Genomic DNA, 48,054 nt, shown 5'->3' on the forward strand with positions numbered 1-48,054 from the left:
GCACCGACGAACAAATGATAATGATTATCCATAACTTAAAGTGTAGCGATGTTCCGTGGATCGGTAAACAGCGTCCACACAGCATGGAGGGCAAGAGGCGATTGCGCCATGTTGCACTGCACAAAAACAGCTGTTATGCTGCAAAGCAAGATGAGGTCAGCAGTTGCAGTAGCGATTTCAGGAACGCGGTTGCTGAGCCTTGAATATTGGATTGCCCTACTCGATCAGCAATCCGTTTGCCCAAGACTTTGCCCAAGACAAGGCCAGGAGACATCACCATGCGTACCTTCAACACCAACGAAATGACTCAGCAGTTCGACAACCTGTTCATGGCACCTGCCCGTGCTTACATGACCCTGAGCATCGACTACTCTGAAAAACTGCTGAAAGCCCAACTGGACGCGAACAAAGCGTACGTGGACACCGGCATCGCTCAGGTGCGTCAGCTGATGAGCGTCAAGGATGCCGATGGCCTGCGCAGCTACATGGAAAGCCAGCAAAAAGTGGCCAAGGACCTGGCCGAGCGCGTCAAGGGCGACGCTGACAAGGTGGTATCGCTGCAGCAGGATTTCCTGCAGAAAAGCCAGAAGCTGACCGAAGAAAACGTCAAGCAGGCTCAGGCAGCCGCCAGCAAAATGAGCAAGAGCGCCTGATCAAACGCCAGGCTGGTGGCACGTGAGTGAGGCCAGCCCAACGTAAAAAGCCCCGAGCACGCTGTGCTCGGGGCTTTTTCATGGCGCCTGCCAATGATGTCTACCAGTTGAGTGCGCCTTTCACGAAAGGGATGGTCAGCTTGCGCTTGGCCGACAGCGACGCCTGATCCAGGGTCTCCAGCGCCCGACACAGCTCGCCAAGCTCTCGGGGGCCGCGATGCAGGATATACCGCCCCACGTCGTCGGGTAACTCCATTCCCCTGACCCGAGCCCGCAGCTTCAAGGCGGCCAGGCGCTCCTGGTCATCCAGCGGGTGAAGATGAAACGTCACCCCCCAGGTCAACCGTGAGGCCAGGTCCGGTAGCACGACGTCCAGCCGCCTGGGCGGCGCATTGGCGGCGATCAAGAGCGCTTTGCCAGCATCTCGCAAGCGATTGAACGCATGGAACAACGCCTCTTCCCAACGCTTGCGCCCGATGACGTATTCGAGGTCGTCGATGGCCACCAGGTCAAGGCGCTCGATATCCTCCAGCATCAGCGGTGGGAAATGGCCCAGGTCGGCCAACGGCAGGTAAAGGGCACGCTTGTCCTGATCCGACGCCGCGTGGCAGGCCGCCTGCAAAAGATGACTACGGCCGCTGCCCGGCGCGCCCCAAAGATAGATGAACGGCTCGGCGTCTGGCGACAGCTGTTGCGTCAGATGCTGCACCAGAGCTGCATTACCGCTCGAGGGATAGTAATTGTCCAGCGTTGCGTCATCACGCAACCCCACCCCGAGCGGTAACTGTGCCGGCAATCGGCTCATGAAGACTCCCTTTTGTCCTGGAGACCCAGTTCGTGCGGCGGTAACGTCGACTCCAGCGTCTCATCATACAAGGCACTGTTCTGGTAACGCTCTTTGACTTCCTTGAGCAGCACCATGATGACCGAGGCCGCCGGCAAGGCCAGAAGCACCCCGGTCAGGCCAAACAGATTGCCCCCCGCGAGTACCGCAAAAATGACCGCCACCGGGTGCAAGCCAATCTTGTCACCCAGCAATTTGGGCTGCAGCACGACACTTTCGATGACTTGCCCCAGGCTGAATACCCCCAGCACTCCCAACAGCGCCCACCAGCTGTCGAACTGGAACAATGCCACCACCAAGGCACTGCTGAGCCCAACGATGAACCCCAGAAAGGGGACGATGCTCACCAGGCCAGAAATGACACCGATCAACAGGCCAAAATTCAGCCCCATCAGGGTCAGACCCACCGCATAAATAATGCCCAGGCACAGCATGACCAGCAACTGCCCCCGCAGGAAAGCCGCCAACACCTCGTCGCAGCGCTTGGCCAACCGAGTGGCGTCATCGACCCAGTGGCGTGGAATCAAGTCGATCAGATTGTTCAGCAACCGGTTCCAGTCGAGCAACAGGTAAAAGGTGACCACCGGGATCAACGCCACGTAGGTCACCCACGTGGCAAACGCCATGCCCGAACGGCCGATCTGACCAAGCGCCTGGGCCAGGTAGCTACCGGCATCGCGCCAATTTTCAGCCAGGGTCTCCTGAACATTGTCCAGTTCGGAACGCAGGTCATACCCCGTCCACTCCTGCACCTGCGGGGCCAGGTAGTTTTCCACCCAGTCGAACACCCCCGGCACCATCTCCCCAAGCTGCTTGATCTGCTGGATGACCAGCGGAATCAGAATCAACAGACTGATGGCCAGCACCAGCAATAAAATGAGGAATACGCTACTGACCGCCCACACCCGCTTGAGACCCAGCCGCTGAAAATAGTTGGTCAACGGGTCTGCCAGGTACGCCAGAATCAGTCCGGCAATGAAGGGCATCAAGACGGCATCCAGCAAATACACAACGCCAACCAGGGCCACCAAAAACAGGATGCCCCACCACGAATGTCGCATTTCACTCTCTCCTTCCCGGATAAACGGTCAGCGTCAAGCAATGAATAGTAACAAAACCTGGCCAGCACGCATCTGATAACGTGTCCATCGGTGCGACTTACGTCGCGCAGTGATACAATCGCAGGCTGTTATCGCTCCGGCACTGGCAATTTGCCAGCACAATCGCTTTGCATAGGCTTCACAGGACCCGTCATGACCGAGACCTCCTCTTCCCAGTCGACTCCCTCTCTCAGCTACAAGGACGCAGGCGTCGATATTGATGCAGGCAATGCCCTGGTGGACCGCATCAAGCATGTGGCCAAGCGCACGTCACGCCCGGAGGTCATGGGCGGCCTCGGCGGTTTCGGCGCCCTGTGCGAGCTGCCTGCGGGTTACCGTCAACCGGTACTGGTCTCTGGTACCGACGGCGTAGGCACCAAGCTGCGTCTGGCCATGGACCTGGGCAAGCATGACACTATTGGGATCGACCTGGTAGCCATGTGCGTCAATGACTTGATCGTGGCCGGTGCCGAGCCGCTGCTGTTTCTCGACTACTATGCCACGGGCAAGCTGGACGTGGATATCGCCGCCGACGTGGTCACCGGCATTGGTGCAGGCTGCGAACTGGCCGGCTGTGCCCTGGTGGGCGGCGAAACCGCCGAGATGCCCGGCATGTACGAAGGCAACGACTACGACCTGGCCGGCTTCTGCGTTGGCGTCGTGGAGAAAGAGGAGATCCTGGACGGCAGCAAGGTTGCCGAAGGCGACGTGCTGCTGGGCCTCGCCTCTTCCGGCCCTCACTCCAACGGCTACTCCCTGATTCGCAAGATCCTCGAAGTCAGCCAGGCGTCGCTGGAAGAGCAGGTGGACGGCAAGCCGCTGAGCGAGGCACTGATGGCCCCCACGCGCATCTATGTGAAATCGCTGCTCTCGATGATGCGTGAAACGGAGCTGGCGGTGCATGCGCTGTCGCACATCACCGGCGGCGGCCTGTTGGAAAACATTCCCCGCGTGCTGCCCGACCACCTGGCGGCACAGATCGACCTGACCACCTGGCAGCGCCCGGAAGTATTCAACTGGCTGCAAGCCAAGGGCAACGTCAACGAAACCGAAATGCACCGCGTGCTGAACTGCGGCATCGGCATGGTGGTGGTAGTGCCTGCGAGCCAGGCGGAAGCCGCCAAGGCTCACTTGCAGGCTCAAGGTGAAACCGTGTACCAGATTGGTCACATCGTGGCACGCGAGGACGAGGCTGTGGTACTGAACAACCTCAAGGCAGGCCCGCAGGCATGAGCAGTACCGAGTACAGCACGGACACCCTCAACGACCTGACCCCGGACCCCGTGGGAGCGCGCCGTGTGGTGGTGTTGATCTCCGGCAGCGGCAGCAACCTGCAGGCCTTGATCGATGCCCAGCAGCACGACCGTCTGGGCGGCGAGATCGTCGCGGTCATCTCCAACGAGCCGGACGCTTACGGTCTGAAGCGCGCCCACGAAGCGGGTATCGAAGCGGTGGCTCTGCCCCACCGTGAATACGATAGTCGCGACGCCTACGACGGCGCGCTGATCAAAGTGATCGAACGCCATGAGCCGGATCTCATCGTTCTGGCGGGCTTCATGCGGATTCTGACGCCACGCTTCGTACAGCGCTTCCTGGGCAGAATGCTCAACATTCACCCGTCGCTGCTGCCTGCCTACCAGGGCCTCAACACCCACGCCAGAGCCTTGGCCGATGGCGTTGCCCAGCATGGTTGCAGCGTGCATTTCGTCACCGAAGAGCTGGACGGAGGGCCGGTGGTCTTGCAAGCCGAGCTCGCCGTCACCGCCGACGACAGCGTCGAGACCCTCAAGGAGAAGGTCCATGCCCGTGAACACCTGATCTTCCCGATTGCCGTTCACTGGTTCCTTGAAGGACGCTTGCAGTACACCGCCGAAGGCGCACGCATGGACGGCCACCTGTTACCGCCCCATGGCATGCGTCTTTCCCATGCGGATGCCGCCGAAGAACTGGACGAAGAAGCCAACGACGCCTGACCCATCGTGGCATCCAACTCAAAACGCCCTGATGCATGACTGCATCAGGGCGTTTTTCTCTTGCCATCTGACAATGGCTGATCGATCAGGCCTTCCCAATCACGTTCTGGGCAAGGTTACCCCACGCTGACCCATGTACTTGCCGCCGCGATCCTTGTACGAGGTTTCGCAGACCTCGTCGGATTCGAGGAACAGCATCTGGGCAACGCCTTCATGGGCATAGATCTTGGCAGGCAGGTTGGTCGTGTTGGAAAACTCCAGCGTCACGTGGCCTTCCCACTCCGGCTCCAGCGGCGTCACGTTGACGATGATGCCGCAGCGCGCGTAGGTCGATTTACCCAGACAAATGGTCAGCACGTTACGCGGAATACGGAAGTACTCCACCGTGCGCGCCAGCGCGAACGAGTTGGGCGGGATGATGCACACGTCCCCTTTTACATCGACGAAGCTTTTGTCATCGAACGACTTGGGATCGACAATCGCCGAGTGGATATTGGTAAACACCTTGAACTCATCGGCACAGCGCACATCGTATCCGTAGCTGGACGTGCCGTAGGAGATCACCCGCTGATCGTTGACGTAGCGCACCTGCTCGGTTTCGAAGGGCTCGATCATGGCATCGCTCTGCGCCATACGGCGGATCCACTTGTCTGATTTAATGCTCATCGGTTACTTCATCACTCGCTAAAGGAAATCGTCGGGCCACCGGATTGATGGGCGTTGACGGACTGCGCCACCTGACGGGCAATCTCGGCAAACGTTTGGCTCACGGAACTCTCCGGCTCGGCAACCACGCTGGGGCGCCCGGAGTCGGCCAATTCACGGATCGACAGCGTCAGCGGCAGCCGACCCAGCACCGTCGTGTCGTACTCTTCGGCAATGCGCTCGCCACCACCGGTGCCAAAGATCGCCGCTTCATGGCCGCACTGTTCGCAGTGGTACAGGCTCATGTTCTCGACTACCCCCAGCACAGGCACATTGACCTTGCGGAACATTTCGATGCCCTTGCGAGCATCCAGCAGTGCGATGTCTTGAGGCGTCGTCACGATCACGGCACCCGATACGGCCACTTTCTGCGCCAGCGTCAACTGGATGTCGCCGGTACCGGGCGGCATGTCGATCAGCAGGAAGTCCAGGTTGTCCCACTGGGTCTGGTTGAGCATCTGCTGGAACGCCCCCACGACCATGGGGCCACGCCATACCATGGCATCTCGGGTATTGACCATGAACGCCATCGACATGGCCTGGATACCGTGCGCTTCCAGCGGCAGAAACGTGTTGTTCTCCCCGGCCTGAGGGCGCACCCCTTCCTTGACGCCCAGCATCTGCGCCTGACTGGGGCCATAGATATCAGCGTCCAGCACGCCTACGCGATAGCCCTGAGCCGCCAATGCCAGCGCCAGATTCACGGTCACGGTCGATTTGCCGACACCGCCCTTGCCCGAGGCCACGGCCACGATATGTTTCACACCATCCATCAATGGCTCTCCCGTTGTTGAATACCTGCATGGTCTGGCGGGAATGATACTCCTCCACCGCCCATTTCTAAACCGACAAAAACAAAAGCGGGCATGGGAAGCCCCGTGCCCGCTCTTGGAAGAACACGATGGCCTCAGCCATCGGAACTCCGTTTACTGCGCTTGCGTATCGTCAGCGTCAGCGTCGTCGCCCTCGCTCTCTTGATCACCTGACAGGTCAGGCACCTCATCGTTGGCGGCGTCATCCACGTGCAGGCGGTCGCCTAGCGCGGCCAGCTCTTCACGCCATTCACGTAGCTGGGTTTCCAGCCGCTCCAACTGCTCTTCGCGAGTCTCGATATCGCGCTCGACGTTGGCGACTTCTTCGCGTCCGATGTCCAGCGCCACCATCAGATCATCCATTTCACTGCGCACCTGGCTCAGGCTCTCTTCTTCCTCTTCGCGCAGCTGGGTCATGGACTCGATCTCGGACTGCATCGCATCGCGCTCGCTGATCACGCTATCACGCTCCTCCTGCAGCGACTCCAGCTCGCTCTGCTGGCTGGCAATCTGCTCTTCCAGCTCGGCCAGGCGCTCGCTGGCCTCGTTGACCTGGGACTCCAGCTCTTCCAGACGCGACTGCACGGTACTTACCTCGCCCTGGGCGGAAGCCAGCGTCTCGGCCGCTTCCTCCTGCTGTTGCGCCAACAGGGCTATTTCTTCGCGCATGGCCGTCAGGTCTGCTTCGGCTTCTTCGACCTCAGCCAGACGCTGGCTCAGCTGGGCATTTTCCTGCTCGACACTATTCAGCTGACCTTCCAGCCGCTCGACGCGATCACGATGGGTGCCTGCATTGGACTGCGCCATGATGGCCCATATCACCGCAATGGCCGCGATACCGGCAATCCCCTTGACGCGGTTATCCTGAAACAGCGTCTTCATATCGGGCTTGCCAGCAGGTGTTTGCGGCTCTGGGTGGTTTGCTTCTGACATGCTGCATCCCTCTCTTCGCTTGGCTGCTGGTAATAGCAACGTGAGTGACAAAACGTTCGTTACCATCAACGATCGTTTCTAAAAGTAGTCCCTATCAGCATACACAGCCACCCGCATATCGCCAGCCGTCCACCGGGATAGCGCGCTTTCTCTTGTTTTCTACGCGCATGACAATCACGTTATGGCCGCTGCGCTTTACAAAAATGGCTATCTTCGCCAAACCCCTGAGCGCTCCCCTGCTCCGCCTCGAACCACGACAGCTGCGCATGCAGTGTCACCACGCTTCCCACGATCAACAGCGTGGGCGGTTGGATAGCGCCTTGCAGAAAAGCCTTGGGCAGATGCCCCAGCGTACCCGTGTGGGTCTGCTGCTGACGCGTGGTACCTTGCTCGATCAGCGCCAGCGGCGTTTCTGGCGCTAGACCATGGGCCATCAACCCCTCGCAAATCGACGTCAAATTACTCAACCCCATATAGAACACCAGGGTCTGGCCAGGCTGTGCCAGGGTAGGCCAATCGAGGTTAAACTCGCCCTGCTGCAAATGCCCGGTCACGAAACGCACGGATTGCGCATGATCACGATGGGTCAGCGGTATGCCGGCATAGGCAGCGCAGCCAGATGCCGCCGTAATACCGGGCACGACCTCTACCTCGATGCCCGCTGCCACCAGGGTTTCGAGCTCCTCGCCACCGCGACCAAAGATGAAAGGGTCGCCACCCTTCAGTCGAACCACCTGTTTGCCCTGTCGGGCCCAATCCACCAGCGCTTGATTGATCCCCTCCTGGGGAACACTGTGGGATGAACGCGCCTTGCCCACATAGTAGCGCGCCGCTTCCGAGGGTAGCAGCGCGATGATTTCATCACTCACCAAACGATCATAAAGCACCACCTCGGCGCTCTTGAGCCGCCGGTAAGCTTTCAATGTCAGTAAGTCCGGGTCGCCAGGCCCTGCGCCTACCAGACTGACACGACCAGCACTTGGCTGGGAGCTCGTGGCTACCATGGTCGTCATCCCCCCTTCATGTATTGGCTGCGTGCCCAAAACCGCCACCAAAGTAATAAAAATAATGATTTATATACAAAAAAGTAATTTTAAACCGAATTGCTCATGCTGCACAGGCCAGACAACGCAAAATCACAAAATATAGAATTAAAAATATTTTTTTAATTCCAAAAAATTATCAATAAAAGACAATTTGTCAGCAATGGCTTACATCCCATTTACCTTTTTAGGGCTAATCTTTACGGCTAACTTATAATAGGCCTATTGTCTGGAGATTCACGCATGCCCGTGAATGAGGCACCCGTTACTGCAAATCCCGGCACCGTTGGCTCGGAAGAGTTGATCAGCAGTATTCCCGGGGTCATTTTTCGATTTTATCGTGCCCATAGCGGGCACATGTGCTTTCCCTATATGGAAGGCGGCGGCATGGCGCTTGCGTATATCGACAAGCATCAGCTTGCTGAAGATGCCCAGCCCTTGCTGGAGCAACTCACCGGCAGCGACTACCCCAGAATCATGTCAGCCATCGAGCGCTCGGCACGCTGGATGCTGCCGCTGACCACCCGCTTTCAGCTGCCCTTTCCCGAGGACAACCCGCGCTGGATTGCGGTCAGTGCCACCCCGGAGCCCTTGACCAACGGGGTGCGCTGGAGTGGCATCATGATGGACATCACCGAGCAGGTGCTGGAAGAGCAGCGCCTGCGCCGACTGTGCGACACCGACCCGCTGACCGGCCTCGCCAATCGGCGCAAGTTGATGCTGCAACTGACCCATTTGAGCTCCCTGAGCACGCGCCATGGCTCTCCTCTATCGGTGATGATGATCGATATCGATCACTTCAAGCAGCTCAATGACGCCTGGGGGCACCTGCAGGGCGACAAGGTACTCAAACAGCTGGCCACATTGACCACGTCGCTGCTGCGCTGTGAAGACATCGTGGCCCGCCTGGGAGGTGAAGAGTTCATGGTACTGTTGCCGCTTACCTCGCTGCAGCAATGCCATGCGCTTGCCGACCGCCTGCGCAAAACCATCGCCGAACACGATTTCGGCATTGGCCAAGCCAGCGTCACGCTGAGCATCGGCGTGGCGGAGTACCGTTGCGGCGAACCCCTGACCAGCCTGATGGAGCGCGCGGATCAGGCACTCTATCGTGCCAAGGAGGTTGGCCGGGACTGCGTGCGTCTTCTACCCTGACGCTATACTGATCGCGCCCGGAGACCGACCATGCAAAGCCTCGCTCGCACTGCCTTCCAGCCCGTGTCGTCAGATGCCATGCCGCTCGCTCATGAGGCATGCCAACCCCATCTGGCCACACTTCCAGAGTGGCAGATTATCGAACACGATGGCATCATGAAGTTGACGAGACGCTTTGCGTTTCGTGATTTCGCCGATGCGTTGACATTTACCCAACGGGTCGGTGAGGTCGCCGAGCAGGCTGGGCATCATCCGGTCATTGTGACCGAGTGGGGGCGCACCACCGTGACCTGGTGGACGCATACCCTGCGCGGCCTGCATCTCAATGATTTCATTCTTGCCGCCAGAACCGACGAGGTAGTCGAATAAATGTTTGAGCAAATTGAGCGAGTCCCTGGAGACGCCATTCTCGGGTTGATCGAAGCTTTCAAGAAAGACACCAATCCGCAGAAAGTGGACCTTGGTGTCGGTGTGTATCGTGACGCAGCGGGCAATACCCCGGTCATGCGCGCGGTCAAGGAAGCAGAAGCTCGCCTGCTCAAGAATGAAACCACCAAAACCTACATTGGCTCCCACGGTGCCCCCGCTTATGGCGATGCCGTGCTGCCCATGGTACTGGGTGCCGACTCACCGGTACTGGAAGCCAAGCGTGCCAGCGCCACGCAGTCACCGGGTGGCACGGGTGCCCTGCGCCTGGCGGCAGACTTCATCGCCAACCAGCTACCGGGCAAGGGCATCTGGGTCAGCGACCCCACCTGGCCCAACCACCACGGCATCTTCACCGCGGCAGGCATTGCACTGCACAAATACCCTTACGTCGATGCCGAGAACCGTCTGGATTTCGCGGGCATGTTGGCAGCCCTCAAGCAGATCCCCGAAGGCGACGTGGTCGTGCTGCATGCCTGCTGCCACAACCCCACCGGCTTCGATCTTTCTCAAGCGCAGTGGCAGGAAGTCATGGCCGTTCTGCAAGAGCGCAAGCTGCTGCCGCTGATCGACTTCGCCTACCAGGGCTTCGGTGAAGGTCTGGACGAAGACGCCTACGGCGTTCGTTTGCTGGCTGAAAACCTGGATGAAGTGATCATCACCAGCTCATGCTCCAAGAACTTCGGCATCTACTGCGAGCGCACTGGCTGCCTGATTCTGGTGGCCAAGAACGCCGAGCAGATGGAGAACGTTCGCTCCCAGGCGGCCATCGTTGCCCGGGAAAACTACTCCAACCCGCCCGCCCACGGCGGCGCCATCGTCAGCGAAATCCTCCACGATGCCGAGCTATCCGCCCTGTGGCGTGAAGAGCTGACGGAAATGCGCGACCGCATCAACACTTTGCGTCGCGATTTCGTCGAAGCGCTGAAGCCTTACGGCTTGGCGGAAAAATACGCTTGCGTGGCCGAGCAGCGCGGCATGTTCTCCTACACGGGCCTGACTCCGGAACAGGTAGACCGCCTGCGTGACGAGTTCGGCATCTACATGGTGCGCTCGGGCCGTGCCAACGTGGCAGGTTTCTCCCACGAGAATCTCCCCTACCTGGCCAAGGCCATCGCGGCAGTCAACGACTGATCTCACGCACTGACGTATCACGCCCGGGCCTTGGCCCGGGCGTTTTTGTTTCGAAAGATCAACCTCTTGAACAATGATGTGTACAATTGCGCCTTCGCCGCCAGAGCCTGGGGCGCCCGCGCGGCGTCCGTGACAACGCAACGCTTGACCGATTAGTCAAACATTCGGCACACTCAGCGTAGCCTTGTATACAACACACCATAACCGAGAGGCACAACATGGCGGCTGCCAGCACTCCCTACCCCTGGTACAAAAAAGAAGATACCGACGCTTTCTTTGCGCTGTTTCAGAACAACATCGCCAATTTCGTCATTATCGCCATTACCATGCTGGGCATGGGTTTCCCTGCCTCCATCGTGTATGGGCAGGTGCTGCCAGGGGCGGCGGTCGCCGTCATGGTGGGCAACTTCTACTACGCCTGGAGCGCCGCTCGCCTGGCGCGCAAGGAGAACCGCAGCGACGTCACGGCGCTCTCCTACGGTATTTCCACGCCGGTGATGTTCGTCTTCCTGTTCGGGGTGCTGCTGCCCGCCAAACAGCTGACCGGCGATGCCGAACTCGCCTGGAAAGTCGCCGTAGCTGCCTGCTTCATCAGCGGAGCCATCGAAGCGCTGATCAGCGTCGTGGGCCGCTGGGTACAGTATCACCTGCCCCGAGCCGCCATGCTGGGTGCCGTGGCAGGCGTTGCGCTGACCTTCATCGCCGGTGAAATGCTGTTCAAGACGCTGGAAATGCCGGTCATTGGCCTGCTGGTGCTGGGGATCATCATCGTGGGCCTGGTCGCTAGGGTGAGCATGCCCTTCAAGCTCCCCACCTCGCTGTTTGCCATCGTCATCGGGACGACCATGGCCTACCTGATTGGCGATGCAGGCACCGAGCGCTTCAGCGATGCCTTCACCCACTTGGGGTTCTACCCCTTGCTGCCCAATCTCGCCTGGTTCGAAGGGCTGGGCCTGCTGTTCACCGGCATGCTGGCCGTCCTGACCGTGGTGCTACCCATTACCCTGTACAACGCCATCGAAACCATGAACAACGTCGAGGCCATGGAAGCCGCAGGCGACAAGTACGATGTGCGGGAGTGCCAGGCCGTGGATGGCGCGGGCACCATGATCGGGGCGCTGTTTGGGGGCGTGTTTCCTACCACGGTCTACATTGCCACGGTGGGCGCCAAATGGATGGGCGCAGGGCGCGGCTACAGCCTGCTGAACGGCGCCGTCTACGCGCTGGCCACCATGTTCGGCCTGATTGCTGCCCTGGCGGCCATCATCCCGGTCTCCGTCGTGGCGCCTATTCTGGTGTTCGTGGGAATGTCCATGATCGCCACTGCGTTCCAGGCCAACGATACCCGCTACTACCCAGCCATCGCCCTGGCGATGCTGCCCTACTTCGCCAATTATGTGATGACGCGCTTCAACCGGGGAGCCGGTGAGGTGGTCAGCGACATCTCCAGCGCCATCGTCGTGCTGGGGCAAGGCGCCATGTTCATGGCCATCCTGCTGGGCGCCATGACCGTGTCGGTGATCGACCATCAGTTCCGCCGGGCAGCGGCCTTTGCCGCCATCGCGGCGGGCTTTTCATTCGTTGGCCTGATGCATGCACCGCAGCTGGCCTTCAATGCGGCCCCCGACTTCGTCATGGGCTACCTCGCCATGGCGCTGCTGTTCCTGTACTTCTCGTTTCAGGAATCACGCCGCCTGCACTGAACCTGTCGTAGGGTCATGACGCTCCCGCCCGCCGATGCGGGCGGGAGAGAATCCGCCGCAGCACCCCCCAGGCCATCAGGCCTGCCAACACATTCCCCACCGCAGCACCGGCAGCCAAGCCCGTCCAGCCAAACAGCTGAGCCCCCACCCAAAGGCACGGCAGGTAGCAAACGAACAGCCGCGCACTGGAGAGCAGCATGGCCCGCAGCGGCCAGCCCAGCGCATTGCCCGCCGAGACCACCAGCATGCACACGCCCAGCGCCGCATAGCTGGGCAGTAGAAAACGTATCAGCAGCGCCAGCTCGCTCTGCACTTCCGGATTACCGGCCAGCGCCATGGCCACCCAGGGTGAAGCCAGCGCCAACAACACGCCTAACGCCAACTGCCAGGCCACGGCCACGGTCAGCGCCAGGCGCAACAAACGGTGGATCTGCTCCCAGTCTCCAGCCCCATAGCAGCGCCCCAACCAGGGAGGCAGCGACATGGTCATGGCAAGAATCACCATCAGCGAGAGGGTTTCCAACCGGCTGGCCAACCCCCAGGCCGCGACCTGGGTATCGCCAAGACCGGCCACCGCCGCAATCGCCAGCATGGCGGCCAGCGGCGGCATCAGCTGGCTGACCATGGCTGGCGCGGCAATGCCGGTGAAAGGACGCCAGGAGCGTTTGGCCTCTGGCCACAGCGCGTCCATCGTCGCCCACCCACGGCGATACAGCTTACGGCTGGTAAACCATAAGCCCACGGCAAAGGCGATGGCCGTGGCCCAGGCAGCCCCCGGCAACCCCCACCCCTCCCAGGGGCCTAGGCCAAAAATGAACAGCGGGTCCAGCACCAGGTTCACCAGGCTGCTGACCACCATCATCTTGCCGGGCAACCGAGTATCGCCGTGGGCCCGAAACACGCTGTAGATGAAATAGAGCAAGGCGCCCAGCCAGGCAGCGAACAGCTGCGGCGCCCAGTAGGCTCGAATGTGCCCCAGCGCACGCTGGTCAGCCCCCAGCAGGCTGAACAAGGGCTCCTGCAACGCCCAAAGCACCACGGCCAGCACACCGATGACCGCACCACTGGCTACCAGCACCAGGCTACTCCAGCGCTTGGCTCTGGCCTGCTCACCGGCCCCCAAGGCACGGGAGATGAGCGCCGCAATGGCAATGCCCATCCCCACCTGAATACCAATGATCAAAAACGACAGCGGAAAAGTGAACGACTGCGCGGCCAGCGGGGCCGTGCCCAGTCGCGCGATGAAAGCGCTGTCGACCAGCTGAAACCCCAGCAGCGCCAGAACGCCAATGGCCATGGGCCAGGTTTGGCGCCATAGGGTGATGGCCAACTCACGTTGTTGCATAGCGGCTGCCAACGGCGGCCTCCTTGGTGTATTGCTCGGTTGACGGGTGCCCTAAAACGCAAAAAACGCCACCACCCGTGAGGGTGGCAGCGCTTTCATCGGGCATCGCTTACTGGCGGATGCCTTCGAAGGTAACGTACAGCTCCAGCTCGTGCATGGCTTCCGGGAAGTCGCTCATGTCGATGCCGAAGTCACTCAGCGTCAGCATGGTGCTGCCTTCGAAACCGGCGCGGTAGTTACCCCAGGGGTCTTCGCCTTCGCCCATCAGGGTTACCGGCATTTCGATTTCCTGAGTTTCGCCATGCAGCGTCAGCTCGCCGGTCACCACGCCTTCGTTGTCACCCGTGGCTTCGAAACCAGTGGACGTAAAGGTCGCCGTGGGGAATTCGCTGGCGTTGAGGAAGTCAGCGCTCAGAATATGACGATCACGCTCGGCATGGTTGGTGGTCAGGCTGTTGACCTGCACTTCCATGGAGACGGAAGACGCGTCCAGGTCGTCGGCATCGTAATGGAACTGGCCATCGAAGGTCTCGAAGCTGCCCAGAATGTAAGAGAAGCCCAGATGGTTGATCTTGAACTGCACGAACGCGTGCTGGCCTTCGATATCGATCTGATAGTCAGCCGCCTGCGCCTGGCTCAGGGGAACCAGAGCCGCTGCGGCCAGTGCCGTGGCAATCGCTGTCTTCTTCAACATTGCTATCTCCTCGCTTTCCTTGGTCAAGAGTGCGGATCCATCATGAGTCCGCGGTGAGTAGAACAGGGTTCAAATCTTTGGCTGGCCATGACGATTTGGCTGCCCATGGCGCGGGTTGATCATGCGGCGCAGCGTATCGTGCCCCAAGCGCCAGTGGTGAACCAGTGCCACCAGTGCATGCCCACCTGCCAATACCATGAGCACCAGCGCGCTGTACCAGTGGATGTCTCCCGCCACGCTGGCCTGATTGGGCAAGCCATGCACGATGGCGGGCGCATCGAACCAACCAAATACACTGATGGAACGGCCATTGGCGGTCGAAATCAGGTAGCCGCTGAACAGTACCATCAGCATCAAAACGTAAAGGGCTATGTGGCCAAGGTGAGCTGCCAGACGCTCGAACCGACCACCCTCTGCAGCCGGGCTGGGCTGTATCATGCGCCAGGCCAATCGACCGAAGGTGGCGATGAGCAGCAACACGCCCACCGAGCGGTGTATCCAGGGCGCCTGATTGTACCAGGGGTCGTAATAACCCAACCCGGTCATCCACCAGCCAAGCGCGAACAAGCCAATAATGGTCAGAGCGCTCAGCCAATGAAACGCGATACTGACCAGCCCCCAGCCGCTGCGTGTATTACGCCACATCCTTGATTCCCCATTGACGGCTGCATACTGCCCCGCAGCATGCTTCGTTTGTTATAAAAATCATAACCTTTCGAATGGCAAAACACTGCTGAAAAAAGCAGAACGCATCGTTCGGAAAAACCGTTTCATCATGGCCACACCATGTCACTTTATGAAACGTTGGCGTGTATCGCCAATAAAAAAACCGGCCTAATGGCCGGTCAGTCGTCACAATATCGTACTTCAACGAGCAGCCAGCGCATCCAGGCCACGGGCCAGGTCACGCTGGATATCCGCCTGACTTTCAAGCCCGACGGCTACCCGAATCAGCCCCGGCGCAATCCCTGCGGCGGCCTTTTGTTCCTCGGAAAGGCGCCCGTGGGTCGTGGTGGCCGGGTGAGTGATGGTGGTTTTGACATCGCCCAGATTGCCGGTAATCGACAGCATGCGCGTGGCGTCGATCACCTGCCAGGCGCCCTCTTGCCCACCCAGCACCTCGAACCCCAGCACGGCCCCAAAGCCCTGCTGCTGGCGCTTGGCCAACGCGTGCTGAGGATGTGCTTCCAGACCGCTGTAATACACCCGATTGACGGCGGGGTGCTGGTCGAGCCAGCGGGCCAGGCTCAAGGCGTTCTCGCAGTGGGCTTTCATGCGTAGCGATAGGGTCTCGAGCCCCTTGGTGAAGATCCATGCGTTGAACGGACTCAGGCAGGGGCCGCAGGTCCGCACGACGCCATACACCTCTTCCAGCAGGTCATGACGCCCTACCACCGCGCCACCCACGGCGCGCCCTTGGCCATCCAGATACTTGGTGGCCGAGTGAATTACCAGATCGGCCCCCAGCGCCAGCGGCTGTTGCAGGGCAGGCGTGAGGAAACAGTTATCGATGGCCAGCAAGGCCCCGCTGCGCTTCGCCAACGCAGCCAGAGCCGGAATATCGGCCACTTCGGAAAGCGGATTGGACGGCGTTTCGGCGAACATCAGCCGAGTGGCGGGCGTTACCGCGGCTTCCCAGGCTGCCAGATTGGAAAGCTCCACATAGCGCGTGGTAATACCAAACTTGCCCAGATACTTGTCGAACAGGCTGACCGTAGAGCCAAACAGCGAACGCGAGGCGACGATCTCATCCCCTGCCGACAGTAGTGCCAGGGCCGTCGAAAGAATGGCGGCCATGCCAGAGCTGGTGGCGACACAGCGCTCACCGCCTTCCAGGGCCGCCAGTCGGCGCTCGAAGGTGTGTACCGTCGGATTGGTGAAACGCGAGTAGACGTTACCCGGCTCTTGACCACCGAACTTGCGGGCAGCTTCGGCAGCACTCTCGTAAACAAAGCTCGAGGTGGGAAAAATCGGCTCGGCATGCTCCTGCTCAAACGTGCGGTGATGCCCCGCGCGAATGGCGAGCGTTTCGAGCGACCACTCCTCCTGGTGATGATCATCGTGCATGGCAGCGCCCTCTTTTCCAAAACGTCCAGCTTCCATAACGCTCAATCCACTGGCAACTCCCCCGAGGAAAGTTGCCAGCGTATTCGCGCTCAGTCGTCCAGGTCATCGTCCTGATTGTGCATGTCAACCAGCGCATGGTCACCCGCGCTATTGTCCTTGGCCGCATCGTTACGGCTAGCCTCCAGTACCGCCAGGTAAGCCTCGTCGATATCGCCGGTAACATAGTTGCCATCGAACACCGAGCAGTCGAAGGATTCCATCTCGGGGTTGACCTCGCGGCAGGCGCTCTTCAGGTCTTCCAGATCCTGATAGAAGATGCGGTCGGCGCCAATCAGCTGGCCGACTTCCTCTTCCGTGCGGCCATGAGCAATCAACTCGGTGGCCGCGGGCATGTCGATGCCGTAGACGTTGGGGTAGCGAACCGGGGGCGCCGCCGAGGCGAAATAGACCTTCCGGGCACCGGCATCCCGGGCCATCTGGATGATCTGCTTGCAGGTGGTGCCGCGCACGATGGAGTCATCCACCAGCAGTACGTTCTTGCCCTTGAACTCGACATCGATGGCATTCAGCTTCTGGCGCACCGATTTCTTGCGCTGGGTCTGCCCTGGCATGATGAAGGTACGGCCAATGTAGCGGTTCTTCATGAAGCCTTCGCGGTAGGTGACGCCAAGGTGCTGGGCCATCTCCAGTGCCGAGGTACGCGAAGTGTCCGGAATCGGAATCACCACATCGATATCGTGGTCGGGCCACTCGCTCATGATACGGTCGCCCAGCTTACGGCCCATCTGCATGCGCGTGCCGTAGACATAAGCACCATCCAGAATGGAGTCGGGGCGCGCCAGATAGACGTGCTCGAAGATACACGGATACAGCTCGGGGCGGTCAGCACATACCTGGGTATGAATCTGGCCCTGCATGTCGACGAAGATGGCCTCACCCGGCGCCAGGTCACGCTCCAGTTCGAAACCACCCACGTCCAGCGCCACCGACTCGGAAGCGATCATCACTTCCTGGCCGTTGGGGTCCTGGCGCGTGCCGAACACCACCGGGCGAATGCCGTGGGGATCACGGAAAGCGACCATACCGAACCCGTTGATGATCGCCACGGCCGCGTAGCCACCCTTGCAGCGACGATGCACGCGACGCACCGCATCGAAGATGTCCTCGGCTTCCAGGTGAAGGCCTTGTTTGCCCAGCTCGTGGGCGAAGACGTTGAGCAGCACTTCGGAGTCTGAGCTGGTATTGATATGGCGCAGGTCCGTGGAGAACAGCTCCTGCTTCAACTGCTCGGAGTTGGTCAGGTTGCCGTTGTGGGCCAGCGCAATGCCGTAGGGAGAGTTGACGTAGAACGGCTGAGACTCGGCCTCACTGGAGGAGCCCGCCGTGGGGTAGCGCACGTGACCAATGCCCAGGTTGCCTTTCAGGCGCGCCATGTGGCGAGTATGGAAAACGTCACGGACCAGGCCGTTACTCTTGCGCAGTAGGAAGCGTCCCTCGCTCCAGGTCATCATGCCGGCAGCGTCCTGGCCCCGATGCTGAAGTACGGTCAGGGCATCGTAGATTCCCTGATTTACCGCCTGCTTGGCCAGAAGGCCCACTATACCGCACATTCCAGTTACCTCGCTTTAAAACCACGGCTTGCTGGTGCAAACCCGTATGATCATCAAACTTACTCGTGCCGCTGCCAGACAGCGGCACGACATCCACCGCTCGGCTATTGCTGAACGGGTACGCGCAATTCGGGGAGCGAGACATCGCGCAGCGACGCCGGTGGCGTCGGCAGCTCACGCTCCCACTGGTCCAGTTGGCTCACGGCCCAGTCCCGCAACTCAATGAAGGTGGGGCGCAGCGAGGCTTCCTGCCATGCCTGAAGGTCTGCCAACGGTGTCAAGGTGATCAGCACGGTCACCACCAGCAGGATGACCACGCCACGGGCAAGCCCGAACGCAGCGCCCGCAAAACGGTTCAACAGCCCCATGCCCACCCACTCCACGGCGGCGTGAACGATACGTATCACGATGCCGCACAGCAGAATCACCGCAAAGATGACCAGCGCAAAGGCCAACACCAGGCGAGCATCGAAACTCTCGATGAAGCCGGCCATCAGCTCGGCCACCGGCTCGGCCAGCACCCGCGCCACCATCAGCGCGACGAGCCAGGCAGCCAGCCCCAGTGATTCACGCACGAAGCCCCGCACGAAGCCTGCCAGCATCGATAGCGCCAGCACGGCCAGAAAAACGGCATCAATCCATGTCAGCGCCATGATCAGTCTCTTACCCGCACCAGCAGGCCTTGAACATTGGCGCGCTCTTTCACCAGCGCCAACGCCGCCTCGCCATCTTCCGAAGAGCCGTACGGGCCCACCAGCACGGTGGTGAGGTTGTTGTCACGCGGGCGCTGGAAAACGCGGAAACCTTGATTGGTGAGTTGGTCGCTGATTCGCTGGGCATTGGCGGCATCGCCAAAACTGCCTACCTGAACGGCCCATTCGCCCTGCTGCTGCGCCTGGGGAGCAGAACCATTGCTGCTGCCGCTGCTACTGCTACCGCTGCCTCGGTTCTGGTTGGCGGCCACCAGCTCGGCAATCGGGTCATTGGCGGGAGCGGGCGTCGGTTCGCTGCGCGGCGCTTCGGCGGGTGCCGCTGGCGGAGGCGTTTCAGCGGGCGCACTGGCAACGGCCTCGGTCTGCGGTTCCAGCGGCACAACCTCGATGGGCTCGTCCACTACCTCGGCATTCTCCAGCGGCTCGAGGGGAGACGGCGCGTTGATGGAAGCAGGCATCTCGGGCACAGGAACGTCCTGACGCACCACATTCACCGGCTGTTCGATCACGAAGGTGGGCTGCGGACGCTCCTCCCGGGGAGCCGGGTCACTCATCAACCACGGCACGATGATCGCCAGCACGGCCAGCAGAATCACGAGACCGCTAATGCGTTCCGTTTTACCGTATTTCATATCCCTCTCCCTCCAGCTTAACGTGCCTGCGGCGATGCTTGAGGCAGTGGCATCGCCAGTAGCGCTGCCACGGTAAAGAATGACCCCGTTGCCAATACCCGATCCTCTGGCGTCAGCCGTTGAGCCAGCCACTCTGCCCCGGCCTCGGGGGAATCGGCGCAATGATACACGCGCCCGCCCAGCGACGTAATACGCTCGGCAAGCTCGCTGGCCGAGCGGCCACGTTCGCCTTCCAGGCTGACGCAGACCCAGTCACGGATACGCGGCAACAGTGCCTCGATCACACCGTCGGCATCCTTGTCATTGAGCATGCCCAGCAGCCCCCACTGGCGACCACCGGCAGGCGGCGCGGGAAGCCTGCGCGCCAGATAGCTGGCCGCATGCGGATTATGCCCCACGTCCAGGCACCACTGCCCGCTCCACTGCAGGCGCCCCGGCAGCGTCACGCCAGCCAGCGCTTCACTGACCGGCCGCACCTTCAACGGCACACCTGCCAGCGCCAGCGCCTGCAGCGCCGTGGCCGCATTGTCGATGGGCAAGCCCGGGTCTGGCAGCGCGTCAAGGGAAAGAGTATCCCCTTCACGGTTGAGCCCATGCCAGCACCAGGGCGTGCCTGGCGGCTCGTCACCCGCGCTATGGCTGAAACCCACGCCCAGCACGTAGCTGGGCGCAGCCACCGCAATGGCCGTGTCCAGCACGCTCGTGGGCAGCGTCAAGCTTCCCAGCACGGCGGGTTTCAGGGGGCGAAAGATACCTGCTTTTTCGCGCCCGATCTGAGCCAGATCGGTCCCCAGGAAATTGGCATGATCCTGCGCGATGGTAGTCACGATGGCCACATCGGCATCGATGATGTTGACGGCATCCAGCCGCCCGCCCAGCCCTACCTCCAATACCGCCAGATCCAGCTCGGCATTGGCCAGGCACCAGAGCGCACACAGCGTGCCCGCCTCGAAGTAGGTCAGACTGATGGCGGGCGCTTCCAGGCGAGCATCCTCCACCTGAATGAAGCCTTCGACCAGGGTTTGGTCACTGGCTTCGCGCCCTTCCAGCGTGACCCGCTCGTTATAGCGCAGCAGATGAGGAGACGTGTAGGTACCGGTGCGCAGGCCATGCGCCCGCGCCACCGCATCGATCATGGCAAGGGTCGAGCCCTTGCCATTGGTGCCTGCCACGGTAATCACCTGGCGAGCCAGGGGGCGGTCCAGCAGTCCCATACGCCGGGCCACCTGCGACACCCGCTCCAGGCCCATGTCGATGCCTACCGGGTGCAGCGTCTCAAGATGATTCAGCCATTCGGCTAACGTGCTAGGCATTGCGCGACGCGTCATCGCTCGCAGGCTGGGCAGGCTCTGCCTGAGCACTGCTCTCTGCAGCATCCGCCAATGCGGCTTCTTCCACCACAGGTTCGGTGATTTCACCTTCGACCACCGGTTCAGCGCTGGTTTCCACGGCGGGCTGATGGGTCAGCTTGCGCAGCACACCACCGACACGCGCACGCATGTCATGACGATGTACGATCATGTCGACCGTGCCGTGTTCGAGCAGAAACTCGCTGCGCTGGAAACCTTCCGGCAGGGTTTCGCGCACGGTCTGCTCGATGACCCGAGGGCCTGCAAAACCGATCAGGGCGTTGGGTTCGGCAATGTTCAGGTCACCCAGCATGGCCAGCGACGCGGAAACGCCACCAAACACCGGGTCGGTCAGCACGGAAATATAGGGGACACCCGCCTGTTTGAGCTTCTCCAGGGCTGCCGAGGTCTTGGCCATCTGCATCAGCGAGAACAGCGCTTCCTGCATCCGCGCGCCACCCGAGGCAGCAAAGCAGATCAGCGGAATACCCTCGTCCAGCGCAATGGTGGCCGCGCGGACGAACTTCTCACCGACTACGGCCCCCATGGAGCCGCCCATGAAGGTGAACTCGAAGGCCACGGCCACGACCGGCAGGCCATCCAGCTCGCCACGCATGGCAACCAGCGCGTCTTTTTCACCGGTCTCTTTCTGGGCAGCCGTCAGGCGGTCCTTGTACTTCTTGGAGTCGCGGAATTTGAGGCGGTCATTGGGCTCGATCTCGGCCCCCACCTCTTCGCGCCCCTGCTTGTCCAGGAACCAGTCAAGGCGCTTGCGGGCGGTCAGACGCAAGTGGTGGTCACACTTGGGGCAGACGCTGTGGTGCTTTTCCAGCTCCGGCAGGTACAGCACCGCCTCGCATTTGGGACATTTACGCCAGAGGCCATCGGGCACGCTGGCACGACGGTCCTTCCGCTGGATACGCCCCATGGAGGGCACGATCTTGTCTAACCAGCTCATATCAAAAAGGCTTCCGTATACGTCAACGCTTGGTCAAGCCAAGCTTGATGAGTGTCGTCAATTCAAGATTCAGTGTAGACGATGAGAGGACGCACTCAGGCGTCCATGGCGGTCCGCATCTCAGCCAACACGCTCTTCAACTGTCCGGTGATGGTTTCAGGGGCATCCACGCTGTCCGCAATGCGGTTGACCAGCGCGCTGCCGACGATCACGCCATCGGCGACTTTCGCCACCTCGGCGGCCGTCACCCCATCGCGAATACCGAACCCAACGCACAGCGGCAAATCGGTCATGTCACGCAGCGGCGCCAGGTGTTCAGCGACATCGGCTGCGTTCAATGTGGCCGCCCCGGTCACGCCTTTGAGCGACACATAGTAAAGATACCCCTCACCGTGGGCGCATATTGTAGCGGCACGGGCATGGGAAGTGGTAGGCGCAACCAGGAAAATCGCTGCCAGGCCGCGCGCTTTGAGCAGCGGGCCGAACTCGTCCGCCTCTTCCGGCGGCATGTCCACCACCAGCACGCCGTCCACACCGACGCTGGCGGCTTTATCGGCAAAGGCCGTGTAACCGATGCGTTCGATAGGATTCAGGTAGCCCATCAGCACGATGGGGGTCTGGGTATCGGTCTGGCGAAACTCGGCCACCATGTCCAGCAGGTCCACCAGCCGGGTGCCCTGTTTCAGAGCCCGCTCGCAGGCCTTCTGGATGACCGGGCCATCCGCCATCGGGTCGGAGAACGGCACGCCAAGCTCGATCACATCGGCCCCGGCATCCACCAGGGCGTGCATGAAGCCTACCGTGTACTGGGGCGCAGGGTCCCCGGCGGTGATGTAAGGGATCAGAGCCTTGCGGCCCTGCTGCTTCAATTCGGAAAAACGCTGGTCGATTCGATTCATGCTAGCCCTTAAAACTCGATGCCGTCGATGTTAGCCACGGTCATGATGTCCTTGTCACCACGCCCTGAAAGGTTCACCACGATATGCTGATCAGGCCGCATGGTGGGCGCCAGCACTTTGGCATGGGCCAAGGCATGGGCAGACTCCAGCGCAGGCATGATGCCTTCCATGCGGGTCAGCTCGCGGAACGCTTCCAGCACCTGCTGGTCGTTGGCGGCCACGTACTGCACGCGACCGGCGTCTTTCCACAGCGCGTGCTCGGGGCCAACGCCAGGATAATCGAGGCCTGCGGAGATGGAGTGAGTGTCCATCACCTGGCCCGCTTCGTCGGACATCAGGTAGGTGCGGTTGCCGTGCAGCACGCCACGCGGTGCATTGGAAGACAGCGGCGCGGCGTGACGGCCGGTTTCCACCCCGTCGCCCCCTGCCTCGACACCGTACATGGCCACGGCGTCATCTTCGACGAACGGGTAGAACAGGCCAATGGCATTGGAGCCACCGCCCACGCATGCTACCAGCGCATCCGGCAGGCGGCCGATCTGCTCCAGCGACTGACGGCGCGCCTCGCGCCCCACCACCGCATTGAAATCGCGCACCAGCAGCGGGTACGGATGCGGCCCGGCCACGGTACCGATGATGTAGAAGGTGTTGTCCACGTTGGTGACCCAGTCACGCAACGCCTCGTTCATGGCGTCCTTGAGCGTGCGGGTGCCGGACTCCACCGGAATGACCCGAGCGCCCAGCAGCCGCATGCGGTACACGTTCAGCTTCTGGCGCTGGACATCGGCGGCGCCCATGTAGACATCGCACTCCAGCCCCAGCCGCGCGGCAACCGTGGCCGTGGCCACACCGTGCTGACCCGCGCCGGTTTCAGCGATGACCCGAGGCTTGCCGGCCTTCTTGGCCAGCAGCGCCTGACCGATGGTGTTGTTCACCTTGTGGGCGCCGGTGTGGTTGAGGTCTTCGCGCTTCAACCAGATTTGCGCGCCACCCAGCGAGTTGGACCAGCGCTCGGCGTGATACAGCGGCGAGGGGCGACCCACATAGTGCGCCAGGTCGCGGTCGAACTCCGCCTGAAAGGCCGGGTCGTCGCGCAGGCTGAAGTAGGCCTGCTCCAGCTCTTCAAGAGCGTAACTCAGGGTTTCCGACACGAATCGGCCGCCATAGGGGCCAAAGTGACCACGGGCATCCGGCATTCGGGTCAGGTCGCTGAACTTGGTTTCAGTTGCTGAGACTGTCACAGGCATACCTCACAGGATTGCCAGAAAGGCAAAGATGAATGAATACATAAAGGTGGAAGAAGGGTTTTACGCCCCTCGTCAGCGCTGATCGGCCCGCCCGACCTGAGCCACGAAGTCGGCCATTCGCCGAGCATCCTTTTGGCCTGGGGCGGCTTCGATTCCCCCTGATACATCAACCGCATAGGGAGCCACCTGCGCCACCGCGGCGGCAATGTTCTCGACCGTCAGCCCACCCGCCAGAATAACAGGTTTTTGCAGGGCTGCGGGGATTCTAGACCAGTCGAAGGTTTCTCCGGTTCCGCCAGGCACGCCCGGCCGATAGGCGTCCAGCAGCAGTGCCTGGGCGGCCGCATACTGCTGCGCTGCCTGATGCAGGTCGAGGTCGTCACGCATGCGCAGCGCCTTGATCCAGGGGCGATCGAACTGGGCGCAGAAGTCGGCGGACTCGTCACCGTGGAACTGGATCAAATCCAGGTGCGGCAAACACGCCTCCACCAGCGCCACGTCAGGGTTGACGAACAGCCCCACCCGCGTCACAAAAGCCGGTACCGGTGCTGCCAGCGCTGCCAACGTGGCAGGGTCGATCCCCCGCGCGCTCTTGGGCCACATGACGAACCCCAGCGCATCGACCCCCAGCACCACGGCCTCGGCCACGTCCTCGTGGCGAGTAAAGCCACAAAACTTGATACGCGTGCGACCAGGTGCGGTCATGAGGCGCTCTCCTGCTGTTCAGGGCTAGCTTGCTGGGTAAAGGTGAGCTGGCGTCGGGCGGCCACTCTGGGCGTCTCCGGCAGCGCCCGCTCGCCAGTCCACTCGCCGGTAAAGGCCAGTAGATTGGGCCCCAGCGGCTCCCTGGGAATCTCGAAACGTTCGTCGTAGAGGGAGTCGACGAAATGCAGGCCGCAGGCAGGCGCCGTGACATCGCCCTTCTGGCGATTCTTCATCGCCAGCAGGCGGGCGATATGCCCTTCGTCCTGCGCCCCCCGGCCAACGCTGGCCAGCGCTCCGGCAATGTTACGGATCATGTGATGCAGGAAGGCATTGCCCTGGATATCGATCACCACCAGCGGGCCGTAACGCTTCACTTCGACGAAGTGCATCTGGCGCCAGGGAGATTTCGACTGACAGCCCGCCGCGCGGAAGCTGCTGAAATCGTGCTCGCCCACCAGCACCTGGGCCGCACGATGCATGGCATCGGCATCCAGCGGGTCGCGACACCAGGTGACGTTGTGGCGCTCCATGACCGGGCGGCTGATCTGATTCAGAAAGAGGTAGCGGTAACGGCGTGCCAACGCGCCAAGGCGCGAATGAAAATCGTCGGATACCGGCTTCACCCAACGCACCGCCACGTCTCGGGGCAGATTGGTATTGGCGCCGAAAATCCACGCTTTTTCAGTGCGCTGTACCGGCGGGTCGAAGTGAATCACTTGGCGCGTGGCGTGCACACCGGAATCGGTACGGCCGCTGGCGTAGATATGCACGGGCGCCCCCGCCACCTTGCCCAGCGCATCTTCGATGGCCTGTTGCACGGAGGCGGCATGCTTCAGGCGCTGAAAGCCACAAAAACGTGTGCCGTCATATTCGACGCCCATGGCCAGTCGGCCAGCCAGCGGTTGTGTTTCATCAAAGTGGTAGAACAGCGTCATCAAGCCACGTCATTTGGAGGATTTGGAAGAGTCGCTATTATCCCGACGTCGCGGCTCGAATGCCACCTCTTCGATTTCCCACTCCTCTTCAGGGGTATAGCGGGTGCGCAGCGGTGGCGGGTGCGCGTTTCCTGACAAGGAGGTCTCGGCCGCGTCTGACTCGTTAGCCTGCAGCAAGGGCGGATGATAATCGATACAGTGCGCCCGATGATCGTCCGGCACCGGTTGCGCAGGTGCCTGGGGCGTCGACAGCTCTGTAGCTTCCTCCAAGGGGCTATGCTCACCAGGCGCTTGAGCAACAGGCGTTTGGACAGCAAGCTCGTCGGTCACCGGCTCGTCAGCAGCAGACACCTGCTCATAGCGCTCGGCTACCTGTGGCGGCGCTTTCGGGATATCGAAAGGCGGTGGCTCGGCAAGGGGCGGCTCGGCCAAAGGTGCGCCAGCGGTGCCGGTGCTTTCCATGACTGGCTCGGCGCGCCGTGGGGGCGTTTCCACGGCAGCGGCGGGCGCTGGCACGTCCTCCCACTGGCGCTCGCGGCGTTTGCGTGACCACACCAGCGCCCCCAGCAACAGCGCCAGGGCGGCACTGGCCAGCGGCCACTGATAGGCCTCCAGCCGTGCGATCACCCCCGGCCCGGACGCTCCCGCACCGGCCGCCTGACCCGCGCTGGCCGCCATGGCTTCTGCGGCAGCCAGGGCATGCTGGGTTTCCTGTTGAGACGCCTGCAGCGCCTCCGTCAACGAGGCCACCTCCTGACGCAGCGCAGCCATTTCCGCCTGCATCAGGTCACGCTCTTCGAGGACGGTTTGCAGCATGGCCTGGCTTTCGCGCAGCTGTTCTGCCAGGTCGTTGAGGGTCAGCCCTGCCAGCTCGCTCTCTGTCTCGCTCTCTGTCTCGCCCTCGGCATCACCCTCGGCCAATGGGCCTTCTGGCGCGCCCTGTGGCAACTGCTCGCTCGCGGCCAGCGCCTCGTCGACCAGCACCGGCTCCTCGCCTGACGATGGCGCCGCCGCCGTTTGGCGCATGGCCTGCACCGCCTGGGATGCCTGGCTGGGGCTACGTGCCATGATTTGCTCGCGACCTGGCACCACCAGGGTTTGCCCGGCGCGAAGCTCATCCGGGTTACCGGAAGGGAACGCCGACGGGTTGGCTTCGACCAGCGCCAGTATCATCTGCTGGACACTGACCTCGGCGGGCTTGACCCGCGCCGCCACCCCCCACAATGAATCGCCGCTGGCCACATAGGCCGTTCCGCCAGGCGCCTGGGCCGCACTGGCCACGGATGCGGGCGATGGCGATGGCAATGGCGAAGAAGAGACTGCCTGTGGCGGGGCTTGTGCAGCCGTCGCGGACGGACTGACATGGCTGGCAGGTGCCGCCACCGGCGCACTGGCGATGCTCTCCGGCAGATCGAACAGCAGTGTGAACGCCTCGGCGCTACGCCCATCGGGGCCGCTGATGATCAACAACAGATCCAGCCAGGGTTCCAGCACCTCCTGATCGGTGCGCAGCACCACCCGAGCACCGCCGGGAAGGCGCTCGATCTCGGCGCGCACGCTGGCCGCCAGCGGGGTCCACTCCAGCCCCCGGGCGGTAAAGGCCGCTTCGTCAGCGACCTCCACCCGTATCTCGCCCAGCGCAGTCTCGGAGACATCCACGATGGGTGCGGAGGCATTCAGCGGTGCCTGGAGCGGTGAGTTGACCGTCACCTGCCCCAGCCCCACGGCCAACGCCAACGGGCTTACGACGCCCAGCGGCAGCCATGACCACCATGCCAGCTTGTTTTTCATTGCGGCCCCTACTGCCTGCGGTTCCCTGCGTTACATTGTGCGGAAACATTCACCCATCACAATGACTTAATTCGTTTTTATCATAACGTATTTAACATGCCGCTTGGGCCAATGCACCCTCGACACGCCTGACGGGCAAAAAAATGGGAAGCTGCGAACAGCTTCCCACTGGTTTACCTGACGGCCCGCGCTGGATTACTGCTCGCGCAGGATCTTCAGCATGCGCTTGAGCGGCTCGGCGGCCCCCCACAGCAGCTGGTCGCCCACGCTGAAGGCCGAGAGGTATTCACCGCCCATGTTCAGCTTGCGCAGCCGACCTACCGGTACTTGCAGCGTGCCCGTGGCTGCTGCCGGGGTCAGGCCCGCTACGGTGGCGTCCTTATCGTTGGGAATCAGGCGCACCCACTCGTTGTGCTTGGCAATGCGCTCTTCGATCTCGTCCAGCGGCACATCCTGCTTCAGCTTGATGGTGAACGCCTGGCTGTGGGAGCGCATGGCACCGATACGCACGCAAAGGCCATCGATGGGAATCGGGTTGTTCTGCAGTCCCAGAATCTTGTTGGTCTCGACGCTGCCTTTCCACTCTTCGCGGCTCTGGCCGCTCTCCAGCTTGGTGTCGATCCACGGCAGCAGGCTGCCCGCCAGCGGCGCAGTGAAGTTTTCCGTGGGGAAGTCGCCGCCACGCATGGCCGCAGTGACCTTGCGGTCGATATCCAGAATGGCGCTGGCCGGGTCGGCCAATTCGCTGGCCACGCTATCACGCAGGTGGCCCATCTGGTTGAGCAGCTCGCGCATGTGCTTAGCACCGGAGCCGGACGCCGCCTGATAGGTCATGGAGGTCATCCACTCGACCATATCGGCCTCGAACAGGCCGCCCAGGCCCATCAGCATCAGGCTGACGGTGCAGTTGCCGCCCACGAAGGTTTTGGCACCTTTCGCCAGTTGCGCATCGATGACCTTACGGTTCACCGGGTCGAGGATGATGGTGGCTTCGTCTTCCATCCGCAGGGTGCTGGCGGCATCGATCCAGTAGCCTTGCCAACCGCCGTTGCGCAGGTCGCCGTAGACCTTCTTGGTGTAGTCACCGCCCTGGCAGGTGATGATCACGTCCAACGCTTTCAGGTCATCCAGTGCAAACGCATCTTTCAGCGGAGGCACGTCCACGCCGATGTCGGGGCCGGGCTGGCCAACTTGAGAAGTGGTGAAAAAAATCGGCTCGATACCGTTGAAATCACCATCTTCCTGCATGCGCTGCATCAGCACAGAACCCACCATGCCACGCCATCCCACGAAACCGACTTTCAACATGTGAAGTCCTCCAACCAAGAATGAGATAAGTATTATACACAAATATCCGACACGACGTCGGCCACCCCTTGGGGCAGCCGACGTTGGTTGCTTTGCGACGAGTCGAAGCGAAGCTCTTTTTGCAAGCCTTAGGCTGAGCGTTGTGCAAAGGCCGCCAGCACTGCATCGCCCATCTCCACCGTGGAGACCCGACGGGTGCCTTCGGAAGCGATATCCGCCGTGCGCAGGCCGTCGTCCAGCACGCTGCCCACCGCCGCTTCGATGCGCTCGGCCATGGTGGGCTCATTGAGCGAGTAGCGCAGCATCATGGCCACCGAGAGCATCATGGCCAGCGGGTTGGCGACGTTCTGGCCTGCGATGTCCGGCGCGCTGCCGTGGCAAGGCTCGTACATGCCCTGCCCGCTCTCGTTGAGCGATGCAGAAGGCAACATGCCGATGGAGCCGGTCAGCATGGCGGCGGCATCGGAGAGAATGTCGCCAAACATGTTGCCGGTGACCACCACATCGAACTGCTTCGGTGCACGCACCAGCTGCATGGCGGCGTTGTCCACGTACATGTGCGACAGCTCTACATCCGGGTATTCCGGTGCCAGCCGCTCCATGACCTCACGCCACAGAATCGTCACTTCCAGCACGTTGGCCTTGTCCACCGAGCAGAGCTTCTTGCCGCGCTTCTGGGCCATCTCGAAGGCGACACGACCAATACGCTCGATTTCGCTTTCAGAGTAGATATAGGTATTGAAGCCGACCCGCTCGCCGTCGCGCACTTCGATACCCCGGGGCTGGCCGAAGTAGATGCCACCGGTGAGTTCACGCACGATCATGATATCCAGCCCGGCCACCAGCTCGGGCTTCAAGCTGGAAGCGCTGGCCAGCTGCGGGTAAAGCATGGCCGGACGCAGGTTGCCAAACAGGCCCAGGTTCTTGCGCAGGCCCAGCAAGCCCTTCTCAGGACGCCTGGAGAGGTCGTCGATCTTGTCCCATTTGGGGCCACCCACGGCACCCAGCAAAATCGCGCTGGCAGCCTTGGCTTTTTCCAACGTTGCGGCGGGCAGCGGCTCGCCGTGTACGTCGTAGGCCGAGCCGCCCACCAGGCCCTCTTCCACGTCGATGTCCAGGCCAGCATCCTGGCAGGCTTTCAACAAACGCGCCGCCTGGGCGGCAATTTCCGGGCCGATACCGTCACCGGGCAGCAGTAACACCTTATGAGTCATGCTCAATCCTTAGCACAAAAAATGGAAGACTTACGCGGGCTGACGGAACAGCCACGGGCGCTGCTGACGATGCTGCGCTTCGAAGCTGCGAATGGCCTCTTCGTCTTGCAGGGTAATGCCAATATCGTCCAGGCCGTTCAGCAAGCAGTGCTTGCGGAATTCGTCGACCTCGAATTCCAGAATCTCGCCGCTGGGCGTGATCACGCGCTGGTGCTCCAGGTCGACGTCCAGCTGGTAGCCTTCGTTGGCATCCACCTCGGCAAACAGACGATCTACCTGCTCTTCGGCCAGTGTCACCAGCAGGATGCCGTTCTTGAACGCGTTGTTGTAGAAGATATCGGCAAAGCTGGGGGCAATCACTACCTTGAAGCCAAAATCTTCCAGCGCCCAGGGCGCGTGCTCGCGGGAGCTGCCGCAGCCAAAGTTACGCCGTGCCAGCAGCACCTCGGCGCCTTGGAAGCGCGGCTGGTTCAGCACGAAATCAGGATTCAGCGGGCGCTGGGAGCAGTCCTGACCGGGTTGGCCTTCATCCAGGTAGCGCAGCTCATCGAACAGGTTCACGCCAAAGCCGGTCCGCTTGATGGACTTCAGGAACTGCTTCGGAATGATCAAATCGGTATCGACATTGGCACGGTCCAGAGGCGCGACGATGCCTTCAAAACGTTCGAACTTTTTCATGGCTCAGGCCTCCTGGGCGTGGGTGGCATCGTTGGCGGGCAAGGTACGGACATCGACGAAGTGGCCAGCAATGGCGGCCGCAGCGGCCATGGCCGGGCTCACCAGATGCGTACGCCCGCCGTAGCCCTGACGACCTTCGAAGTTACGGTTGGAGGTCGATGCGCAGTGCTCGCCAGCGCCCAGCTTGTCGGCATTCATGGCCAGACACATGGAGCAACCCGGCTCGCGCCACTCGAAGCCCGCTTCGATGAAGATCTTGTCGAGGCCTTCGGCTTCCGCCTGGCGCTTCACCAGGCCAGAACCCGGCACCACCATGGCCAGCTTGATGGTATCGGCTACCTTGTTGCCCTTGGCCACCTTGGCGGCTTCACGCAGGTCTTCGATACGCGAGTTGGTGCAGGAGCCGATGAACACCTTGTCCAGTTTGATATCGGTAATCTTCTGGTTGGCCTGCAGGCCCATGTACTCCAGCGCGCGGGAGTGGCTGCGCTGAACGGTTTCGTCATCGGCGGCCTGGGGGTCGGGCACCTGACCGGAAATACCGGTGACCATTTCGGGGCTGGTGCCCCAGCTTACCTGAGGCTCGATCTCTTCAGCCTTCAGGGTGACCACTTTATCGAAGTGGGCATCGGCATCGGAGACCAGCAGACGCCAGTCGGCCACGGCGGCTTCCCACTGCTCGGCGGTGGGCGCAAAGGGGCGCTCGGCGAGGTAATCGATGGTGGTGTCATCGACCGCAATCAGCCCCACTCGGGCACCCGCTTCGATGGCCATGTTGCACACGGTCATGCGGCCTTCCATGGAGAGCGATTCGATGGCGCTTCCAGCAAACTCGATGGCATAGCCGGTGCCGCCGGCGGTACCAATCTTGCCGATGATGGCCAGCACCACGTCCTTGGCGGTCACGCCCAGACCCAGCTCGCCTTCCACGCGCACCTGCATGTTCTTCATCTTCTGCGCCAGCAAACACTGGGTAGCCAGCACGTGCTCCACTTCCGAGGTGCCAATCCCATGGGCCAGCGCGGCAAAGGCGCCGTGGGTGGCGGTATGCGAATCGCCGCACACCACGGTCATGCCAGGCAGTGTGGCACCCTGCTCGGGGCCCACCACGTGCACGATGCCCTGGCGGGGGTCGTTGATCTTGAACTCTTCGATACCGAAGGCCTGGCAGTTGTCGTCCAGGGTCTGCACCTGAATCAACGAGACCGGGTCCTTGATGCCGCTGTTGCCCTCGGCACGCTCTTTCACCGTAGTAGGTACGTTGTGATCGGGCGTAGCCAGGTTGGCATCCAGGCGCCAGGGCTTGCGGTTGGCCAGACGCAGGCCTTCAAACGCCTGTGGCGAGGTCACTTCGTGGAGCAGTTGGCGGTCGATGTAGATCAGCGCCGTGCCGTCATCGCGCTGCTTGACCAAGTGCTGGTTCCAGAGTTTGTCGTAAAGGGTTTGACCTGACATGTGGCTCTCCTGGGCAGTGCCCTGCTAGTCGTGTTGGCGGCTTCTACGGGCCGCTCTTGTCGCGGGCGTCATGGACGATGACCCGAGTGTTACCCGACTCGCACATAAAAGCAATTCATGTTATTCATACTTTAGATTCCAAACAGGAATAGATGACCAGGGAGCCGTCATGGATACCCAAAGCCTGCAAGCCTTTCTTGCCGTGGCGCAAACCCAAAGCTTTTCCCGGGCCGCCGAGCAGCTTCACCTTACGCAGCCAGCGGTGAGTAAACGCATTGCCACCCTGGAAGAGCTGCTGGGCACGCGGCTTTTCGACCGTATCGGGCGTAAAATCACCCTCACCGAGGCAGGCAACCTGCTGCTGCCCCGCGCCCAGCGTATCCTGTTCACCGTGGACGACAGCCGCCGCGCACTGGCCAACCTTTCCGGCCAGGTGGGTGGCAAGCTCACCCTGGCCACCAGCCACCACATCGGCCTGCACCGGCTACCGCCGCTGCTCAAGCTCTACACCCAGCGCCATCCGGAAGTGGCCCTCGACCTGCGCTTCCTGGATTCCGAGCTTGCCTATCAGGGCGTGGTGGATGGCACCCTGGAAATGGCCATCGTCACCCTGGCACCCCACCCGGTGGAGCAGCTGCAGGTGGTCGAACTCTGGCGCGACCGGCTCTGCTTCGTCTGCGCCAAGGACCACACGCTGGCCCAGCGCAGCCGCACCCAGGCCACGCTGAGCCTGGCCGAATTGTGCGAGGTGAACTGCGTGATGCCCGGCGCCAAGACATTCACCCACACCCTGATCGGCCAACGCTTCCAGGCCGCCGGCCTGACCCTGCCGGTCAGCATGTCCACCAACTACCTGGAAACCCTGAAGATGATGTGCAGCGTCGGGCTCGGCTGGAGCCTGCTGCCGGAAAGCATGCTCGACAGCGAACTGGTCGAGCTGCCGGTGGATACCGCCCCCATCCACCGCCCACTGGGTTATCTGGTGCACCACAACCGCACGCTCTCCAACGCAGCGCGCCGGATGATCGAGGCACTGGAGAATGACCGCGCGTGATGGCCTGGTAGGGACGCAGGGTCAGAAACGACACTGGCCCGCGCCTTTACAAGCGTGGGCCAGCGGCACAGAAGACCTGCCTCAATGCGGGCATGTATTTCCGCGATTACGCCAGCGCCTGTTTGACAGCCTCCTCCAGCGACAGCGTGGGCCTACCCAGCAACTGGCTCAACTGACGGCTCTCATCCAACAAGGCCCCCTTGGCAACGCCCCTATCGGCATCTGCCAATACGCTAGCGAACTCCTTCGGCAGCCCCGCCTGCTGCAAAGCACTTACGTAGTCGGCTTCACTCACGTTGACGTAATCGACGCGCTGTCCGCTTTGCCGCGAGATAACGGCCGCCAGCTCGCCCAACGTATAAGCGCTGTCACCAGCCAACTCATACACGGGTTCCCTATGCTGATCGCTGGTCAGCACGATGGCCGCTGCTTCGGCGTAATCAGCCCGCCCAGCCGAGGCAATCTGCCCCTCGTCGGCACAGCCAAACAAGGCACCCTGGGCGACCGCTCCAGGAGCTCCCTGCGTATAATTTTCGGTGTACCAGCCGTTGCGCAGCAGCACATAAGGAACACCAGAGGCATGAATCAGTGCCTCGGTCTCACGGTGCTCTTGCGCTAAACCAAGCGGTGACGAATCGGCATGCAATAGACTGGTATACGCCAGTAGCGCTACGCCCTGACGCTTCGCAGCCTCGATGACCGCCCGATGCTGATCGACACGCTGGCCAATCTCGCTAGACGAGATCAGCAGCACCTTTTCAGCTCCTTGCAAAGCCGCTTGCCAGCTCTCAGGGTCATCGTAATTGGCTTGACGTACGTGTACGCCTCGCTCGGCCAGCGGCTGGGCTTTTTCCACATTCCGCACGGCGGCCACAATGCGCTCGGCAGGCACGCGCTTCAGTAGCGCATCAATCACCAAGCGGCCTAGCTGTCCGGTAGCACCCGTTACTACGATCATGTTTTCACCCTCATTCATCTGCAATGGTTGGTGAAACGCAGCGTACCCTTTAAACTAACTTTTAGTAAGTACGCACAAAAAGGTAAGTGCCATGACCCGTCACCCAACGCCCCCTTCTCAAAGCGCCAGCCATGGAGAACTTGCCAATGCCATGCGCCGTGGCGAAGTACTCGCAAAAGCCTGCCCATCGCGGCAAATTTTGAAACACGTGACCAGCCAGTGGGGGGTTTTAGTGCTGCTGGTGTTGATGAAAGGCACCCACCGCTTCAGCGAACTGCGTCGCAAGATCGAGGGTGTCAGTGAGAAAATGCTGGCACAAACGCTTCAGCAACTCGAAGAAGATGGCCTGGTAGCACGCTATGCGCACCCCGTCGTGCCGCCGCATGTGGAGTATTCACTAACGTCGCCAGGCAAAGAGCTGGGACAGCACATCGAAGCGCTAACCGATTGGATCGAACACAACCTGCCTACACTGCTTGCTGCACGCCGAAAGCCTGACTAGGCACCCACGCTCAAACGATGCAGGGCCGCATTACTTTGCACGCTGGAGGGTGTGGCCTCTTCCAGCGCTATCTTGACCATGCCCGATGCCACGGCCTCTACCGAGATAGGCCGCAGAGTAAGCGGTAGCCAGCGCGCCGCGGGCGCCAGCACGGCGCTCGCCCACGTCTCTGCCAAGCGCCCATCCTGCGGCCGCCCCAACAACAGCGAAGGCCGAGCAAAGAACACACAGGGCAACCCCAGCGCCTGAATATCCCGCTCCACTTCGCCTTTCACGCGGTTATAAAATATCGACGAGTGAGCGTTGGCACCGTACGCCGTCACCACGGCCAACCGGCTCACCCCTACCGCTTTGCAGACACGGGCAAACGCCAGCACCAACCCATGATCCACACGACGAAACGCCGCTTTACTCCCTGCCTGCTTTTTCGTGGTGCCCAGCGTTACAAATGCCATGGCCCCAGCGGGCAACAGCTCGGCAACCTCAGCTTCCAAGCGTTCGAAATCCAGCAGCGCAGGCTGAAGTTTGGACGCGTTAGCGTGGGGAAATTCACGAGCAAGATCCAGCTCGCGGCGGGTCACGACGATGACGCTTTTCACCTCATCGCGCTGGGAAAGCTGCGTCACGAGGTGTTGGCCAATGGCGCCAGTGGCACCAAGAACGATGGCGGTAGGCATGAGTGACCGTTTCCTTATGGTGTGAGTGCCTAGACACAGGTTTGCTTTCTACTGACACAGCAGGCAAAGAATGACATTGTAGCGCGTGGTAACGAGCGATTAGCGAGGCACCCGCGAGGCCGCGCCACCGATACAGAAGGCAACCCACGCCTCACCATCACCTGACTGAATACACCCGCCTCACGAATCAGGTATCGACCCCATAAACCGCGACTTCACCTCTGCTGACGGCACCATACAGGCATTTTTCTTACCAAAGAGCCGATAGCGATGCCGCGCGAACAATTTATAAGCCGCGTCCCTGATCGGTCTGGGCACTCTCTTGAGCGCACAACACAGCCGCCAAGGCCCTTTCAGGTCTTTGGCGATCTCAAGGGCGGCATCTGAGAGCACATAACACTCACTCTCCTTGATCAGCACCAGGGTGTCCGTGCCCACATCGGGGACGTTGAAGCGCTCCGTCAGCTCCTGGGCCAACTCACTCTGCATCGGGGTGAAGGCAAAGACACCCTCTGGATCTCGCTGGATGATGAAATTCACCGCGCCGTTGCAGAAATTGCATACACCATCGAATATCACGATATGCCGATTATCCATAGGCTCCTGAAGAAAGAAGGCGTTCGTTCGACATGGGTAGGTTGCCTGACACTACGGGCAACGGCGCACCATGGCAATCCGCTGCACCGGGTCGGCAAGCGCTGCCCAAGGTGCAGTGTTCCAATACCGCATGACCTCATGATCAGAAAAGATTTCCAGCAGGCTATCCAACTCATCGATGGTCAAGGGTTTGAGTACCAACCGCGCGGTTTCAATCACAGGGAAAAATAATCCTTTCAATATCAGCACTCCATTACCATATCTAGCACTGGCTGACCACAATCACCAAGTCAGTCAATTTAATCCCCTGGCATCGTTCCGGAACAAAACCGCACACGGCGCGCCACCAAGAGCAGCCACCCCTGTAGCGCGTGGTAACGAGCGATTAGCGAGGCACCCGCGAGGCCGCGCCACCGAGCAGCTATCGATGCTCAAAAATGTGATGCGTGGCGTGATAAAACACACTATCAGCGCGGTTCAAATGCTCAGCAACCCAGCACGCCACAGCGCAAGTACCACTTCGACTTGTTGGTTATGCTGTTTCGGGGCCCCTTGGACGACAATTCCCCAAAGTTGTTTTCTGGGCAAATCGGCCAAGTGCGGTTTTTCGTGAAGAAGCTTAAGCAAGTCAATCGCGTATTTTTTGTTGGAAACGGAGGTGGTGTACTTACCAGCCTCTATTCCCTCGACATAGCCTTCTTCGCATAACCCCAAAAATGCAGACCGTGGACAGCCTTTAACACGAGCAGCATGCTGATCAGGAAACATGGATGCGGCGGCCAAATTCCACGCTTCTACAGGAGAAACACCTTCCCCTGCCAAGCGAACAGCCTGTAAAGCAACATCGCCATATTTAGTCATTTTACGCCCCCCCAACTCGAATCATCATGTAGCGCGTGGTAACGAGCGATTAGCGAGGCACCCGCGAGGCCGCGCCACCAATAAAGAAGTAGGCAGTTATCCAGGCTCCACCAGCGGGCTGACACCGCCATTCGCTATGCGGGAAGATCACTGACCAAGCGCCCATACATTGCCGAGTCAGAGACAACGCCATTGACTTCCCAGCGCTGCCTTAGCAGCCCCTCTTGAGAAAACCCGAGTTTCCGTAGTGCTTTCGCTGACGCCAGGTTTTTTGGGTCAATCTCTGCTTCAATCCGCCGGAGCCCCAATGAGTTGAAGCCGTACTGAATTAACGCCTCGCCTGCCTCATGAATATACCCCTGCCCCCAGCATGAACGGCCCAACCCAAACCCGATTTCAGCCCGCTTGGACTCTTGATCGTAGCTGAACAGCATACACTTGCCGGCCAACTCACCTGTCGACTTCACATACACGCCGAGCACCAGCGACTCTTCACGGCGCATCGACTCATGACTTCCATTAATGAAATCAATGGCGTCCTGAATCGTTGCCCAAGGTGCAGTGTTCCAATACCGCATGACCTTATGATCAGAAAAGATTTCCAGCAGGCTATCCGAGTCATCGATGGCCAAGGGTTTGAGTATCAACCGCGCAGTTTCAATCACGGGGAAAAATAATCCTTTCAATGTCAGCACTCCATTTCCATGTCTAACACTGGCTGGCGACCATCACCAAGTCAGTCAATCTATCCTTCTGTAACCTGAACTTTACAGAAAATATCTATAACTTTTTTTGCATCTAAATCGCACTAATAAATCTTCCTCCTTTCACACCGTACTCGTCAAAGGTACCCACCTCCTCGAAGCCAAATTTCTGATGAAAGGCCAACGAAGCATTATTCGGCAACGCAATACCTGCAAGCGCTCTGTGCAGATCAAACGCCTCTAACGATGCAAACAACCTACCATACAGGCTACCCCCGACCCCTCGCGAGGTTGATTTTGGGGAAACATAGACACTGACTTCAACCGTTTTATCGTATGCAGGTTCAGGTCTATACTTCTGAGCGCAGCAAAATCCTAATATCTGACTATCATTTTCCGCCACCAGCATTTGACATGGCGTTTGCTCACCAAATTCATATATCCATGACTCCCTGTCACGCACAGATACAGGCTCAGGTTCGAAATAACGGGCATCGCTGTGGATAATGTAATAATTAAGTATGTCTGTTATTTCGCTGAAATCTTCCTCAATGACATGACGAATATTCATTACTCACTCCCTTGGTTTTTAATGGATGTATTGAGAGGATCACCATGCCATAAAAGCCATTCTCTCTGTACCAAAACGTACCACTTGGATTGTTGGGCTGGGAGGCGTCGACACTTCATGAAGGCGCGTTATCCGTCACCATCTGGCCAGCACTTTGTCGAGGTGCCCCCCCAACTCGAATCACCATGTAGCGCGTGGTAACGAGCGATCAGCGAGGCAGCCGCGAGGCCGCGCCACCAATAAAGAAGTAGGCAGCCATCCAGGCTCCACCAGCGGGCGGACACCGCCATTCCCTATGCGGGAAGATCACTGACCAAGCGCCCATACATTGCCGAGTCAGTCAGTTCAATCTCCTGCAACCCTCATTTTACAAGAACCAGGACGGCCTGAACGCCGAACATGCCGTTAGCACAAGAAGCACACCCAGCGCGGGATCAAGCACGTTTATGCCGGGTCACACCATAAGCGCGAAGCGCTGACTGGATTTGCGACTCCTCTGTCGTCTCGCATGGATAAAGACGGTAGCTTGGCGCCAGAATAGACCTCACCGAAAGCACATTGATGACGAAAACGCCCTGTATCGGGTAACGCTCGCCAGCTTGCTCAAGAAGTGGAGCCGCCCAGCGAGCATAGCCGGATTCCGAAGGCTTCACTTCCACAGCCGTCCCCATGACCTTGAAGCCTTTCTGAACGAACACATCAATAAAGCTCAAGCATATTTTCTGATTTACCCTGATATTCTTTGCCGAACCAGGCGATGCTATGTTCGCAACGACGATATGCTGATCATCTGCAACGGCAAAAACCTCCTTCGGCGAAACATTCGGTTGGCCACTCTCATCATTCGTTGCCAGCCAACACAGCACGCTTCGCTCGACGGCGTCACGCACTTCGTTAGTGATTGTTTTCAAAATACATCCCCCAAAGCGATCAATCAAAGTACACGAACAAACCTGACGCATCGTGCCCGAACAAAGCCGCACATGGCGCGCCACCCAGAGCAGCCCGTGGCTCGGCTAATGGGGCCAACACTGCGTGATGATTCGCGGTTACTACGCCGTACCAGGCTTTTTACGATAAAGACAAGGTTATAGCGCGCTCCATATAGCGTACCAGTGCATCAAACTCTTCTTGCCTGTCTAGCCATTGATCATCGACGACCCCCAGGTAGCCTTCCCGCGCATACTTCAATTGCGCTGCGTACCTTGAAGGAGCCCGCTTCTCCGCCCACTCTGCAGCCACATCTTTAGGCTCGATAGTGCCGGTAGAGGCTGTGAGCCACATGCGAGCCAGGGTCAAAATCACGTTACGTTCATCCCCTTGCGATTCAGCCAACAAAGTGGGCAAAGCATGTTGAATGGCCACTCGGATATCATCAATAGGTATGGAGGGGATAGCCTCTGCAGCGTTGGGGCCATGAAGCGCCAGGCCATGCTCCCTCACTTTTTTCAAGACGATGACCAGGTCAGGGTCACGGGCAGGGGCTGGTACACTGCCCGCCTCGAACTGCTCGCGCATCCATTCGCCATATACAAACTCCGCTTGCGGAGGAAATGGCCAGGGAGCGTCCCCTGAAACCGTTATCACGGTCAGCTCCAATGGCCTGATGCCATGTATATTGCCGATCGCACCGGACACGCTCATCAATTGGGCCGCCAATACCTTCCTCTGTTCGCGGCACAGCGGCTGGGCAACGGTAATAAGGATATCAACGTCGCTATCAGGCTTTAAGCCGCCTACTACCGCAGAGCCAAAGAGGTAAATACCAACAATCGACTCACCCAGCACCTTTTTTGCCACTTGCTGGGCCTGCTGCGCTTCACTGGGTATCGTTGGAATAGCCATCAAAAGGGTGGAATCCTCACGGGTAATGCGGCCATTGCCGCTAGTTCTGTAACTCCAATCCCAGAAAATGCGTTCCAGGCACGGGGTTATGCGTGACGGGTGGATGCTCCACAAACCCATATGACTTGTATAGCTTCAAAGCTGCCGTAAATTCGGGCAGTACATCCAGGCAGATTTTCTTGTAGCCACTCTCATTCGCCGCCTGCAGCACTCTATCCATTAGCATGGCCCCCCACTGGTTGCCGCGGGCACCAGGTCGGATATAGACCCGTTTCATTTCACACGTGTGGGCGTCCAGCTTCCGAAAAGCGGCGCAACCCACCGGCACACCCTCTTTTTTCAGCAGAAATATCTGTGACTCTTCAGAGGAGTACTTTTCAGCTAGCTGGCTGAACTCCTGATCATTTCCTTGAAAAGAAAGGTCCACCGACGTGCTGTCGATATACTCTTGATACAGAGCCAGCACAGCGTGTAGATCATCAGGAAATACCGCTCTCGACACTTCAGGCATGTTGCTCCCCCCAATCGGCAGTCATTTCGATCCCCTTCACTCACGGCGGGCCAATAGCAGCCCTGCCCCCGCGCTTCCCAATAACCCGGCACACACTCGATTGAACAGGCGCCGCATGGAGGGGCGCGAGAACCCGTGGCGCAATGCCTTGCCGAAGAACGCGTAACCGGCGATGGCGACCCACTCCAACATCAGAAACAGCGCCCCGAGTATCAGGAACTGAAGCCCTACGGCACCCGCAGGGTCGACAAACTGGGGCAGGAACGCGGTAAAGATCAGGATGGCTTTGGGGTTGCCCGCTGCCAGCAGGAATTCCTGCCTCGCCAGTTGAAGCAGATTCTTGCCGCCCAGCGCCTCGCTATCGCCTTCTGCCGGGTCTGCGTTCCAGAGCTGATACGCCAGCCAGAAGAGGTACAGCCCACCGGCGATTTTGACGGCGAGAAACACCTTTTCGGAGGTATGCAGCACGGTGGCCAACCCGGTAGCGGCCAATGTAATCATGCCCACAAAGGCCAGCAACCGACCAAGCCCGGCATAGCAGGCCACTCGTATGCCGTATCGCTTGGCATTCGCCATGGAGAGCAGATTGTTGGGGCCGGGGGCCATGTTCAGGGCAAAACATGCAGGTATGAATAACAGGAGCGTCATCAGGGTCATGTCGGTTCCCACCATGTAAAGTGAAAAGGGTCAGCTCCCGGCAGCCAGCTCATCTGCCTTCGCCCTGGGCTGGTTGGTGACACCAAACGGAATATGAACAGAAGGCACCACCGCACTGGCAGACTGCAAATGACCAGACTGATCATCGAAGAAGATGTGCGGCTTCAACACACCCAGCACTCTGCCCTTCTCGATGCCGCCCAGGAAAAACGCATCGTTGGCCATGACACCCCAGCTTTTCAGCGTCTTCAAGGCGCGTTCGTGGGAAGGCGCATTGCGGGCGGTAACAATCGACACGCGTATACGGTTTTTATACTCGGGGTGCTGCTGCTTGTGCGCTTCTTCCGCCGACTGGATTCTTGAAATGCGTACCAGGAACTCTTTCAGTGGCCCAGGATGGTGCGGCTGCATCACGTTCTTGACTTCATGATCATGGAAGGCCGTGAGTCCTGATGCCTGCATGACCGACTCGGATTCGTCGCCCGCCAGCACGCCATCAAAGTCAAAAGCGATGCGCAGTGTCTGGTCGTCTTCATCATCGTCAAACATGGAATCCAGCACCTGCCCCGCCGGGTGCCCGCTGCCAATGGCGGCCTCCACGTCTGGCTTGTGACCAGACAAAAATAGCGCAATGTTCAACGCGGGAATGTACTCATAGGGCGAACGCCCCTGCATGAAGATCGCCCGGGTAATACCCAGGCCGTAGTGCTCGATGGTTTTCATGACGCGCAAGCCGGTATCCGGGTCGTTGCGTGACAGCAGCACCACTTCCACCAGCGGGTCTTCCGGGCTGGGGCTCAAGTCGTTCAACGCCAGCAGCCGCTTGATAAACGGAAACGCGATGCCTTTGGGGAGCGGTACCTCAAGATTCTTTTCCTGATATTCGCGGTACTGCTCCTCCCCCTCGCGGCGAAAGACGGCATCGGATTCGCTCAGATCAAAGACCGCACTGGAGGCAACGCCAATGACCAGACGGTTATCGAGTTCGTAGGGCATGCGCTTCCTTTGTGGGTGGGTGGCTGGTGGGGCTTGGGATTAGGTGATGCCTTTTGAATAGGCAGACAGGATGATCTTCAAGATGGCGGATCATAGGCCAGCCGACCTGTCGTGTCGTTGCGATCTCCCGGATGGAAAACCGACAAGTCGATTTCATGCTCGAACAGGTAATTTAATGCGCATTCAAAATTATCTGACTGGAGCTGATCCTGATAGTTGATCACTACCATGGCGTTCTGATTGTAGTTGTAAACCTTGAAGCGTGACATGCTGACCACTCCCCATCTGTTTTCCCGAACCTACCAAAACCTGGCTGTCAAAAGGGTTTTTCTACAGCCTCAACGCCCAGTTAACCCGCAAATTACGGAGGGCGAAGCCCGGAGTGATTTGTCGGGTTCAACTGATCGTTAGAAGCACGCCCCCCCCTAGCAGCGTTGAAGTTTCTCTTAGTGTCAGGCCCGATCCGCGCCCCCCTCGCACAAACAGCTAACTGGGCAACCCCCTATATTCCGACAACCAAGCAACCTCCTCAAACATCCATGTTCAACTTTTCTTTAAATACCTTTAGTCGGCGAGAAGCGCGCTCAATAAACTGATCATAGAACAGAACCTCCGAGTATAGCTGGCCATATTGAGTTCCAGTCTGCTGGTCTACTATGCGATCCGTGGCGAAGTACCCTAAACCACTTGGAAACCTAGTGTAGTTGAACGGCATTCTGCTTTCATCCATACAGTCACCGATCAAGTAGCCGTAGAATCTCTTTATCTTCCCGCCCGATTTTGCCGCAAGAAGTCTCGAATATTGGGCAAGATCTTGTATATGTTCCTGTAGCTCAACACCAGGGGCTTTAAACTCAATGATTATCGCAGCTCCTTCCTGATTGAAAATAGCTATATCCGGACGTTTCAACCGATGATCTTTATTGTTCTTAGCAAAAAGGGCCTCTAGGCTTTCGTCTACATCTTCATCAAACAAGTTTTGGTTGCCACTCCATGGAATGCTGGCTAGCGGCTTGTCCGACGCGATGTGATCAAAGTAATGATATTCTTCATTCAAAATCCATATATCATGATCAATACCGTCACCACTATCTTTGCCTGTTGGAAAAAATACGTTGTGTATTATTTTCTCAGGCTCTCTGCGCCCGCTACTATTTGTTTGACAAGAAAGCGCCGAATCAACCGCACGCCGAAGAACCTCAAGCATTGACGAGCGCCTAACGACAAGCTGGGATAGATTCGCCATATCCATCTTTTTCATCGTGGAGGTATACTTCCACGAAAGCTCTCCAATGCGATTCCGAAAGTCATCACTTCGGGGGTCAAGCTCAAGCAACTCCTGCTTCAGATCAAAAATATCCGACGTTTCCTTTACGATGTCTTCTTGATACTTTTTTAAAACTCTCTTGGCGATATTTTCAGATGTATCGCTATAATGCACCTTGATGTTCATATCATTCAGCATTGAGCGCGATATGCCAAATCTTTCTTGTGTTGAGTCAATCAACCTATCCTTGTCAAAATCTCTTGGCGTCAATATCCCAAATACGTAATCCTCAAGCGACTCAACAATATCTTGCAACGAAAATGCGCTATCAAAATCCTCGCTCGCAGAGCATTCACGGGGGATATTGAACCCATCCCTCTGTTCATTAACCTTCTCTTCCAGCAAATCACTCTCTACAAGCAAAAGCTCGAAGTGACCATCGATCGGTCGGGCTCTGTCTTGAGGGCTCTTTAGGTAGAATTTGGTGAGCGAATACACCAAAGCAGAGTTTGCACACAAGGCCACTTCGTGCTGTTTTTGTATTAAGTCAGACTCCGGCAGCGAGTACCTCGTAACTTTCAAAGTTCCATCAACCGCAGACTCGCCGTTAGCGTGTGCACAGAGGAGCGGAAAGTCGGAAACGCTTGTTGGCTCCGGAACCTCTGACGAATTAATCTGCTCAGTGCTTGAGCCTTTGTCATCAACTTCTGTCACAGATATTGAAAAATCTCCGACGATATTTTTTAGGACGATCAGCCTCTGAAGAAAAGCCACAAATATGTAGTTGCGGATAAATTTTGCCGAGAAATCGACCCTGATTGCCTTACGGTCAAAGTGCTTTCTATAAGCCCCTTCCTGCATCCCTTGAAGGCTAACCGTAGTCTCCAGTATGCCGGAATCAGAATCTGACGCATGGAAGTCACTCTCAGATATCTCTCTAGCACCAGCCTGAATATCGAGCAGACACTTTTTGCAAACATCATCTGACAGATATCGGCTTGCGATTTTTAAACGACTGAAGTAGTGAAAGTACTGTATTCTTCCCGCACCTTTACACTTTCCAATTCCTTGGATTGCTAGATAGTCCTTGTAGGTTGAGTCTTTTGTTACAAAGGCCCTAACCTGATCATTACCAAAACCAGCACCATTATCAGTACAGGCGATGCTCAAGTCATAACCACCGTCTTCAAAGAGGCTTGCTGAAATGAATTCGATCTTAAAATCAATCGACATCAGCGGCGCGTCTGGATCCTCATTTTTACGGATTAAATATGAATCAATCGCGTTAGAAAGAAGCTCTTCAATGACAACGTACTTATTGCCACTTATGCTCGTATTCTTCAGTCCACCACGTATGTCTAGCGTCATAATCAACCTCTGCCGAACCGCTTTGCCATTTTAGCGGTCTATCAGTGAAGCATTTATTCGCCGTGCGGAGCATGGCGAATAAATGCCTGTTGGACTAAGGCGCGTCCATCAGGCGGCTATTTAATAGGGAATTGTATTGACTGACAGGTGGCCTGAGGTACCAAACGGCGCATTGGCAGGTCGGGGGGCACGCGCTCTGATCATCCGTTTCGTCATCATGTCGACACTTCCAAATCCAATTTAACCCAATGTAGCGCGTCTGATGGCTAAAATCCATCATCGGGACGAGCTTATCCATGACTCGCTAGCGAGCCGGTTAGCCAGGTCTGTTGTTGTCGTAGGGCGTTACATCATGCTCGATAGTGTTGCTCCTTGTCGTTAGGCGGCTGATCATGGAGGGGGCGCTGGGGTGTGAGCGTCCCGATCATCCGTAAGGTGGGCTGCTTGCAGTGTGGGCAGGTGTAGGTCGGCTCCGCATCGCTGGCGGCTGTATCGACATGGGGAGCCTGGTCAACCATCGCTAGCGCTCGACGGATCTGTACCAGACGTTGCCGTCGGCAGCGATTGGCCAGAAAGCCGTAATGCCGCACTCGCATCAGTCCCCTGGGCAGGACGTGGAGCAGGAAGCGACGCACGAACTCCTCGCCATCCAGAATGAGTTGCTTGTGTCGGTCGTGGTCGCGGTAATCCTTGTAACGTAGGGTCACTTGCTGGTCGTCTACGGCGAGGATACGTGCGTTGCTGATGGCGATCTGGCGCGTGTAGCGCGCCAGGTAGCGTACTACCGCCTGGGTGTGTTCAAGGCAGTCCTTGCTGTAAACCACCCAGTCAGTGGCCATCAGTGTGTTCAATTGAGCATCGACATCGCCGGGCCGGGTAACCCGGTGGAGATCGCCAGCATGGGCGGCCTTGCGCAGAGCGCTCACCATGTGCCCACGGAAGTGGCGTGACAGGGCCCGCACGGGGAACAAGTAGTTGCTTCGCGCTTCATGCCACTTGCCATCGTCACTCAAGGCACCGCCTGGAACCAGACAATGCAGATGCACATGCTGGCTCAGGTTCTGGCCCCAGGTGTGAAGCACCGCGATCATGCCCATTTCGCCGTTGAGGCGTTTTGGGTCTCGTGCAAACGTGCACAGCGTTTGCCAGGCACTCTGGAACAGCAATCGGTGAATCACCTCGGGATGAAGCTGAACCCAGCCATTAAGACTGTGCGGTAGCGTGAATACGACGTGGTAATAGCGCACCGGCAGCATATTGGCCTGCTGACGCTCAGCCCATTGCGCCATGGCGCGGCCCTGACACTGTGGACAGTGACGATCACGACAGCCAAAGTAGCGTGGCTGTACATGAGCGCAGTCAGAGCACTGTAAGACCATCCCACCCATCGCCTTCGTTCGGCAGGCCAGCAGATGGGTACACACCCGTTGGCGCTGGCGATCAAGACCGCTTGGGTCGAGAAAGCGGGTCAATGCCTGTTGCAAGGTAGCGGCCTTAGTCATGGCTCACCTCCAGGGCGGCCACCAGGTCAATATGACACTGATCTCCCCCTTGCTGGTTCGGTAGCCAGTGCAGGTAGCGCATCGTCGACTGGAGGTTACGGTGGCCCAGTAGTCGCTGGAGCTGATGGACGGGCAGGCCTTGCTCCAGAACATGGGTGGCATAGGCATGGCGCAGACTATGGATGCCACCCACCCGCTCGACCCCGGCCAGACGCTTGGCCTGGGTAAAGGCCTTCTGTGGCGCACTGGCGTGCAGGGCTTGATCGGGAAACAGAGCGCTCGGGAACAGCCATGTGACTGGCCGATAGGCGCGCCAGTAATCGCGCAAGCGATCAAGCAGGGTCACGGGTAGTAACACCATACGATCCTTGCCGCCCTTGCCCTGCGTCACACGGAGTTGGTAACGCTGGCTGTCGATGTCACTAACTCGCAGGTGGCAGACCTCGGTCACACGCAATCCGCAGCCATAGCACAGTTCGAACATCATGCGATGCTTGGCGTTTTGGCAGGCGGCCAGGATCCGCCGAACCTCGTCGCGGGTCAGCAGTTCTGGAATCCGCTGCGGTTTTTTGGGGACGGTGAGCGGCACATCAAACGACGGCCACTGCAACACGTGCAAATACAGGAACCGCACGCCGTGCAGATAGACACGGCAACTGGCGGCAGACAAACCGCGCTCCTGAACCAGATGATTGAAGAAGTGTTGCAGGTCGTCGGTACTCAACGTGTCTGGCGAACGGTGGAAATAATGTGCCAGATCAGTGACCACCATCAGGTAGGTATTGTGGGTACGTTGCGCAAAGCCACGCTGACGCATGGCCGCGATCATCTTCTGTCGCAGGGCAGTCATCGTCGTCACTCCTGTTGATTGACCCACGTGGGTCAATCAATAGTGTGGCCCGATGAGGCGAAAAACGTGATTCGTCAACAGCTACCGCGAAGCGGTTTAGTTCAACGGCCAGCGTGAGCGGCCGCGTCTTCGCGGTCCGCTCCACGCATTGGTTAGGCGCTTGGTCGTTCGACTCCTGCTCTCCCCGCCACTGGCCGAGCACGTGCGACAGTGCAAGCCTTTCGGCGCGCCCTATTTTGGCGCTCGCGGTGTGCGCTTCGTGGCACGGAACTTCGACTCCGCCCTGGCGATCAGCCACATACCAGCCGCCATACATGAGAGGAAGCCAATGGAGGCAAACACCTGGGCCACTCCTTCCGGCACCCATTCACGAACCGCGACCACCGCGCCAAGCAAAAGGGATATTACGGAGCCGCCTAGCGCTGCTAGGAAGCCAATGACATACCAAGTGACCCTTCTTACATCTGCAACTTGGTCCGCGTCGTATGCAAGGACTACTTTCAGGCCGTCATAGGCGAGGTTCCCAGCGATCGCGAGCAGCACGAATAACACGAAGGTCGCGTGAGTCTCATAGGCAAAGCTCAATAGCCACAGGTAGCCAAAGACAACGACAACCCAGGCGACGCACCAGAAAAGCTTGTGACCGAATTTTTCCATACGTGCTTCCGACTATTCTTGGGCCTAACGCCCGCCTAAACGGCGAGCAACTTGTTGCGAGTCCAGCGCCCGCAGGGCGCGATGTTTAAGGCGTTTGTTATGTGCATGACTATCCATTAAACGCCTTGCCTTGCTCTTGTGATAGCAGCTTCTACAGCTGATAATGCTTGAGGGCTATTTTTCCAGCACGTTGTTCTAAGCATTGAGGCAACCATACCAGCAATTTCCTTTGCATCATGAATTGCCAGTTTTTCAAAAGAATCTATACCTACCTCTTCAAAACGCTTAATTACCGTAGGGCCAACACCTTTTACTTGAACCTGAATCCGTGAAGCCGGCGCCGACACTTTCCCTATCACCGCCAGCGAGCACTTTTTGATCATTCGCCCCGTGCAA

51 protein-coding genes are annotated in these 48,054 nt (G+C 59.2%); 9 read left to right on the top strand and 42 right to left on the bottom strand.

Annotated features, from left to right (window positions below; all coding sequences use genetic code 11):
- Positions 1-278: 278 nt before the first annotated feature.
- Entirely contained in the window at positions 279-653 is a 375-nt protein-coding gene (locus tag CWI66_RS06415) for a phasin family protein (protein WP_100731234.1), read from the top strand.
- Positions 654-753: 100 nt separating this feature from the next.
- Here CWI66_RS06415 and hda read toward each other — a convergent pair whose 3' ends face one another.
- Positions 754-1,458: a DnaA regulatory inactivator Hda gene (gene hda / locus CWI66_RS06420; RefSeq protein ID WP_100731235.1), complete on the bottom strand. Its 705-nt coding sequence runs from the start codon at positions 1,456-1,458 to the stop codon at positions 754-756.
- Positions 1,455-2,558 (bottom strand): AI-2E family transporter, encoded by a 1,104-nt coding sequence (locus tag CWI66_RS06425; protein WP_100731236.1) that lies wholly within the window; start codon positions 2,556-2,558, stop codon positions 1,455-1,457. The genes hda and CWI66_RS06425 overlap by 4 nt, the downstream gene beginning before the upstream one ends.
- Before the next feature lie 192 nt (positions 2,559-2,750).
- Between CWI66_RS06425 and purM the strand changes: the two genes are divergently transcribed.
- Both purM and purN read left to right on the top strand, forming a co-directional pair.
- Complete coding sequence (gene purM / locus CWI66_RS06430; RefSeq protein WP_039182255.1) at positions 2,751-3,830, top strand: phosphoribosylformylglycinamidine cyclo-ligase; 1,080 nt, start codon at positions 2,751-2,753, stop codon at positions 3,828-3,830.
- On the top strand, positions 3,827-4,570 hold the full coding sequence (gene purN / locus CWI66_RS06435; protein ID WP_100731237.1) for a phosphoribosylglycinamide formyltransferase: 744 nt from the start codon (positions 3,827-3,829) through the stop codon (positions 4,568-4,570). The genes purM and purN overlap by 4 nt, the downstream gene beginning before the upstream one ends.
- A 99-nt stretch (positions 4,571-4,669) precedes the next feature.
- Here purN and dcd read toward each other — a convergent pair whose 3' ends face one another.
- The 4 genes from dcd to cobA form a co-directional block, all read right to left on the bottom strand.
- Entirely contained in the window at positions 4,670-5,236 is a 567-nt protein-coding gene (dcd, locus tag CWI66_RS06440; protein ID WP_016914023.1) for a dCTP deaminase, read from the bottom strand.
- Positions 5,237-5,247: 11 nt separating this feature from the next.
- Positions 5,248-6,048, bottom strand: a complete 801-nt coding sequence (gene apbC, locus CWI66_RS06445; protein ID WP_016914024.1) for an iron-sulfur cluster carrier protein ApbC — start codon at positions 6,046-6,048, stop codon at positions 5,248-5,250.
- Between the two features lie 153 nt (positions 6,049-6,201).
- Positions 6,202-7,020, bottom strand: coding sequence for a kinesin (locus tag CWI66_RS06450; protein WP_100731238.1), 819 nt, complete (start codon positions 7,018-7,020; stop codon positions 6,202-6,204).
- A gap of 179 nt (positions 7,021-7,199) precedes the next feature.
- Positions 7,200-8,033, bottom strand: a complete 834-nt coding sequence (gene cobA / locus CWI66_RS06455) for a uroporphyrinogen-III C-methyltransferase (protein WP_100731239.1) — start codon at positions 8,031-8,033, stop codon at positions 7,200-7,202.
- A 273-nt stretch (positions 8,034-8,306) separates the two neighbouring features.
- On the opposite strand from cobA, the gene CWI66_RS06460 reads away from it, so the two are divergent.
- From CWI66_RS06460 to CWI66_RS06475, 4 genes are all read left to right on the top strand, one after another.
- Complete coding sequence (locus CWI66_RS06460) at positions 8,307-9,218, top strand: GGDEF domain-containing protein (protein ID WP_016914027.1); 912 nt, start codon at positions 8,307-8,309, stop codon at positions 9,216-9,218.
- A gap of 30 nt (positions 9,219-9,248) precedes the next feature.
- A complete protein-coding gene (locus CWI66_RS06465) occupies positions 9,249-9,587 on the top strand; it encodes a 4a-hydroxytetrahydrobiopterin dehydratase (RefSeq protein ID WP_016914028.1) in 339 nt (112 codons plus the stop codon).
- Positions 9,588-10,778, top strand: a complete 1,191-nt coding sequence (locus CWI66_RS06470) for an amino acid aminotransferase (RefSeq protein WP_100731240.1) — start codon at positions 9,588-9,590, stop codon at positions 10,776-10,778.
- Positions 10,779-10,996: 218 nt separating this feature from the next.
- Positions 10,997-12,481, top strand: coding sequence for a uracil permease (locus CWI66_RS06475; RefSeq protein ID WP_016914030.1), 1,485 nt, complete (start codon positions 10,997-10,999; stop codon positions 12,479-12,481).
- 13 nt (positions 12,482-12,494) lie between these two features.
- On the opposite strand, the gene CWI66_RS06480 is transcribed toward CWI66_RS06475, so the two are convergent.
- From CWI66_RS06480 to leuC, 18 genes are all read right to left on the bottom strand, one after another.
- Positions 12,495-13,826, bottom strand: coding sequence for an MATE family efflux transporter (locus CWI66_RS06480; RefSeq protein WP_100731241.1), 1,332 nt, complete (start codon positions 13,824-13,826; stop codon positions 12,495-12,497).
- 109 nt (positions 13,827-13,935) lie between these two features.
- Entirely contained in the window at positions 13,936-14,520 is a 585-nt protein-coding gene (locus CWI66_RS06485) for a YceI family protein (RefSeq protein WP_016914033.1), read from the bottom strand.
- A 69-nt stretch (positions 14,521-14,589) separates the two neighbouring features.
- A complete protein-coding gene (locus CWI66_RS06490; protein WP_081138990.1) occupies positions 14,590-15,165 on the bottom strand; it encodes a cytochrome b in 576 nt (191 codons plus the stop codon).
- 222 nt (positions 15,166-15,387) lie between these two features.
- Positions 15,388-16,587 (bottom strand): O-succinylhomoserine sulfhydrylase, encoded by a 1,200-nt coding sequence (locus CWI66_RS06495; protein ID WP_100731242.1) that lies wholly within the window; start codon positions 16,585-16,587, stop codon positions 15,388-15,390.
- 89 nt (positions 16,588-16,676) lie between these two features.
- Positions 16,677-18,197: an amidophosphoribosyltransferase gene (purF, locus tag CWI66_RS06500; RefSeq protein ID WP_026001713.1), complete on the bottom strand. Its 1,521-nt coding sequence runs from the start codon at positions 18,195-18,197 to the stop codon at positions 16,677-16,679.
- Between the two features lie 104 nt (positions 18,198-18,301).
- Positions 18,302-18,850, bottom strand: coding sequence for a CvpA family protein (locus CWI66_RS06505; RefSeq protein WP_081193001.1), 549 nt, complete (start codon positions 18,848-18,850; stop codon positions 18,302-18,304).
- Between the two features lie 2 nt (positions 18,851-18,852).
- Positions 18,853-19,542, bottom strand: a complete 690-nt coding sequence (locus tag CWI66_RS06510) for an SPOR domain-containing protein (RefSeq protein ID WP_081138986.1) — start codon at positions 19,540-19,542, stop codon at positions 18,853-18,855.
- Between the two features lie 17 nt (positions 19,543-19,559).
- Positions 19,560-20,855, bottom strand: a complete 1,296-nt coding sequence (folC, locus tag CWI66_RS06515) for a bifunctional tetrahydrofolate synthase/dihydrofolate synthase (protein ID WP_081192999.1) — start codon at positions 20,853-20,855, stop codon at positions 19,560-19,562.
- Positions 20,848-21,849 carry an acetyl-CoA carboxylase, carboxyltransferase subunit beta gene (gene accD / locus CWI66_RS06520; RefSeq protein WP_016914044.1) on the bottom strand — a complete coding sequence of 334 codons (1,002 nt, stop codon included), beginning with the start codon at positions 21,847-21,849 and terminating at the stop codon, positions 20,848-20,850. The genes folC and accD overlap by 8 nt, the downstream gene beginning before the upstream one ends.
- Positions 21,850-21,944: 95 nt before the next feature.
- The gene (gene trpA, locus CWI66_RS06525) at positions 21,945-22,748 is read right to left on the bottom strand and encodes a tryptophan synthase subunit alpha (protein WP_016914045.1); all 804 of its coding nucleotides are present in this window, start codon (positions 22,746-22,748) and stop codon (positions 21,945-21,947) included.
- Between the two features lie 8 nt (positions 22,749-22,756).
- Positions 22,757-23,995, bottom strand: coding sequence for a tryptophan synthase subunit beta (trpB, locus tag CWI66_RS06530; RefSeq protein WP_026001714.1), 1,239 nt, complete (start codon positions 23,993-23,995; stop codon positions 22,757-22,759).
- 72 nt (positions 23,996-24,067) lie between these two features.
- Positions 24,068-24,700, bottom strand: coding sequence for a phosphoribosylanthranilate isomerase (locus CWI66_RS06535; protein WP_081138982.1), 633 nt, complete (start codon positions 24,698-24,700; stop codon positions 24,068-24,070).
- The gene (gene truA, locus CWI66_RS06540) at positions 24,697-25,635 is read right to left on the bottom strand and encodes a tRNA pseudouridine(38-40) synthase TruA (protein WP_081192995.1); all 939 of its coding nucleotides are present in this window, start codon (positions 25,633-25,635) and stop codon (positions 24,697-24,699) included. Before truA ends, CWI66_RS06535 begins: the two co-directional genes overlap by 4 nt.
- A gap of 9 nt (positions 25,636-25,644) precedes the next feature.
- Positions 25,645-27,426 carry a type IV pilus assembly protein FimV gene (locus CWI66_RS06545; RefSeq protein ID WP_100731243.1) on the bottom strand — a complete coding sequence of 594 codons (1,782 nt, stop codon included), beginning with the start codon at positions 27,424-27,426 and terminating at the stop codon, positions 25,645-25,647.
- A gap of 195 nt (positions 27,427-27,621) precedes the next feature.
- A complete protein-coding gene (gene asd, locus CWI66_RS06550; RefSeq protein ID WP_016914050.1) occupies positions 27,622-28,734 on the bottom strand; it encodes an aspartate-semialdehyde dehydrogenase in 1,113 nt (370 codons plus the stop codon).
- Positions 28,735-28,862: 128 nt separating this feature from the next.
- Entirely contained in the window at positions 28,863-29,948 is a 1,086-nt protein-coding gene (gene leuB / locus CWI66_RS06555; RefSeq protein ID WP_081192991.1) for a 3-isopropylmalate dehydrogenase, read from the bottom strand.
- Between the two features lie 30 nt (positions 29,949-29,978).
- A complete protein-coding gene (leuD, locus tag CWI66_RS06560) occupies positions 29,979-30,626 on the bottom strand; it encodes a 3-isopropylmalate dehydratase small subunit (protein ID WP_016914052.1) in 648 nt (215 codons plus the stop codon).
- 3 nt (positions 30,627-30,629) lie between these two features.
- Positions 30,630-32,081: a 3-isopropylmalate dehydratase large subunit gene (gene leuC, locus CWI66_RS06565; RefSeq protein WP_096922860.1), complete on the bottom strand. Its 1,452-nt coding sequence runs from the start codon at positions 32,079-32,081 to the stop codon at positions 30,630-30,632.
- A 169-nt stretch (positions 32,082-32,250) separates the two neighbouring features.
- Between leuC and CWI66_RS06570 the strand changes: the two genes are divergently transcribed.
- A complete protein-coding gene (locus CWI66_RS06570) occupies positions 32,251-33,135 on the top strand; it encodes a LysR family transcriptional regulator (RefSeq protein WP_100731244.1) in 885 nt (294 codons plus the stop codon).
- A gap of 106 nt (positions 33,136-33,241) precedes the next feature.
- On the opposite strand, the gene CWI66_RS06575 is transcribed toward CWI66_RS06570, so the two are convergent.
- The gene (locus CWI66_RS06575; protein WP_100731245.1) at positions 33,242-34,093 is read right to left on the bottom strand and encodes an SDR family oxidoreductase; all 852 of its coding nucleotides are present in this window, start codon (positions 34,091-34,093) and stop codon (positions 33,242-33,244) included.
- A gap of 91 nt (positions 34,094-34,184) precedes the next feature.
- Here CWI66_RS06575 and CWI66_RS06580 point away from each other — a divergent pair, with 91 nt between their 5' ends.
- A complete protein-coding gene (locus CWI66_RS06580; protein WP_100731246.1) occupies positions 34,185-34,595 on the top strand; it encodes a winged helix-turn-helix transcriptional regulator in 411 nt (136 codons plus the stop codon).
- Here CWI66_RS06580 and CWI66_RS06585 read toward each other — a convergent pair.
- From CWI66_RS06585 to CWI66_RS06665, 17 genes are all read right to left on the bottom strand, one after another.
- Positions 34,592-35,272 (bottom strand): NAD(P)H-binding protein, encoded by a 681-nt coding sequence (locus tag CWI66_RS06585; protein WP_100731247.1) that lies wholly within the window; start codon positions 35,270-35,272, stop codon positions 34,592-34,594. The two genes, CWI66_RS06580 and CWI66_RS06585, sit on opposite strands and share 4 nt — an antisense overlap.
- Before the next feature lie 180 nt (positions 35,273-35,452).
- Positions 35,453-35,869, bottom strand: coding sequence for a thiol-disulfide oxidoreductase DCC family protein (locus tag CWI66_RS06590; RefSeq protein ID WP_100731248.1), 417 nt, complete (start codon positions 35,867-35,869; stop codon positions 35,453-35,455).
- A 51-nt stretch (positions 35,870-35,920) separates the two neighbouring features.
- On the bottom strand, positions 35,921-36,109 hold the full coding sequence (locus CWI66_RS06595; protein WP_198517465.1) for a GNAT family N-acetyltransferase: 189 nt from the start codon (positions 36,107-36,109) through the stop codon (positions 35,921-35,923).
- Positions 36,110-36,346: 237 nt separating this feature from the next.
- The gene (locus tag CWI66_RS06600; protein ID WP_100731249.1) at positions 36,347-36,730 is read right to left on the bottom strand and encodes a DUF6979 family protein; all 384 of its coding nucleotides are present in this window, start codon (positions 36,728-36,730) and stop codon (positions 36,347-36,349) included.
- Between the two features lie 134 nt (positions 36,731-36,864).
- Positions 36,865-37,425, bottom strand: a complete 561-nt coding sequence (locus CWI66_RS06605) for a GNAT family N-acetyltransferase (protein WP_100731250.1) — start codon at positions 37,423-37,425, stop codon at positions 36,865-36,867.
- Between the two features lie 103 nt (positions 37,426-37,528).
- A complete protein-coding gene (locus CWI66_RS06610; RefSeq protein ID WP_100731251.1) occupies positions 37,529-38,005 on the bottom strand; it encodes a GNAT family N-acetyltransferase in 477 nt (158 codons plus the stop codon).
- A 434-nt stretch (positions 38,006-38,439) separates the two neighbouring features.
- Entirely contained in the window at positions 38,440-38,916 is a 477-nt protein-coding gene (locus CWI66_RS06615) for a pyridoxamine 5'-phosphate oxidase family protein (RefSeq protein ID WP_232710771.1), read from the bottom strand.
- 160 nt (positions 38,917-39,076) lie between these two features.
- Positions 39,077-39,850 carry an aminoglycoside adenylyltransferase family protein gene (locus tag CWI66_RS06620; protein WP_100731253.1) on the bottom strand — a complete coding sequence of 258 codons (774 nt, stop codon included), beginning with the start codon at positions 39,848-39,850 and terminating at the stop codon, positions 39,077-39,079.
- Between the two features lie 40 nt (positions 39,851-39,890).
- Positions 39,891-40,361 (bottom strand): GNAT family N-acetyltransferase, encoded by a 471-nt coding sequence (locus tag CWI66_RS06625; RefSeq protein WP_100731254.1) that lies wholly within the window; start codon positions 40,359-40,361, stop codon positions 39,891-39,893.
- A gap of 36 nt (positions 40,362-40,397) precedes the next feature.
- Complete coding sequence (locus CWI66_RS06630) at positions 40,398-41,018, bottom strand: LysE family translocator (protein WP_100731262.1); 621 nt, start codon at positions 41,016-41,018, stop codon at positions 40,398-40,400.
- A 30-nt stretch (positions 41,019-41,048) separates the two neighbouring features.
- On the bottom strand, positions 41,049-42,014 hold the full coding sequence (locus CWI66_RS06635) for a 5'-nucleotidase (protein WP_100731255.1): 966 nt from the start codon (positions 42,012-42,014) through the stop codon (positions 41,049-41,051).
- Between the two features lie 77 nt (positions 42,015-42,091).
- A complete protein-coding gene (locus CWI66_RS06640; RefSeq protein ID WP_100731256.1) occupies positions 42,092-42,283 on the bottom strand; it encodes a transposase in 192 nt (63 codons plus the stop codon).
- Between the two features lie 260 nt (positions 42,284-42,543).
- Positions 42,544-44,649, bottom strand: a complete 2,106-nt coding sequence (locus CWI66_RS06645) for a hypothetical protein (protein WP_100731257.1) — start codon at positions 44,647-44,649, stop codon at positions 42,544-42,546.
- Between the two features lie 350 nt (positions 44,650-44,999).
- Entirely contained in the window at positions 45,000-46,151 is a 1,152-nt protein-coding gene (locus tag CWI66_RS06650) for an IS91 family transposase (protein ID WP_100731258.1), read from the bottom strand.
- Complete coding sequence (locus tag CWI66_RS06655; protein ID WP_100731259.1) at positions 46,144-47,001, bottom strand: tyrosine-type recombinase/integrase; 858 nt, start codon at positions 46,999-47,001, stop codon at positions 46,144-46,146. Before CWI66_RS06655 ends, CWI66_RS06650 begins: the two co-directional genes overlap by 8 nt.
- A gap of 231 nt (positions 47,002-47,232) precedes the next feature.
- A complete protein-coding gene (locus tag CWI66_RS06660) occupies positions 47,233-47,658 on the bottom strand; it encodes a hypothetical protein (protein ID WP_100731260.1) in 426 nt (141 codons plus the stop codon).
- A 116-nt stretch (positions 47,659-47,774) separates the two neighbouring features.
- On the bottom strand, positions 47,775-48,054 hold a 280-nt coding region (locus CWI66_RS06665; protein ID WP_232710773.1), incomplete at its 5' end, for a hypothetical protein.

This window comes from Halomonas sp. 141 (genome assembly GCF_002810305.1).
In the GTDB taxonomy this organism is placed as follows: Bacteria; Pseudomonadota; Gammaproteobacteria; order Pseudomonadales; family Halomonadaceae; genus Vreelandella; species Vreelandella stevensii.

Bases quoted from the DNA above. Each gene is read 5' to 3' on its own strand.
- CWI66_RS06415 (WP_100731234.1), top strand. From the start codon at position 279: ATGCGTACCTTCAACACCAACGAAATGACTCAGCAGTTCGACAACCTG.
- hda (WP_100731235.1), bottom strand. From the start codon at position 1,458: ATGAGCCGATTGCCGGCACAGTTACCGCTCGGGGTGGGGTTGCGTGAT.
- CWI66_RS06425 (WP_100731236.1), bottom strand. From the start codon at position 2,558: ATGCGACATTCGTGGTGGGGCATCCTGTTTTTGGTGGCCCTGGTTGGC.
- purM (WP_039182255.1), top strand. From the start codon at position 2,751: ATGACCGAGACCTCCTCTTCCCAGTCGACTCCCTCTCTCAGCTACAAG.
- purN (WP_100731237.1), top strand. From the start codon at position 3,827: ATGAGCAGTACCGAGTACAGCACGGACACCCTCAACGACCTGACCCCG.
- dcd (WP_016914023.1), bottom strand. From the start codon at position 5,236: ATGAGCATTAAATCAGACAAGTGGATCCGCCGTATGGCGCAGAGCGAT.
- apbC (WP_016914024.1), bottom strand. From the start codon at position 6,048: ATGGATGGTGTGAAACATATCGTGGCCGTGGCCTCGGGCAAGGGCGGT.
- CWI66_RS06450 (WP_100731238.1), bottom strand. From the start codon at position 7,020: ATGTCAGAAGCAAACCACCCAGAGCCGCAAACACCTGCTGGCAAGCCC.
- cobA (WP_100731239.1), bottom strand. From the start codon at position 8,033: ATGACGACCATGGTAGCCACGAGCTCCCAGCCAAGTGCTGGTCGTGTC.
- CWI66_RS06460 (WP_016914027.1), top strand. From the start codon at position 8,307: ATGCCCGTGAATGAGGCACCCGTTACTGCAAATCCCGGCACCGTTGGC.
- CWI66_RS06465 (WP_016914028.1), top strand. From the start codon at position 9,249: ATGCAAAGCCTCGCTCGCACTGCCTTCCAGCCCGTGTCGTCAGATGCC.
- CWI66_RS06470 (WP_100731240.1), top strand. From the start codon at position 9,588: ATGTTTGAGCAAATTGAGCGAGTCCCTGGAGACGCCATTCTCGGGTTG.
- CWI66_RS06475 (WP_016914030.1), top strand. From the start codon at position 10,997: ATGGCGGCTGCCAGCACTCCCTACCCCTGGTACAAAAAAGAAGATACC.
- CWI66_RS06480 (WP_100731241.1), bottom strand. From the start codon at position 13,826: ATGCAACAACGTGAGTTGGCCATCACCCTATGGCGCCAAACCTGGCCC.
- CWI66_RS06485 (WP_016914033.1), bottom strand. From the start codon at position 14,520: ATGTTGAAGAAGACAGCGATTGCCACGGCACTGGCCGCAGCGGCTCTG.
- CWI66_RS06490 (WP_081138990.1), bottom strand. From the start codon at position 15,165: ATGTGGCGTAATACACGCAGCGGCTGGGGGCTGGTCAGTATCGCGTTT.
- CWI66_RS06495 (WP_100731242.1), bottom strand. From the start codon at position 16,587: ATGCACGATGATCATCACCAGGAGGAGTGGTCGCTCGAAACGCTCGCC.
- purF (WP_026001713.1), bottom strand. From the start codon at position 18,197: ATGTGCGGTATAGTGGGCCTTCTGGCCAAGCAGGCGGTAAATCAGGGA.
- CWI66_RS06505 (WP_081193001.1), bottom strand. From the start codon at position 18,850: ATGGCGCTGACATGGATTGATGCCGTTTTTCTGGCCGTGCTGGCGCTA.
- CWI66_RS06510 (WP_081138986.1), bottom strand. From the start codon at position 19,542: ATGAAATACGGTAAAACGGAACGCATTAGCGGTCTCGTGATTCTGCTG.
- folC (WP_081192999.1), bottom strand. From the start codon at position 20,855: ATGCCTAGCACGTTAGCCGAATGGCTGAATCATCTTGAGACGCTGCAC.
- accD (WP_016914044.1), bottom strand. From the start codon at position 21,849: ATGAGCTGGTTAGACAAGATCGTGCCCTCCATGGGGCGTATCCAGCGG.
- trpA (WP_016914045.1), bottom strand. From the start codon at position 22,748: ATGAATCGAATCGACCAGCGTTTTTCCGAATTGAAGCAGCAGGGCCGC.
- trpB (WP_026001714.1), bottom strand. From the start codon at position 23,995: ATGCCTGTGACAGTCTCAGCAACTGAAACCAAGTTCAGCGACCTGACC.
- CWI66_RS06535 (WP_081138982.1), bottom strand. From the start codon at position 24,700: ATGACCGCACCTGGTCGCACGCGTATCAAGTTTTGTGGCTTTACTCGC.
- truA (WP_081192995.1), bottom strand. From the start codon at position 25,635: ATGACGCTGTTCTACCACTTTGATGAAACACAACCGCTGGCTGGCCGA.
- CWI66_RS06545 (WP_100731243.1), bottom strand. From the start codon at position 27,426: ATGAAAAACAAGCTGGCATGGTGGTCATGGCTGCCGCTGGGCGTCGTA.
- asd (WP_016914050.1), bottom strand. From the start codon at position 28,734: ATGTTGAAAGTCGGTTTCGTGGGATGGCGTGGCATGGTGGGTTCTGTG.
- leuB (WP_081192991.1), bottom strand. From the start codon at position 29,948: ATGACTCATAAGGTGTTACTGCTGCCCGGTGACGGTATCGGCCCGGAA.
- leuD (WP_016914052.1), bottom strand. From the start codon at position 30,626: ATGAAAAAGTTCGAACGTTTTGAAGGCATCGTCGCGCCTCTGGACCGT.
- leuC (WP_096922860.1), bottom strand. From the start codon at position 32,081: ATGTCAGGTCAAACCCTTTACGACAAACTCTGGAACCAGCACTTGGTC.
- CWI66_RS06570 (WP_100731244.1), top strand. From the start codon at position 32,251: ATGGATACCCAAAGCCTGCAAGCCTTTCTTGCCGTGGCGCAAACCCAA.
- CWI66_RS06575 (WP_100731245.1), bottom strand. From the start codon at position 34,093: ATGATCGTAGTAACGGGTGCTACCGGACAGCTAGGCCGCTTGGTGATT.
- CWI66_RS06580 (WP_100731246.1), top strand. From the start codon at position 34,185: ATGACCCGTCACCCAACGCCCCCTTCTCAAAGCGCCAGCCATGGAGAA.
- CWI66_RS06585 (WP_100731247.1), bottom strand. From the start codon at position 35,272: ATGCCTACCGCCATCGTTCTTGGTGCCACTGGCGCCATTGGCCAACAC.
- CWI66_RS06590 (WP_100731248.1), bottom strand. From the start codon at position 35,869: ATGGATAATCGGCATATCGTGATATTCGATGGTGTATGCAATTTCTGC.
- CWI66_RS06600 (WP_100731249.1), bottom strand. From the start codon at position 36,730: ATGACTAAATATGGCGATGTTGCTTTACAGGCTGTTCGCTTGGCAGGG.
- CWI66_RS06610 (WP_100731251.1), bottom strand. From the start codon at position 38,005: ATGAATATTCGTCATGTCATTGAGGAAGATTTCAGCGAAATAACAGAC.
- CWI66_RS06620 (WP_100731253.1), bottom strand. From the start codon at position 39,850: ATGGCTATTCCAACGATACCCAGTGAAGCGCAGCAGGCCCAGCAAGTG.
- CWI66_RS06625 (WP_100731254.1), bottom strand. From the start codon at position 40,361: ATGCCTGAAGTGTCGAGAGCGGTATTTCCTGATGATCTACACGCTGTG.
- CWI66_RS06630 (WP_100731262.1), bottom strand. From the start codon at position 41,018: ATGACCCTGATGACGCTCCTGTTATTCATACCTGCATGTTTTGCCCTG.
- CWI66_RS06635 (WP_100731255.1), bottom strand. From the start codon at position 42,014: ATGCCCTACGAACTCGATAACCGTCTGGTCATTGGCGTTGCCTCCAGT.
- CWI66_RS06640 (WP_100731256.1), bottom strand. From the start codon at position 42,283: ATGTCACGCTTCAAGGTTTACAACTACAATCAGAACGCCATGGTAGTG.
- CWI66_RS06645 (WP_100731257.1), bottom strand. From the start codon at position 44,649: ATGACGCTAGACATACGTGGTGGACTGAAGAATACGAGCATAAGTGGC.
- CWI66_RS06650 (WP_100731258.1), bottom strand. From the start codon at position 46,151: ATGACTAAGGCCGCTACCTTGCAACAGGCATTGACCCGCTTTCTCGAC.
- CWI66_RS06655 (WP_100731259.1), bottom strand. From the start codon at position 47,001: ATGACTGCCCTGCGACAGAAGATGATCGCGGCCATGCGTCAGCGTGGC.
- CWI66_RS06660 (WP_100731260.1), bottom strand. From the start codon at position 47,658: ATGGAAAAATTCGGTCACAAGCTTTTCTGGTGCGTCGCCTGGGTTGTC.